At 45.3% G+C, this 56,637-nt stretch carries 62 protein-coding genes, 3 tRNA genes, 2 pseudogenes and 1 other annotated feature (1 of these 68 only partly in view); of the genes and pseudogenes, 59 read left to right on the top strand and 8 right to left on the bottom strand.

What is annotated here, in order from left to right; translation table 11 throughout:
- Positions 1–171 precede the first annotated feature (171 nt).
- The 4 genes from DEHRE_RS02170 (at position 172) to DEHRE_RS02180 (ending at position 6,185) form a co-directional block, all read left to right on the top strand.
- Positions 172–969 (top strand): hypothetical protein, encoded by a 798-nt coding sequence (locus DEHRE_RS02170; protein ID WP_025205191.1) that lies wholly within the window; start codon positions 172–174, stop codon positions 967–969.
- 1,440 nt (positions 970–2,409) lie between these two features.
- Positions 2,410–3,927 (top strand): recombinase family protein, encoded by a 1,518-nt coding sequence (locus DEHRE_RS02175; protein ID WP_025205193.1) that lies wholly within the window; start codon positions 2,410–2,412, stop codon positions 3,925–3,927.
- A gap of 15 nt (positions 3,928–3,942) precedes the next feature.
- Positions 3,943–4,107 carry a DUF255 domain-containing protein gene (locus DEHRE_RS15525; RefSeq protein ID WP_084544183.1) on the top strand — a complete coding sequence of 55 codons (165 nt, stop codon included), beginning with the start codon at positions 3,943–3,945 and terminating at the stop codon, positions 4,105–4,107.
- A 38-nt stretch (positions 4,108–4,145) separates the two neighbouring features.
- On the top strand, positions 4,146–6,185 hold the full coding sequence (locus DEHRE_RS02180) for a thioredoxin domain-containing protein (protein ID WP_038603066.1): 2,040 nt from the start codon (positions 4,146–4,148) through the stop codon (positions 6,183–6,185).
- Between the two features lie 43 nt (positions 6,186–6,228).
- Here the strand turns inward: DEHRE_RS02180 and DEHRE_RS02185 are convergent, their stop codons facing one another.
- Both DEHRE_RS02185 and DEHRE_RS02190 read right to left on the bottom strand, forming a co-directional pair.
- Entirely contained in the window at positions 6,229–6,651 is a 423-nt protein-coding gene (locus tag DEHRE_RS02185; RefSeq protein WP_025205195.1) for a putative ABC transporter permease, read from the bottom strand.
- A gap of 91 nt (positions 6,652–6,742) precedes the next feature.
- Positions 6,743–7,345: an NUDIX hydrolase gene (locus tag DEHRE_RS02190; RefSeq protein ID WP_019225182.1), complete on the bottom strand. Its 603-nt coding sequence runs from the start codon at positions 7,343–7,345 to the stop codon at positions 6,743–6,745.
- A gap of 174 nt (positions 7,346–7,519) precedes the next feature.
- Between DEHRE_RS02190 and DEHRE_RS02195 the strand changes: the two genes are divergently transcribed.
- The 6 genes from DEHRE_RS02195 to radA all read left to right on the top strand — a co-directional run bounded on the left by DEHRE_RS02195 (position 7,520) and on the right by radA (position 14,415).
- Positions 7,520–8,284 carry a hypothetical protein gene (locus DEHRE_RS02195; RefSeq protein WP_019225183.1) on the top strand — a complete coding sequence of 255 codons (765 nt, stop codon included), beginning with the start codon at positions 7,520–7,522 and terminating at the stop codon, positions 8,282–8,284.
- A gap of 185 nt (positions 8,285–8,469) precedes the next feature.
- Positions 8,470–8,943, top strand: coding sequence for a CtsR family transcriptional regulator (locus DEHRE_RS02200; protein ID WP_019225184.1), 474 nt, complete (start codon positions 8,470–8,472; stop codon positions 8,941–8,943).
- 14 nt (positions 8,944–8,957) lie between these two features.
- Positions 8,958–9,482, top strand: a complete 525-nt coding sequence (locus DEHRE_RS02205) for a UvrB/UvrC motif-containing protein (RefSeq protein ID WP_019225185.1) — start codon at positions 8,958–8,960, stop codon at positions 9,480–9,482.
- Positions 9,479–10,546 carry a protein arginine kinase gene (locus DEHRE_RS02210; protein WP_019225186.1) on the top strand — a complete coding sequence of 356 codons (1,068 nt, stop codon included), beginning with the start codon at positions 9,479–9,481 and terminating at the stop codon, positions 10,544–10,546. The genes DEHRE_RS02205 and DEHRE_RS02210 overlap by 4 nt, the downstream gene beginning before the upstream one ends.
- 31 nt (positions 10,547–10,577) lie before the next feature.
- The gene (locus DEHRE_RS02215) at positions 10,578–13,061 is read left to right on the top strand and encodes an ATP-dependent Clp protease ATP-binding subunit (protein ID WP_019225187.1); all 2,484 of its coding nucleotides are present in this window, start codon (positions 10,578–10,580) and stop codon (positions 13,059–13,061) included.
- A 13-nt stretch (positions 13,062–13,074) separates the two neighbouring features.
- Positions 13,075–14,415: a DNA repair protein RadA gene (radA, locus tag DEHRE_RS02220; protein ID WP_019225188.1), complete on the top strand. Its 1,341-nt coding sequence runs from the start codon at positions 13,075–13,077 to the stop codon at positions 14,413–14,415.
- A gap of 153 nt (positions 14,416–14,568) precedes the next feature.
- Here radA and DEHRE_RS02225 read toward each other — a convergent pair whose 3' ends face one another.
- Positions 14,569–14,961 carry a nucleoside triphosphate pyrophosphohydrolase family protein gene (locus DEHRE_RS02225; protein WP_019225189.1) on the bottom strand — a complete coding sequence of 131 codons (393 nt, stop codon included), beginning with the start codon at positions 14,959–14,961 and terminating at the stop codon, positions 14,569–14,571.
- Positions 14,962–15,231: 270 nt separating this feature from the next.
- Here DEHRE_RS02225 and DEHRE_RS02230 point away from each other — a divergent pair, with 270 nt between their 5' ends.
- The 13 genes and pseudogenes from DEHRE_RS02230 to DEHRE_RS02285 all read left to right on the top strand — a co-directional run bounded on the left by DEHRE_RS02230 (position 15,232) and on the right by DEHRE_RS02285 (position 25,034).
- Positions 15,232–16,398 carry a PIN/TRAM domain-containing protein gene (locus DEHRE_RS02230; RefSeq protein WP_019225190.1) on the top strand — a complete coding sequence of 389 codons (1,167 nt, stop codon included), beginning with the start codon at positions 15,232–15,234 and terminating at the stop codon, positions 16,396–16,398.
- 40 nt (positions 16,399–16,438) lie between these two features.
- Positions 16,439–17,008, top strand: a pseudogene (ispD, locus tag DEHRE_RS15595) (2-C-methyl-D-erythritol 4-phosphate cytidylyltransferase); the annotation flags it as partial.
- A gap of 81 nt (positions 17,009–17,089) precedes the next feature.
- Positions 17,090–17,563 carry a 2-C-methyl-D-erythritol 2,4-cyclodiphosphate synthase gene (gene ispF, locus DEHRE_RS15600; RefSeq protein ID WP_242837071.1) on the top strand — a complete coding sequence of 158 codons (474 nt, stop codon included), beginning with the start codon at positions 17,090–17,092 and terminating at the stop codon, positions 17,561–17,563.
- Between the two features lie 107 nt (positions 17,564–17,670).
- Positions 17,671–19,128 carry a glutamate--tRNA ligase gene (gltX, locus tag DEHRE_RS02240; RefSeq protein ID WP_019225192.1) on the top strand — a complete coding sequence of 486 codons (1,458 nt, stop codon included), beginning with the start codon at positions 17,671–17,673 and terminating at the stop codon, positions 19,126–19,128.
- Between the two features lie 19 nt (positions 19,129–19,147).
- Positions 19,148–20,611 (top strand): cysteine--tRNA ligase, encoded by a 1,464-nt coding sequence (gene cysS, locus DEHRE_RS02245; protein WP_019225193.1) that lies wholly within the window; start codon positions 19,148–19,150, stop codon positions 20,609–20,611.
- Between the two features lie 17 nt (positions 20,612–20,628).
- Positions 20,629–21,147, top strand: coding sequence for a Mini-ribonuclease 3 (locus DEHRE_RS02250; protein ID WP_019225194.1), 519 nt, complete (start codon positions 20,629–20,631; stop codon positions 21,145–21,147).
- Positions 21,144–22,478 carry an FAD-dependent thymidylate synthase gene (locus tag DEHRE_RS02255; RefSeq protein ID WP_019225195.1) on the top strand — a complete coding sequence of 445 codons (1,335 nt, stop codon included), beginning with the start codon at positions 21,144–21,146 and terminating at the stop codon, positions 22,476–22,478. Before DEHRE_RS02250 ends, DEHRE_RS02255 begins: the two co-directional genes overlap by 4 nt.
- Before the next feature lie 81 nt (positions 22,479–22,559).
- Positions 22,560–23,048: a dihydrofolate reductase gene (locus tag DEHRE_RS02260; protein WP_019225196.1), complete on the top strand. Its 489-nt coding sequence runs from the start codon at positions 22,560–22,562 to the stop codon at positions 23,046–23,048.
- A gap of 67 nt (positions 23,049–23,115) precedes the next feature.
- A complete protein-coding gene (gene rlmB / locus DEHRE_RS02265; RefSeq protein ID WP_019225197.1) occupies positions 23,116–23,853 on the top strand; it encodes a 23S rRNA (guanosine(2251)-2'-O)-methyltransferase RlmB in 738 nt (245 codons plus the stop codon).
- A gap of 119 nt (positions 23,854–23,972) precedes the next feature.
- Complete coding sequence (gene sigH, locus DEHRE_RS02270; protein ID WP_020491328.1) at positions 23,973–24,632, top strand: RNA polymerase sporulation sigma factor SigH; 660 nt, start codon at positions 23,973–23,975, stop codon at positions 24,630–24,632.
- 118 nt (positions 24,633–24,750) lie between these two features.
- Positions 24,751–24,826 (top strand) — tRNA-Thr (locus DEHRE_RS02275).
- Positions 24,827–24,834: 8 nt separating this feature from the next.
- Positions 24,835–24,918 (top strand) — tRNA-Tyr (locus DEHRE_RS02280).
- A 41-nt stretch (positions 24,919–24,959) separates the two neighbouring features.
- A tRNA-Met gene (locus tag DEHRE_RS02285) sits at positions 24,960–25,034 on the top strand.
- A gap of 107 nt (positions 25,035–25,141) precedes the next feature.
- On the opposite strand, the gene DEHRE_RS02290 is transcribed toward DEHRE_RS02285, so the two are convergent.
- The 4 genes from DEHRE_RS02290 to DEHRE_RS02305 form a co-directional block, all read right to left on the bottom strand.
- Entirely contained in the window at positions 25,142–25,609 is a 468-nt protein-coding gene (locus tag DEHRE_RS02290; protein WP_015043963.1) for a chemotaxis protein CheX, read from the bottom strand.
- Positions 25,600–26,463: a response regulator gene (locus tag DEHRE_RS02295; protein ID WP_025205206.1), complete on the bottom strand. Its 864-nt coding sequence runs from the start codon at positions 26,461–26,463 to the stop codon at positions 25,600–25,602. The genes DEHRE_RS02290 and DEHRE_RS02295 overlap by 10 nt, the downstream gene beginning before the upstream one ends.
- 181 nt (positions 26,464–26,644) lie before the next feature.
- Complete coding sequence (gene tlp, locus DEHRE_RS02300) at positions 26,645–26,872, bottom strand: small acid-soluble spore protein Tlp (protein ID WP_019225200.1); 228 nt, start codon at positions 26,870–26,872, stop codon at positions 26,645–26,647.
- Positions 26,873–26,960: 88 nt separating this feature from the next.
- The gene (locus DEHRE_RS02305; protein WP_019225201.1) at positions 26,961–28,241 is read right to left on the bottom strand and encodes a LysM peptidoglycan-binding domain-containing protein; all 1,281 of its coding nucleotides are present in this window, start codon (positions 28,239–28,241) and stop codon (positions 26,961–26,963) included.
- A 132-nt stretch (positions 28,242–28,373) separates the two neighbouring features.
- On the opposite strand from DEHRE_RS02305, the gene DEHRE_RS02310 reads away from it, so the two are divergent.
- Positions 28,374–29,459, top strand: coding sequence for an FUSC family protein (locus DEHRE_RS02310; RefSeq protein WP_019225202.1), 1,086 nt, complete (start codon positions 28,374–28,376; stop codon positions 29,457–29,459).
- A gap of 40 nt (positions 29,460–29,499) precedes the next feature.
- Here DEHRE_RS02310 and DEHRE_RS02315 read toward each other — a convergent pair whose 3' ends face one another.
- A complete protein-coding gene (locus DEHRE_RS02315; protein ID WP_019225203.1) occupies positions 29,500–30,315 on the bottom strand; it encodes an amidohydrolase family protein in 816 nt (271 codons plus the stop codon).
- A gap of 232 nt (positions 30,316–30,547) precedes the next feature.
- Between DEHRE_RS02315 and rpmG the strand changes: the two genes are divergently transcribed.
- From rpmG to secY, 35 genes and pseudogenes are all read left to right on the top strand, one after another.
- A complete protein-coding gene (rpmG, locus tag DEHRE_RS02320) occupies positions 30,548–30,697 on the top strand; it encodes a 50S ribosomal protein L33 (protein WP_015043957.1) in 150 nt (49 codons plus the stop codon).
- Positions 30,698–30,735: 38 nt separating this feature from the next.
- Positions 30,736–30,987, top strand: coding sequence for a preprotein translocase subunit SecE (gene secE / locus DEHRE_RS02325; protein WP_015043956.1), 252 nt, complete (start codon positions 30,736–30,738; stop codon positions 30,985–30,987).
- A gap of 48 nt (positions 30,988–31,035) precedes the next feature.
- Positions 31,036–31,563, top strand: coding sequence for a transcription termination/antitermination protein NusG (nusG, locus tag DEHRE_RS02330; protein ID WP_019225204.1), 528 nt, complete (start codon positions 31,036–31,038; stop codon positions 31,561–31,563).
- 30 nt (positions 31,564–31,593) lie between these two features.
- Entirely contained in the window at positions 31,594–32,016 is a 423-nt protein-coding gene (rplK, locus tag DEHRE_RS02335; RefSeq protein ID WP_015043954.1) for a 50S ribosomal protein L11, read from the top strand.
- Positions 32,017–32,073: 57 nt separating this feature from the next.
- The gene (gene rplA / locus DEHRE_RS02340) at positions 32,074–32,766 is read left to right on the top strand and encodes a 50S ribosomal protein L1 (protein ID WP_015043953.1); all 693 of its coding nucleotides are present in this window, start codon (positions 32,074–32,076) and stop codon (positions 32,764–32,766) included.
- Between the two features lie 41 nt (positions 32,767–32,807).
- Positions 32,808–32,952, top strand: a sequence feature (ribosomal protein L10 leader region).
- A 54-nt stretch (positions 32,953–33,006) separates the two neighbouring features.
- Positions 33,007–33,531 (top strand): 50S ribosomal protein L10, encoded by a 525-nt coding sequence (rplJ, locus tag DEHRE_RS02345; protein ID WP_019225205.1) that lies wholly within the window; start codon positions 33,007–33,009, stop codon positions 33,529–33,531.
- Positions 33,532–33,693: 162 nt separating this feature from the next.
- Positions 33,694–34,072, top strand: a pseudogene (gene rplL, locus DEHRE_RS02350) (50S ribosomal protein L7/L12).
- 552 nt (positions 34,073–34,624) lie between these two features.
- Complete coding sequence (gene rpoB, locus DEHRE_RS02355; protein WP_019225207.1) at positions 34,625–38,065, top strand: DNA-directed RNA polymerase subunit beta; 3,441 nt, start codon at positions 34,625–34,627, stop codon at positions 38,063–38,065.
- A 49-nt stretch (positions 38,066–38,114) separates the two neighbouring features.
- Positions 38,115–41,567: a DNA-directed RNA polymerase subunit beta' gene (gene rpoC, locus DEHRE_RS02360; RefSeq protein ID WP_025205207.1), complete on the top strand. Its 3,453-nt coding sequence runs from the start codon at positions 38,115–38,117 to the stop codon at positions 41,565–41,567.
- An 84-nt stretch (positions 41,568–41,651) separates the two neighbouring features.
- On the top strand, positions 41,652–41,903 hold the full coding sequence (locus tag DEHRE_RS02365) for a L7Ae/L30e/S12e/Gadd45 family ribosomal protein (RefSeq protein WP_015043948.1): 252 nt from the start codon (positions 41,652–41,654) through the stop codon (positions 41,901–41,903).
- Between the two features lie 80 nt (positions 41,904–41,983).
- Positions 41,984–42,403, top strand: coding sequence for a 30S ribosomal protein S12 (gene rpsL, locus DEHRE_RS02370; protein ID WP_015043947.1), 420 nt, complete (start codon positions 41,984–41,986; stop codon positions 42,401–42,403).
- Positions 42,404–42,487: 84 nt separating this feature from the next.
- Positions 42,488–42,958: a 30S ribosomal protein S7 gene (rpsG, locus tag DEHRE_RS02375; RefSeq protein ID WP_015043946.1), complete on the top strand. Its 471-nt coding sequence runs from the start codon at positions 42,488–42,490 to the stop codon at positions 42,956–42,958.
- 63 nt (positions 42,959–43,021) lie between these two features.
- Complete coding sequence (gene fusA / locus DEHRE_RS02380; RefSeq protein WP_019225209.1) at positions 43,022–45,100, top strand: elongation factor G; 2,079 nt, start codon at positions 43,022–43,024, stop codon at positions 45,098–45,100.
- 58 nt (positions 45,101–45,158) lie between these two features.
- On the top strand, positions 45,159–46,361 hold the full coding sequence (gene tuf / locus DEHRE_RS02385) for an elongation factor Tu (protein WP_015043944.1): 1,203 nt from the start codon (positions 45,159–45,161) through the stop codon (positions 46,359–46,361).
- A 160-nt stretch (positions 46,362–46,521) separates the two neighbouring features.
- Positions 46,522–46,827, top strand: a complete 306-nt coding sequence (gene rpsJ, locus DEHRE_RS02390; RefSeq protein WP_015043943.1) for a 30S ribosomal protein S10 — start codon at positions 46,522–46,524, stop codon at positions 46,825–46,827.
- Positions 46,828–47,006: 179 nt separating this feature from the next.
- Positions 47,007–47,636 (top strand): 50S ribosomal protein L3, encoded by a 630-nt coding sequence (rplC, locus tag DEHRE_RS02395; RefSeq protein WP_015043942.1) that lies wholly within the window; start codon positions 47,007–47,009, stop codon positions 47,634–47,636.
- A gap of 25 nt (positions 47,637–47,661) precedes the next feature.
- Positions 47,662–48,294: a 50S ribosomal protein L4 gene (gene rplD, locus DEHRE_RS02400; RefSeq protein ID WP_015043941.1), complete on the top strand. Its 633-nt coding sequence runs from the start codon at positions 47,662–47,664 to the stop codon at positions 48,292–48,294.
- Positions 48,287–48,574 (top strand): 50S ribosomal protein L23, encoded by a 288-nt coding sequence (gene rplW, locus DEHRE_RS02405; protein WP_015043940.1) that lies wholly within the window; start codon positions 48,287–48,289, stop codon positions 48,572–48,574. Before rplD ends, rplW begins: the two co-directional genes overlap by 8 nt.
- 26 nt (positions 48,575–48,600) lie before the next feature.
- Positions 48,601–49,431 (top strand): 50S ribosomal protein L2, encoded by an 831-nt coding sequence (gene rplB / locus DEHRE_RS02410; RefSeq protein ID WP_019225210.1) that lies wholly within the window; start codon positions 48,601–48,603, stop codon positions 49,429–49,431.
- An 18-nt stretch (positions 49,432–49,449) separates the two neighbouring features.
- Positions 49,450–49,731 (top strand): 30S ribosomal protein S19, encoded by a 282-nt coding sequence (gene rpsS, locus DEHRE_RS02415; RefSeq protein ID WP_015043938.1) that lies wholly within the window; start codon positions 49,450–49,452, stop codon positions 49,729–49,731.
- Between the two features lie 20 nt (positions 49,732–49,751).
- Complete coding sequence (rplV, locus tag DEHRE_RS02420) at positions 49,752–50,093, top strand: 50S ribosomal protein L22 (RefSeq protein ID WP_019225211.1); 342 nt, start codon at positions 49,752–49,754, stop codon at positions 50,091–50,093.
- Positions 50,094–50,100: 7 nt separating this feature from the next.
- Positions 50,101–50,760 (top strand): 30S ribosomal protein S3, encoded by a 660-nt coding sequence (rpsC, locus tag DEHRE_RS02425; RefSeq protein ID WP_015043936.1) that lies wholly within the window; start codon positions 50,101–50,103, stop codon positions 50,758–50,760.
- A 1-nt stretch (position 50,761) separates the two neighbouring features.
- A complete protein-coding gene (gene rplP / locus DEHRE_RS02430) occupies positions 50,762–51,214 on the top strand; it encodes a 50S ribosomal protein L16 (RefSeq protein WP_019225212.1) in 453 nt (150 codons plus the stop codon).
- Positions 51,201–51,401: a 50S ribosomal protein L29 gene (rpmC, locus tag DEHRE_RS02435; protein ID WP_015043934.1), complete on the top strand. Its 201-nt coding sequence runs from the start codon at positions 51,201–51,203 to the stop codon at positions 51,399–51,401. The genes rplP and rpmC overlap by 14 nt, the downstream gene beginning before the upstream one ends.
- A gap of 22 nt (positions 51,402–51,423) precedes the next feature.
- Positions 51,424–51,684, top strand: coding sequence for a 30S ribosomal protein S17 (gene rpsQ, locus DEHRE_RS02440; RefSeq protein ID WP_015043933.1), 261 nt, complete (start codon positions 51,424–51,426; stop codon positions 51,682–51,684).
- 42 nt (positions 51,685–51,726) lie between these two features.
- Positions 51,727–52,095: a 50S ribosomal protein L14 gene (gene rplN / locus DEHRE_RS02445; protein ID WP_015043932.1), complete on the top strand. Its 369-nt coding sequence runs from the start codon at positions 51,727–51,729 to the stop codon at positions 52,093–52,095.
- A gap of 27 nt (positions 52,096–52,122) precedes the next feature.
- Complete coding sequence (gene rplX, locus DEHRE_RS02450; RefSeq protein ID WP_015043931.1) at positions 52,123–52,467, top strand: 50S ribosomal protein L24; 345 nt, start codon at positions 52,123–52,125, stop codon at positions 52,465–52,467.
- A 21-nt stretch (positions 52,468–52,488) separates the two neighbouring features.
- Entirely contained in the window at positions 52,489–53,028 is a 540-nt protein-coding gene (rplE, locus tag DEHRE_RS02455) for a 50S ribosomal protein L5 (RefSeq protein WP_015043930.1), read from the top strand.
- 20 nt (positions 53,029–53,048) lie between these two features.
- Complete coding sequence (locus DEHRE_RS02460) at positions 53,049–53,228, top strand: type Z 30S ribosomal protein S14 (RefSeq protein ID WP_015043929.1); 180 nt, start codon at positions 53,049–53,051, stop codon at positions 53,226–53,228.
- An 85-nt stretch (positions 53,229–53,313) separates the two neighbouring features.
- Entirely contained in the window at positions 53,314–53,658 is a 345-nt protein-coding gene (rpsH, locus tag DEHRE_RS02465; protein WP_051008263.1) for a 30S ribosomal protein S8, read from the top strand.
- Between the two features lie 18 nt (positions 53,659–53,676).
- Positions 53,677–54,219 (top strand): 50S ribosomal protein L6, encoded by a 543-nt coding sequence (gene rplF, locus DEHRE_RS02470; protein WP_019225213.1) that lies wholly within the window; start codon positions 53,677–53,679, stop codon positions 54,217–54,219.
- A 43-nt stretch (positions 54,220–54,262) separates the two neighbouring features.
- Positions 54,263–54,631: a 50S ribosomal protein L18 gene (gene rplR, locus DEHRE_RS02475; RefSeq protein WP_019225214.1), complete on the top strand. Its 369-nt coding sequence runs from the start codon at positions 54,263–54,265 to the stop codon at positions 54,629–54,631.
- A 24-nt stretch (positions 54,632–54,655) separates the two neighbouring features.
- On the top strand, positions 54,656–55,153 hold the full coding sequence (gene rpsE, locus DEHRE_RS02480) for a 30S ribosomal protein S5 (protein WP_015043925.1): 498 nt from the start codon (positions 54,656–54,658) through the stop codon (positions 55,151–55,153).
- 38 nt (positions 55,154–55,191) lie between these two features.
- The gene (gene rplO / locus DEHRE_RS02485) at positions 55,192–55,635 is read left to right on the top strand and encodes a 50S ribosomal protein L15 (protein WP_015043924.1); all 444 of its coding nucleotides are present in this window, start codon (positions 55,192–55,194) and stop codon (positions 55,633–55,635) included.
- A 1-nt stretch (position 55,636) separates the two neighbouring features.
- A protein-coding gene (gene secY, locus DEHRE_RS02490; protein ID WP_025205208.1) for a preprotein translocase subunit SecY crosses the window boundary here: on the top strand, positions 55,637–56,637 show its 5' portion. 289 nt of this gene lie beyond the right edge of the window; 1,001 of the gene's 1,290 nt are visible here — the first part of the coding sequence; it begins with the start codon at positions 55,637–55,639; the stop codon falls past the right edge of the window.

Raw genomic sequence — 56,637 nt, forward strand, 5'->3', positions numbered from 1 at the left:
TAATGAAATAGTTACAATATTAACCAAAGACTTGGATTGGCTGATGCCTAAAGTAGGTATTCCGAAAAAAGTTTATAAAAATAAAAAGTGTTATTCAATTTATAATAATTACAACGGAGATAAGTTAATCTGCTAATAAAGTATATTCTGTTAATTTAGAAAGGAGTTAAAATGGATAAAAAATACAGTCAAAGAATTATTGCAACCCTTGATAATGAAACTACTGCAATTAAGAATTATTCTTGTTTGAGAAACTTAATGAAAATTGCAGCTAAAACTTTTAAAACAACTTTAGAAGAAATAATTACTTTTACTACGAGGGAACGTTATGATACATCGGCAAGTCTTAGATCTGGGACATTTAATAATTACTGTCGAACTGGAAAAGTAAGTGAATATGCATGTAATATATTTTATGATTTTTTTGGAGGAAAAATTGATTTAGAGGTGTTTTTAGGGAATAGAAAGATAACATATAATGACTGTATTACAATGTTATCGGTCATGTTTTACCATATTAATCATCCGCAAAATGATATTAAGGTCAATGTATTTTATGATTATTTTTTAAGTATAGAAGACTTTGAAAACAGCATAAGTCTAGCACTTGCATTTTATTTTACTTCGAGTGAGGACAGGTTAAAAGTTCTATTTTTGACTGTTGATAATGATGATGCTAGTAATATTTTTATTTTTGACGAGGAGATGGAATATATTCAGCGCGAGATTGCTGAATCTATTAAACCTAATATCATTCAAGGGGTTGCGTCAAGAACTCATGGAGATTCTCAAGATGATTCTATTTTTAATGATCCATATAAATTTCTGTCGTATATGGAAAATTTAACGTCAAAGGTTGATTTAAATTTATCCTTGTCTCAAGGACCGGAATACATAAGAAGAATTATTTCGGCAATTGATAAACAAAAAGAGTATTTTGGATATATTCTAAAGCTAATCGAATTATGAAACTAGTTTGGTTACTTGAGTATTCAGATAGGATGGATTTGTGTTACTCGCGCTTAATAATATGAAAAAAATAAAGTAGAAGAAGGAAATTATATGAACCAAGATTATGATTTATGCCACTGTGGAAATGAAAAAAAAGTATCTGAGAAAGAGTGTAATAGATGTAATGAAATTTTAAATGAATGGATCAATTTGACATTCAAAAAAGGAGTCAAGAATCTTCATCAAAGAGAAGCTAAATGTTGGAGTTGTAAAACTAAACTTTCAACTTTAACACATAAGAAATGTCCTGCATGTAACTGGATAAAATGTGCATGTGGGGCGTGTGGATGCAACATCCCTCAAACCACTCTCAATTAGAAATTTCATTGTGAAGCGTTTAATTTGCATACATTGAGTAAGTGCTTACAGAAGCACAGTCATCGGATATACCGGCGGATGAAGCAACTTTGTACCGGTTAAAGAAATGGTTTCATCATATCATAAGCCTTGGGTCGTAGGTTCGATCCCGACCAGCTCTATCAGAAACATAGACACCGCATCTGCGGTGTTTTTGCATTTCCAAAACACTATAGAATTGAACAAACTAATAGATTTTAAGTAGGAAGTAAAAGCCGGGTATCTCACCCCAATCATTAACCGCAAAAAATATTGAAAATTTCCCAAAAATATTTTTCGAAGGGGGGGTACAAACAGCAAAAAAATCTGCTGATTAATAGAGGGATGTATTCTACCCCCTCGGAGGTCTTTGGAAATTGAATATGTGTTATATCCGGTATTTTCCCCGTATGTCCTGTAAAAGGAAAGCCAGATTGCAGGTACGCCATGATCACCTTTCCGGTAATGCTCGGATTGCAAATAAAGGATCAATGTAATTAATGAGTTGATGAAGGTAAGGTGGAAGCGATTAATACCAGTGCAATAAATAAATGTTGGCAGCATTTATGGCCATGACACATACGGAGGGATTATGATACTTGCGTGCAGTCGAGGTTAAGTCCCAGAGTGCGCCCCGGTCACTGACGGGGAGGTGAAATTCCTATGAGACGGTCAACCGCCGTCTGCCGGATAAAACCAATGACCTTAATAAACCAAAACAGAATATGGCATAGGGTATGCCTGAATAAGCGTAAATACGTTATCAAAACACAGGCATACCCTAAGGCCTTATACCATTTGAGCAACGTGGGAGGCGCCTTATGTACAACGATAGCCAGTTGAAAATAACTATTGTGTCAAATAAACCATCTGATCAGGCACTCAAGAGTTTTCAGAGAAAACTATATCAACTCCTGACTAGCAAAGAGTTGAATAAAGCGATTAATCCAGTCTATGACAGCAAAACTGTCAAACTAAGTTAATCTAAATTTGGCACCTTTGATTCTGTTCTTGTTCTAATTGATAATATTCACAAAGGCATTTTTCTGGGAGGTGATCATATTGGATATTGAGAGCAAAAAATTCATTATTCGGTATGTAGCTATATATATCAGAAAATCACGTGCGGAAAACATGGAAGATCTGGAAAAACATCGCATGGTTCTTATCGATCTCTGCAAAAGAAACAATTTCAAATATGTTGAATACCTGGAGGTCGGAACATCCGACAGCATCGATATGCGTCCGAAGATTTGCAAGCTTCTGAACGAAGTTGAGGAAGGTGTGTACGATGCTGTATGTGTTGTTGAATATGACAGGCTTGGCCGGGGCGATCTCGGAGAACAAGACCGGATTAAAAAAGCGTTTCAAAAATCCAATACCTTCATTATTACTCCGGATAAAATCTTCGATTTAAACGATGATGTTGATGATACATACGCAGATTTTAAAGGCTTTTTTGCGCGTCAGGAATATAAAATGATAACGAAGAGGCTGCGCCAAGGCAAAAAAATCGGGGCAAGGCGAGGGCAATGGACAAACGGGATTCCCCCTTTTCCATATGTTTATCAAACTTATAAAAATAAAGTAAATAAAAAAGGGCTTGTTGTTGATGATGACAAGCTCTCTATATACCGTGATATGCTTGAGCAAGCGCTAAAAGGTATTGACCCTAAAAAAATTGCGGAAAATATTAACCAAAGGGGAATTTTAACGATCAAAGGCAATTATTGGAGTAATGTTACTATTCAAAGGCTTCTGGTTGATGAAACTCACCTGGGCAAAATTATAAGCAATAAGACGCAGGGGGATGCTCACAAAAATAAGCGGCCGAATGCAAAGCCATATAAAATCATTCCGCAATGTGATTGGGTTATCGTAGAAAATTGCCATGAGCCGGTTAAAACGCAGGAAGAGCATGATCGAATTTTGACGCTTATACATCAGCGAAATAGTGTTCCTGTTGCAGGACGTAAGCAAAAGCATGCATTAACCGGTTTAATTAAGTGTGCTAAGTGCGGACATAATCTTACTTTTAATATGACTGAAGAAAAAGTGTTTGTAAAGCCATGCTGGTTTATTGACGCCTTTGGGAAAAAATGCGGTAATAAGGGTATCTCAGTAGATATATTGGAAAAGTTCTCAATTGATGAGATAAAAAAATATAACGATAACTATCTTATATCGTTTGATTCAGAAGATGCCGAAAAGGCTGAGATTATGCAAGAATTAATTTTGGAAAAAGAAATTACGCTGCAAAAGCATAAAAGGGCTTTAGAGCTTGTTAATGACGCCTATGAGCTTGGCGATTATACCCGTCATGAATGGTTATTGCGTAAAGAGAAATGGCAAAAATCTATTGAGCAGCTTAAATCTGAGATATATGAACTGAAAAGGCAATATCGTTCTACAGACAAAATAACGAAAGAAGAACGGCAAAAAAAATTATCTGCTTTTTTAGACAGCATTACTGCTGTCACGGAAAATGCGCAGCGAAACGATCTGTATAGAACCATCATTAATGGTATTATTTATTTACGGGAAAGAGATACTATAGAGATAAAAATTGATTTCAAATAAGGGAGGTGATGCCCTATGTTGTCAGATAAAAAAATACCCAATAGATTGGTAAACGAAAAGTCGCCTTACCTGCTCCAGCACGCTAATAACCCGGTGGATTGGTACCCCTGGAGTGATGAAGCTTTTGCAAAAGCAAAAGCCGAGGATAAGCCGATTTTCCTTTCTATTGGGTATAGCTGACTTACATGATTTTATGTACATGTCATTGGTGTCATGTCATGGAACGGGAATCTTTTGAGGATGAAGAAGTCGCCGCAATACTGAACCGCAGTTATATTCCGATTAAGGTGGATCGCGAAGAAAGACCGGATATTGATCAGTTGTATATGACCTATTGTCAGATGATGACCGGAGCAGGCGGCTGGCCACTGACTGTGCTGATGACGCCGGATAAACAGCCTTTCTTTGCCGGAACGTATTTCCCGAAACACAGCCATTACGGACGTCCCGGCCTCATGGATATTCTGAGTCAGGTAGGTGAGCTGTGGCAGACAGAGAAAGATAAAGTCATCCAAACGGCAGCGGAACTTTACGAAACAGTTACCAGGCATTATCGTGGGGATAAAAACGCCACGTCTGCCGTGCCAAAGAACAAGCAGACCCTGCCATTTACAGAGAAAGAAAAAGACAGCGGTGATATAGCTGTCTGGGGTAAAAACGTACTGGACAAAGGATATGCACTGCAGGAAGACAAGTTTGATTCACGATACGGGGGATTCGGTAGTGCTCCGAAATTCCCGGCTCCCCATAACCTGGGTTTTTTATTGCGGTATTCAATGGAAGAGCCACAGAGCAAAGCACTGGTAATGGTTGAAAAAACATTGGACAGCATGGCTGACGGAGGGATCTTCGATCATATCGGGTTTGGCTTTGCACGCTATAGCACAGACCGTTACTGGCTGGTTCCCCATTTTGAAAAAATGCTTTATGACAACGCCGGTCTGGCCCTTGTGTATTTGGAAGCTTATCAGAAAACCAAAAAGGAAAAATACCGCCGGGTTGCACAAAATATATTTGGGTATGTTCTGCGCGATATGACTTCTCCGGAAGGAGGCTTTTATTGTGCAGAAGATGCAGACTCCGAGGGTGAAGAGGGCAAATACTATCTTTGGTCTAATGATGAAATCAGAAAAACGCTGCAGGAAGGGATCGAACTTCTTCAAAAAGCAAAAGATGCAAAAAATAAATTTGAACCTTTTCTAAATCAACCGGAAGAAATTGTGGAAATCTACTGTGATGCTTATGGAATTACGGAAGAAGGCAATTATGAAGGGAAAAACATTCCTTCACAAATCTTCAGTGGCAGAGACGATCTGGCTTTTCGCTGCAGTTTGACCGGAGATGAACTCGACGAATTGCTGAACCTCTGCAATGCTATTCTGTTTAAGGCGAGAGAAAAAAGGGCCCGTCCAGCAAAAGATGATAAGATCCTGGTTTCCTGGAACGGTTTGATGATCAGTGCTCTAGCCAAAGGAGTGCAGGTGCTCGCAGGCGATCTCTCCTGGAGAAGCGACAGAGTGAGCCTACTTCTGGCTGCAGAAAATGCCGCAGGCTTTATCATGGCCAGGATGTTTGATTCACGCGGCAGACTGCTCGCCCGGTACAGGAATGGTGAGGCAGGTATACCTGGTTATCTTGACGATTATGCTTTTCTGGTTGATGGGCTGCTGGAACTCTATATGGCGTGTGGAAAAACAGTATATCTGGAGCAGGCTATACATCTGCAGGAAGAACAGGAAAAACTATTCCGGGATGAAACAAACGGCGGATATTATTTTACCGGAAGAGATGCTGAAGAACTGCTATTCAGGCCCAAGGAGATCTATGACGGTGCGATGCCTTCCGGGAACTCGATGAGCGCCTGCAATCTAGTGAGGCTGTGGAGACTTACCGGCCTATCCAAATGGCAGGAACTGGCCGAAAGACAACTTAATTCGTTCCGAAACGCTGTTGAGGACTACCCTCCTGGATACACCGCTTTCCTTCAGGCAATCCAATACGCCTTAAGTCAGGGCGAGGAACTGGTATTGTCCGGATCGGCCGGTAATGAAGAATTAGAAAAAATGCAGGCCGTCATTTTTAAAGACTTTCATCCGCATGCTGTCGTGGCCTATAATGACGGTTCATTAGCGCAGGTGATCCCGAGAATGCAAGATTACCCTGTCAGTGAGACTCTTTGTGTTTATGTCTGCAGGGATTTTGCCTGCAGGGAGCCTGTAAATACCCCCGAAGAATTAGCAAAAATCTTGACGGAATAGTACTGCCTTGATGCGTCGTCGTACTTTATCTTTCCGATGCTTGTTACCTTTCCGTGTATCTATTTGTGAGTACGACAAAAGCATCAAGTTTCCGATGGACTCGCTCAAAGAGAAGACCGCCGGCAAACCACACCGGCGCAAAGCTCAGCGTAATAAGTCCGTTTATCGCCAGCGGATCCGTATACCGCCACGGATAGACCCCCAGAATTTTAAGCAGAAACAGACCGCTTGTATATTCTATCCCCCAGATTGCTGTGAGCCAAACGAGTCCCCTCAGCGGCCACCTCCACTCTGAAATCAAATCGTGCAAAGGTTCAAGAATAACAGCGGAACCATATATAAAGAACATCCAAAGGTTGGTAAAGCCCATCAGCCGGAAATCCCCGTGGACAAAAGAATCAAGTCCTGTCCAGATTATTTCGAGGCTCCAGCCCATCAGCCCGTAAAATAAATATCGTTTTAGCATGATCATAGTTTGTGACAGGGAGGGATATTTTACTTATTGTAAAATATCCCTTAATAATTAGTACCATGGTTAACCCTAATCTTAACTATTCTTAGATAAAAGTGAATAGTTCGGAAAGCGCACCGAATACGGGGACTCCTTCTTTGTGAATTAGTCCTGGGAAAGGATTCTCTTTTCCAGTGTGTTCGATTGCTTTTGTGATCACTTCAAGACTCATCGGGGCGATAGGTAAATTACGACAATCTTCGAGCGAGTAGAAACCGGCCTGGATTACCTCGACCGGATCATGTTTTAATTGACCGCCCAGACCGCGAAGAAAGAAGACAATATAAATATTGTGTTTCACGTTCGGGATATCTTCAGGGTAATCGCGGACTGCCAGAATGCTTACAGGCTTCGACAGGATGCCGGTTTCCTCGCGGACTTCCCTGACAACCGCTTGGGCAATTTTTTCATTCTGTTCTACATAGCCGCCGGGAATAGTCCATCTTCCTTTACCGGGGTTATGCGCTCTTTGGACGAGGAGTACTTTGTCGTCTTGAAGCAAAAGACCGCCTACGCCCAGGGAGTATTCCCCCCAGTGGATATAGTCACAGGCCGGGCAGCTTTGCCTCTTTTTGTCTTCAATTAGTTTATACTCCAGGGCGGCAGAACACACGGGACAAAACTTAAATTCCGGATAAAGAGACGGCATATGATTCCTTCTTTCTCTAATCAAAGTTATTAATCCTATTTTATCCTGAAAAAGAGAAGATGCAAATTTTATCTAAATTGGGAAATACGGCACGAAGGATAAATAATTTCTTTGTAGAACTACTAAATAATACTTTAATCGACTGAATTTTCAACCTGTGGGGGAAATATAAGAATGAAAAATGATAAGAAAAAAGAGATTTGGCTCGATCCTGAGGAACTCCGGCAGTTGTTGGAGGGAGGCTTGTATTGGAAAGATATAGAGCCCAAACTGTCCGAGGAAAATGCGGAAAGCATCAGAAGGCAGCTTAGTCTTGAAGATGAGGCTGATATTAATGACGGTGCTATTGACGAGTATGACCAGAACACCGGGGAATTTGACCAGACCAACGGAGAATATGGCCGGACGGCCGGGAAGTCTCCGGAAGAGGATCAAGCGGAAGCAGGGCCTGTTTTTGCCGGAGATTCGGATGAAGACAATGAGGAGATCAGAACGATTTTGCTTGGTGATCAAAATTCGGGGCAGGATGAACTGCAAAGACTGTTTATCTCCCAAGCGGCTTCCCTGGAAGATGACTTTAATGAAATGAAAAATCCGGCGGAAACAAGTCCGGACAGCTTCAGCCCGCTTGCTGATACTGAGGCAGCGGATGATTTGAATAAAGCTGATGAAGCCTACAACGCAGAAGATACCGCTATGAACCCGACAGATCTGGGTACTCTGGAGGAAACAGAAGTAGGGGCGGAAGAAAGAAGCCGCTTTTCTGATTTAAATAGTTATATCATGAACAGTAAAAATGACCCGAGTGCGGACGATGACGATGACTTAGATTTTGAGTTCGAACAGAAACGCGGCTTTGGTGGACTAAAGCTTGTTATTCTGGTTGTGATTGTTGCAGCGGTCACCTTCGGTTTGTGGTATTTCTTTATCAGCGATTGAGGACTTTTCGCTAAGTACAGCAATGTTGAATTTTTTATAGTCAGCGAGCAAAAAAACCTATCTTCGGATAGGTTTTTTTTAATAAAATAGTTTTCAAAATGATCAAAAAGGGTTAAAATAGTTACGAAGGTCAAAAAAGGTCATAAAGTCAGCAAAGGTCAACATTGAAATAAGGATGGATGACGATGAGTAATTTGGCGGACAGAATCGAGGAGTACCTCAAGAAGATTATAGAGCAGGCCGAAGTTGGGTATATTGTCCTGCAAAGAGGTTATCTTGCTGATTTCTTTTCATGTGCTCCTTCCCAGATTAACTATGTTCTTACAACGAGGTTTACTGCAGAACGCGGCTATCTTGTTGAAAGCAGAAGAGGCGGCGGCGGATATTTAAGGATTGTTAGGCTGGGACTTGATCCTGAGGGTAAATTCCAGAGACTCATGTCGGAACTCATTGGGGATGACCTTTCCCAGGATCGGGCTAACAATCTTGTGGACAGACTCAGAGAAGAAGAGCTGTTCACCAAAAGAGAAGCAATCCTGGTAAAAACGATTTTTTCCGACCGGCTTTTGGCTGGAGTGACGAATTTGCCTTCTACGCTTAGGGCCCGTATGATGAAAGAAATACTGGCGAATATGTGCCGGGACGATGTTAATGATTGATCGGGGGAATAGCAATGCTTTGTCAGAACTGTCAACAACGGGAGGCTGTGGTTCATCTGACCAAAATCATTAATGGACAGGCGGCGCAGCTTCATCTTTGCCAGGAATGTGCTCAGAAAGCGCCTGGTACCGGCTTCAATCTCTACCCTGGAATGGTATCGGATTTTTTACAGGCATTATTTGGGGTAAATCCGGCAGGACAGTATGATCAGACGATCGTAGACAGTCAGCCCGGAAAATGTCCCGGGTGCGGAAGAACTTTTTCCCAGATACAGCAAGCCGGGAAAATGGGCTGTAGCAAATGTTACGATGAATTTGAGCCCCAAATGGAAATGCTCCTGCGCCGGATCCATGGAAGAGGGATGCATGTCGGGAAAGTGCCGGTAAGACGAGGCGCTTCGTTCCGAAACAAACAGGAAATAGTCAAATCGAAAGAACAACTCTTGGAGCTAGTAAAAGCAGAAAAGTTTGAAGAGGCAGCTATATTAAGAGACCGGATTAAAGAAATGGAGAATACTGTCGGAGGTGAAAGCAAATGACTTATCGGGAACTGCTTGCCAAAGACAGCTTCTGGATGAAGGATACCCTGGACATTCCGATTGTACTGAGTTCCAGGATCAGACTGGCCAGAAATATCGCGGACAATCCTTTCCCTCACGTCATGTCCCATGATGATGCCGAAAAAATTGAAGCACAGATTTCCGGCGTCCTGGACGGTTTTACCGCTGAAGGGGAAAAGCTTGTTTATATTCCATTGAAAATGCTTATTCCGGTGGAGAAGAAGGTATTGATTGAAAAGCATCTGGTCAGCCCGGGTTTTAACGAGACTGAATATGCACGCGGTCTGGCCTTGTCCGAAAGCCATAAAATTGCAGTCATGGTCAATGAAGAAGATCACCTGAGAATTCAGGTGCTGATGCCGGGGAACAGCCTCAGGGAAGCTTGGCATCTTGCAGGATTGGTCGATGATCATCTGGAAGCGCATCTGGATATTGCTTATAAAGAAAAGCTTGGCTATTTGACGACTTGCCCCACCAATGTTGGAACCGGCCTGAGAGTATCCGTGATGGTTCACTTGCCAGCCCTGGTGCTGACCAATCAGGTCCAGCAGGTTCTGGGTGCCCTGACTTCGCTTGGGTTGGCAGTACGCGGTCTGTACGGTGAAGGCTCCAGGCCCTTCGGAAATATCTTTCAGATATCCAACCAGGTTACTTTAGGCAAGAGTGAAGAGGACACCTTAACGCATCTTGATGCGGTGACGCGGCAGCTGATGGAACGGGAAGTCCAGATGCGGGAAGTTATTCGCAAAGAATCTCCGCTTATCGTCGAAGACAAAGTATGGAGGGCCCGGGGGACTTTGGAAAATGTCAGGATCCTTGAAACGGAAGAGATCTATTCACTTCTATCGGAGGACCGGCTGGGCATTGATATGGGCATTTTATCTAGAGTTTCTGCAGGTTTCGTGTCTGTCTTGATTAACTCAATGCAGGGATGTCTGCAATATAATCTCAATAAGCAGCTGGATGCTTATCATATTAACGCAGAAAGAGCTAATTTTGTGCGTGGAATCTATCATCACAAAATGAGTGAGAATGTAAATTAAACGCCGATAGATTTGGAAAGGAAGGATCAAAATGTCAAGAAAATTTACGCAAAAGGCAGAAAAAGTATTTATGCTTGCTGAGGCGATTGCCAAACGCATGGGCCATAAGATTATAGGGACTGAGCATATTCTTTTGGCTTTGATTGAAGAAGGAGAAGGAGTTGCCGCGAAGGCGCTGACCGGGATTGGATTGGATCCTGACAAGGTAAGCGCAAAGATTACCCAGATCATTGGCGTAGGAACCCCTATCAGCGGAGAGGTCGGATTGTCTCCGCGAGTGAAGCGCGTGATTCAGCTTGCCACCGAAGAGGCTCAACGCCAGGGGGTCAATTATATCGGAACCGAGCACATTCTGCTTGGCATGATCATTGAGGGAGAAGGAATTGCTGCGAGAGTCCTGGCGGATCTTAAGATCAGCCCGGAAAAAATATGGGAGCAGGTTGTAGAGCTCCTGGGAGGAGAAACCGAAGGCACATCAATGCCCGGAAGTTCCGCCGCGAATAACAGCAAACCCGGACAGGCAGGTGGAACACCGACTTTAAACGAGTTCGGACGGGACTTGACGGTTATGGCCGCTGAAGGGAAGCTTGACCCCGTCGTCGGCCGGGGAAATGAGATTGAAAGAGTCATTCAGGTGCTGAGCCGCCGGACGAAGAATAACCCTGTATTGATTGGAGAACCCGGGGTCGGAAAAACGGCCATCGCCGAGGGTTTGGCCCAAAGGATTGTTAACAACCAAGTGCCGGAGATCCTTGTCGATAAACGGGTTGTAACACTCGATCTTTCTTCGATGGTAGCAGGGACAAAATATCGCGGTGAATTTGAAGAGAGAATGAAAAAAGTCATGGAAGAAATCCGGCTGGCGGGCAACGTGGTCGTCTTCATCGACGAACTCCATACCCTGATCGGAGCGGGGGCTGCCGAAGGAGCCATTGACGCAGCCAATATTCTGAAACCGGCTCTGGCCAGAGGAGAAATGCAATGTATCGGAGCAACGACACTCGATGAATACCGTAAGCATATTGAACGTGATCCAGCCTTGGAAAGACGTTTTCAACCGATTAAGGTAGGAGAGCCTACAGTTGAGGAAACCGTGGCCATTCTGAAGGGCTTAAGGGACAAGTATGAAGCCCATCACAGGGTGAAGATATCCGATGAGGCAATTGATATGGCAGCGCGCTTGTCCGACAGGTATATTTCCGACAGATTTTTGCCCGATAAAGCCATCGATTTAATTGATGAGGCTGCATCCAGAGTTCGCATTCACAGTTTTACGGCACCGTCGGATTTGAAAGAGCTGGAGGAAGAAATCGAAAATCTGAAGAAAGAAAAAGAAGCAGCCGTAAAAAGGCAGGAATTCGAAAAGGCTGCCGAAATCAGAGACGAAGAGCAAAAGAAACGCGAAAAGCTCAGCGAGATTCGTAAGAACTGGGAGGAAAGCCGAGAAAAGGACCGGATGGTCGTGGGGCCAGAGGATATCTCCAGAATCGTATCAAGTTGGACAGGAGTCCCACTGAATAAACTGGAAGAAGGAGAAAGCTTCAGACTCTTGAAATTGGAATCCCTTCTGCATGACAGCGTGATCGGACAGGACGAGGCAGTCACGGCTGTTGCCCGTTCGATCAGACGGGCCAGGGCGGGACTCAAAGACCCTAAGCGGCCCATTGGTTCGTTTATCTTCCTCGGACCGACAGGAGTCGGAAAAACCCAGCTGGCGAGGTCTTTGGCTGAATCTCTGTTTGGGGATGAAAATTCGTTGATCAGAGTTGATATGTCCGAATATATGGAAAAGCATGCCGTATCCAGGATGGTAGGTTCGCCTCCGGGATATGTCGGTCATGATGAAGGTGGTCAGCTTACGGAGGCGGTCCGCAGGAAACCATACAGCGTCATTCTGTTTGACGAAATAGAGAAGGCCCATCCTGAAGTGTTTAATATTCTGTTGCAGGTACTGGAAGACGGCAGGCTCACGGATTCTAAGGGAAGGCTTGTGGATTTCCGCAACTGCGTATTGATTATGACGTCCAACGTCGGAGCTTCTTTCCTCAAAAAAGAATCTCTGGGTTTTGTCTCCGGAAGAAACGAAGAAAGCGAATATAAATCCATGAGTTCCAGGATCATGGAGGAACTTAAGAAGACTTTTCGTCCGGAATTTTTGAACAGAGTGGATGAAATGGTGGTATTCCATCCGCTCAAGCAAGACGATCTTGTGAAGATTACCAAAATCCTGATCAAGGATGTCAGCAAACGACTAAAAGAGCAGGAACTTGAACTGGTCCTGGATGATGAGGTTCTGGAGCATCTGGCAGAAGAGGGTAATGATCCGACTTATGGGGCGCGTCCTTTACGGAGGGCTATCCAAAAAATGATTGAGGATCCTCTGTCTGAAAAGATTCTTGAAGGAACTTATAACGCAGGCGATATGATTAAGGTCGAACTTTCCGACAAAGAAGTCGTTTTTGTGAAACCCGCTGCCGTCAAGAAAAAGGGCGGAAAGAAACTGGAAAAGGTCTAAGGGGGAAGGGATTTTGGCAGGTCCGAAGACGAAGTTCTATTGCCGGGAATGCGGGCAGGAAAGCGCGAGATGGCTTGGAAGGTGTCCCGGATGCGGTGAATGGAATACACTGATTGAGGAGCGCGTAGAAAAATCCAAACCTACAGAACACAGAGGGATCGTTCAGGCGATCCCTCTGACTGAAATCCAAACGATGGAAGGGCAGAGACTTGATACCGGAAGTCCGGAACTTAACCGGGTTTTCGGGGGAGGGGTTGTCGAAGGGTCCTTTGTTCTATTAAGCGGGGAGCCCGGGATTGGCAAATCCACTTTGTTTCTGCAAATGGCAGAATATCTTTCCCGGAAGGAAAATGTGCTTTATGTGTCGGGAGAGGAATCTGCCCGGCAAATCAAACTCAGGGCTGACAGAATGGAGCTTTCTTCTTCCCGGGTACATATACTCGCCGATAATTCCCTGGAAGCAGTACGTTCGGAGGTGCTGAACAAAGGCTATAAAGTCGTTTTTATTGATTCGATCCAGACAATGCTGCTCGAAGACGTTCAGTCTGCACCCGGAAGCGTCAGCCAGGTAAGGGAAGGGGCTTCTTTTTTGCTGAAACTGGCCAAAGAAAATGAGATTACGGTTTTCCTGGCCGGCCATATTACAAAGGAGGGTGCGATTGCCGGACCCAGGGTTCTGGAGCACATGGTCGATACGGTCCTGTATTTTGAAGGAGATCAGCACCATATTTTCCGTCTGCTGCGGGCAGTTAAAAACCGTTTTGGTCCGGCCAACGAAATTGGGGTATTTGAGATGAGAGGCTGCGGTCTAGCTGATGTTACAAATCCCTCCATGTTTTTTATGGGCGATCATACACAGGTATCTGCTGGTTCCGGGGTGGCTGTCGTGATGGAAGGAACAAGGCCGCTCTTAGTGGAAGTCCAGGCTTTGGTAACATCGTCCATCTTTGCGCCGCCGAGAAGAACCGTAAACGGGATGGATTACCACCGCCTGCTGATGCTTCTGGCAGTCCTGGACAAACGAGCCGGGTACGCTTTTGGCACCCGGGATGTTTTTGTCAATATTGCCGGGGGTCTCGATGTGGATGAACCGGCAGCGGATCTTGCCGTTATTGCCTCTGTGATGTCGGGAATTAAAGATCAGCCGCTTGGAAATATGGCTTTAATCGGGGAACTCGGTTTGACCGGAGAAATTAGAGGGGTTTCTCATATTGAGCAGCGGATCAGAGAAGCGGAAAAATTTGGTTTCCAAAATTGCCTGGTACCAAAAGTCAATGCAGACAGTATCGGGAAGACCGATTGCCGAATCATTCCGGTTAAGAACATTGAGGAAGTACTGGATTTTCTTTTTTAGATGATTTTGATACCAAAATAAAAAAGGATGTCAAAAGACATCCGCGGCAGTCATTCCAAGGCATCACTGATTTGTAAACATTAGTAACTGATATACAAATATACAAAATGACAGAAAATATCTCCGCATCCTTTAATCTTCTTTTAAGCTCAGCTATCTAAAATTAAAAACAGTAAGTGTTTTGAGTCTGTTTTCTTCTTTTTCCAGGATTTCGTTTACAGACAAGCCCAGAATATTGGCAAGAGCTGAGATATAAAAAAGCTGATTTCCCAGTTCGGTTTCGACAACTTCACGGCAGTTGGAACAAAGGTTTCCTACCAGATGACTGTTCAGGAGAAACTTAAGATCTGATATGGTAGCGTTTTCCGGAATTGGGCTCTTGTAGGCATCCACTGAGACACAGCCGCAAGAAGTCACAGCCTTTGTTATAGCCCTGTTTACCCGGGAAGAAGCCTCTTGTCCTTTTGATAAAATATCCAAGATGCTTTGGTGTCGAATTAGCATAGCATCAACCGTTTCTTGAAAATCATTATTGATTGGACTCATAGAACATACACTTCCTTTCTGCCAATTTCATTATAGACAGCATCTGAAGCTGTTGTCAATTTCATCAAATCGGGAAATATTTCTTGAATTAAGATATATTGAAATAATTTGTCGTTTACTTTGAAAGAGAAATACAACCTGATATAATGATGAGATACAGGGGAAAATACCGCTAAACAATTTCATAGGGGACAGATCAGGGAAATTTCAGACTCCTGGTATAAACAAAATAGTTTTTAGCCAAAATATAGAAAAAGGGAGGTGAATTTGATGCTTAGCAAAATTGTTCGCGGCATCATTACGCTGCTGTTTGGTGCAGCAGGAATTTACGTAGATTACTTGATATTAAAGGTTGTTGATATTCGTCAACTTAGTCAGACATTAGGTTTCGAGATTCACTTATACTGGACTTATATTATTATTTTTATTGTGTTATCTGCTTTTGGTTTCTTTCTTGCCCCTGTATGCATGAAAGTTTTCATTGGCCTTGTCAAATGGCTGGAAAGCAGACTTATCCGCATGCCGATTCACGATTTGGTCGGAGGTTCACTTGGGGGTATTGTCGGTTTGCTGATTGCCCGTCTGGTTTGCATTACTTTTGTGGGTATTCCGTTTCTCGGTCCGATTCTGTCGGTCATCATCAGTTTGTTACTTGGCTACGTCGGCCTGATTATTGGGATCAATCGCAAGGATGATATTCTTGGATTTTTCAACTTTTTACCCAAGCTGAAAGGGGAACGTGCTGAAAAAGAAAAGAATAAGGATAAAGGACACGGGAAACAATCCGCTGCTGCAGGCTATAAAGTGCTTGATACCAGTGTGATTATTGACGGCAGAATTGCGGATATTGTCAAAACGAGCTTTTTAGATGGGGTTCTTCTGATTCCTGGTTTTGTTCTGGAAGAGCTCAGACATATTGCCGATTCTTCAGACGCCTTGAAAAGAAACCGGGGTCGGAGAGGACTTGATATCCTGAATCAGATTTCCAAGGAATCGATCATTAAGGTCGAGATCTACGAAGGTGATTTTGAAGACATCGCTGAAGTGGACAGTAAGCTTGTCAAACTGGCGAATATTCTGGACGCGCCGATATTGACCAATGATTATAACCTAAACAAAGTGGCCGAGCTTCAGGGGATAAAAGTCTTAAATATCAATGAATTGGCCAATGCTGTGAAACCAGTCGTCCTTCCGGGCGAAGAGATGTATATTCAGATAATGAAGGAAGGAAAAGAGGCTGGACAGGGCGTAGCTTATCTGGATGACGGAACGATGGTTGTCGTTGACGGAGGACGCAGGTACATTGGGCAACAGACCACCGTGCTGGTTACGACTGTTCTGCAAACTGCTGCAGGTAGGATGATCTTTGCTAAACCCAAAGGGATGCAGGAAAAATCATCTGAGGAGTTTTCCCATGAGTTTAATGCATTCGGCTGATATTGCGGCTATTGTACCTGCTGCTGGGCAGGGAAAAAGGATGGGGGGTCAAGGCAACAAGCTTCTGCTTGAACTTGCCGGGACCCCTATCCTTGTTTTTACTCTAAAAACACTGGAACTTTGTCCGCTAATTAAAGAGATCATTATTCCTGCGGCAAGGGCAGATATTTTGACAATTAAAAAGTTGGTGGCGAAATACAGTCTAAATAAGGTAACGGCAGTGGTTGAGGGAGGTGCTGAAAGGCAGGAATCCGTTTACCGGGCGCTTCAGTCCTTAAGTACTGAGGTGGACAGCGTGATCGTCCATGACGGTGCCAGACCTTTATTAACACTGGATAATCTGAACCGTTTTGTTGAAGAAACGGCGGACTTCGAAGCGGCCGTCATGGCTGTACCTTTGAAAGATACTGTGAAAAAGGTTGATGCTCAGGGCCGGGTTGTGGAAACACCCCCGCGGGAACAGCTTCGGGCGATTCAAACACCGCAGATTTTTAACCGGAACCTTTTAGAAAAAGTACACAAACTCGCCTTTGAACAGCAGTACCTGGCCACGGACGATGCTTCTCTATTTGAGTGGCAGGGCTTACCGGTCAGGGTTGTTGAAGGTAGTTACGAGAATATCAAAGTGACCACGCCTGAAGATATGCTTTGGGCGGAGTCCATCCTGTGCAGAAGAAGAGAGGTGCCTCAAATGAAGATAGGACTGGGCTACGATGTCCATGCACTGGTTGAGGGACGGATGTTGATTCTGGGCGGAGTAGAAATTCCCCATGACAAAGGACTTTTGGGGCATTCTGATGCGGATGTTCTGACGCATGCCGTAATGGATGCGATGCTCGGGGCTTGTGCGCTTGGTGATATCGGCAAACATTTTCCCGACAGCGATGCCCGGTACAAAGGCATTTCCAGTCTGGCATTGCTGGCTGAAGTTGTAAAGCTTGCGCAAGGTGAAGGCTACAGGCTTGGGAATCTGGATAGTGTGATTGTCGCTCAGAAACCGAAAGTATTGCCTTATATCGCGCAGATGAGAAAGAATCTGGCAGAGATTCTGAACGCAAGTCCGGACTGTATATCGATCAAAGCAACGACGACGGAATATCTGGGCTTCGAAGGCAGAGAAGAAGGAATCAGTTCCCAGGCAATCGTTTGTCTTTTGCCTGTATGACCTGATATAATATTAAACGCAATTATTCTTATATTTTTAATATCTTGTATTTTATTAATACCTGCTGAAGACAAGCAGTACGAAGTAGAAATGAGGTTATGTCGGTTATGACGGTGAAAGTAAGGTTTGCTCCAAGCCCGACCGGGCCCCTGCATATCGGAGGAGCCAGGTCAGCTCTTTTTAATTATTTGTTTGCAGCAGGCAGAGGCGGGACCTTCGTCTTTAGGATAGAGGATACCGACCTGGAACGGTCGAGCCGGGAATCAGAGCAGGATATCATGAAAGCGCTGCACTGGCTGGGGATCACCTGGGATGAGGGAATAGACGCCGGCGGAGATTCCGGCCCTTACAGGCAGACGGAAAGGCTCGATACATACCGTGAATACACGGATAAGCTTCTTCAGAACGGACATGCTTACCTGTGCTACTGTTCAGAAGAAGAACTGGAACAGGAGCGTCAGGAGCTGAGTTCCCGTGGGGAGACCCCGCGCTATCTCGGAAAATGCCGGACGCTGACCGCAGAACAGCGCCAGGTTTATGAAGCGGAAGGGAGGAAACCTGTTGTCCGCTTCCGAGTGCCGGAAGACCAGGATATCGTGATCAATGACCTGGTCAGAGGGAAAGTCATTTTTGAAAGTAATGGAATCGGGGATTATATCATTGTCAAATCAGATGGAATCCCCACATACAATTATGCCGTGGTCATCGACGATGTCCTGATGGGCATCACGCATGTCGTCAGAGGAGAAGAACATCTATCCAATACGCCGCGTCAGGTCTTAATTTATGAGGCCCTTGGAATGAAAGTACCGGATTTTGCCCATATCTCCTTGATTTTGAATACTGAAGGGCGGAAGATGAGCAAACGGGACGGGGATACTGCTGTCATGGATTATTTCCATAAAGGGTATTTGCCGGAGGCCGTCGTGAACTTTATCGCGCTTTTAGGCTGGTCGCCTTCCGGTGAGCAGGAATTTTTTACGATCGAAGAACTCAAGAAAGAATTTTCATTGGAAAAAGTATCAAAGAGCCCGGCAGTTTTTGATTTGAATAAACTGAACTACATTAATGCGCACTACCTGAAACAGACTGCTTCGGCAGACCTTGCCCGGTTGGTGCTGCCGTTTTTGAGAGAAAAAGGACTTTTTCCGAATGAGCTTTCTTTGGCTGAACAGCAGTGGGTGACCGGCTTTATTGACGCCGTCAAGGAAAAAATCAACTGCTTAAGCGAGGTTAAGTCCTATATTCATTATTTTATTGGAACAGAAATTGATGTGCTGACGGAGGAAGCTGAAGCGATTATGAAGGCAGATACCGTACCGGTAGTGCTGCAGCTTTTTGCAGCCAAGGTCCGGGAAGCTGCGCTGCTTGACGCACCGGCAGCCAAGAGCATATTAAAAGAGATCACCAAAGAACTTAACCTGAAAGGCAAGGATGTATTTATGCCGGTTAGGATTGCGCTTACGGGGCAGATGCATGGCCCTGACCTCGACCGGATCATGGAGCTGCTCGGCAAAGAAAATATTTACGGGCGATTGGAGAAAACGGCTGCTTATCCGAAGTAAGTACAAGGAGGAAATCGTGATGGCGATCAGACTGTATAATACACTCACGCGCCGCAAAGAGGAGTTTGTGCCGAGGGAACCGGGAAAGGCTTCAATGTACGCCTGCGGCCCCACGACGTATAATTATTTTCATTTGGGAAATGCCCGGATGCTGGTAGTATTCGATATGATCAGGCGCTACCTGATCCATAAAGGATTTGACGTTACGTATATCCAGAATTTTACCGACGTCGATGATAAGATTATTAAACGGGCGGCTGAAGAAGACTGTGACCCGATAGCGCTGGCCGGCAAATATATTAATGAGTACTTTACGGATGCCAAGGCTTTGAATATTCTTCCTGCCGATATCCACCCGAGAGCCACGGAACATATCCCGGAGATGATTGACATTATCCGCAGGTTGGAGGAAAAGGGCTTAGCCTATAATATTGACGGGGATGTCTATTTCGCTGTCGACAAATTCCCGGGATACGGCAAGCTGTCCGGCCGGACTCTTGAAGATATGCAGGCCGGAGCACGTGTAGAGGTGGACGATAAGAAGCATAACCCGATGGATTTTGCGCTATGGAAAAAAGCCAAAGCGGGAGAACCTTTCTGGGAGAGTCCCTGGGGTAAGGGAAGGCCCGGCTGGCATATTGAATGTTCAGCGATGTCCTTGAAATACCTCGGGCCTGGGTTTGATATTCATGGGGGCGGAGGCGACCTGGTTTTTCCGCATCATGAGAATGAAATTGCGCAGTCCGAAGGCTGTCTGGAGGGTCAGCAGTTTGCGCGGTACTGGATGCATAATGCGTTTATTACCATTAATCAGGAGAAAATGTCCAAATCGCTGGGGAACTTCTTTTTGGTCAGAGATGTTACAGGAAAATTCCCGGGAGATGTTATCCGTTTTTATCTGCTCGGAACACACTACCGCAGTCCGCTGGATTTTGATGATGAGAAGCTGGTCATGGCCTCTAAAGGACTGGACCGCCTGAAAAACAGCGTGCGTCTGGCCAAAGAGGCCTTGGGCAAAGCGCTGGGTAAAGAGGGTATGACGTTCGGTATCATTGCTGCGAACCGAGACCAGAAGGCGGATAATGAAATGGCTGAGGCCAGTCTGGAGGCCAGGAATGCTTTCGAACAGGCTATGGACGATGATTTTAATTCGGCCCAGGCTTATGCAGCCTTATTCGAGCTGGCCAAAGGAATCAATACGTACCTTGCCAAAGTTTCTATAAAGACTGAATCTCTGGCTGAAGCAGCACAGACTTTGATAGAGCTGGCTGGGATACTTGGATTTGATCTGGAAGCCGAGGCTGAAGTTTTACAGGGGGATTCCGGAAAACTGGCCCAGGTTATGGAGCTTGTGATGGAGATCAGAGCCAATGCCCGTAAGAACAAGGACTGGACGACTGCGGATCTCATCAGGGACAGGATTAAAGAAATCGGGATTGTGATTGAAGATACCCCTGAGGGTGCCCGCTGGTATTTGAAATAGTTAAGGGATGATAACATTTGCCTAAGCAAAACGAACCTAAACAGGATAACGGCATGCCGGATATTTGGTCGGTACAAATCAATAAACGGTGGCAGGATATTAATATCCTGCTGCTTGCCTATATAGGTGACGCCGTTTACGAATTATGGGTACGCAAGCATCTTCTGGAGCAGGACATTGCCAAGGTACAACTCATGCATAAGCGGGCTATTTTCTATGTACAGGCCAAAACGCAAGCAGGTATTCTGAGGCATCTCATGAACGAACTGGATGAAACGGAAACAGAGGTTGTTCTGAGGGGTCGGAATGCGAAGGGCCACTATCCGCGTAGTGTTGATGTTGTCACCTACAGGCATTCTACAGCCTTCGAAGCGCTTATCGGTTACTGGCATATTACTGGCCAAAATACTCGGATGGGCGCGGTTCTAAACAACATAGACGGGATTCTTGAGACAATGGCGATAGAAAATAGCAAGAAAACAGAAAGAGGTACTTTACCCGAAGAAACCGGAAAACGGGGGGGAGTCGGAACATGAAGATCACAAACTTTGAACATACCGGACTGGACCGAGTCGCAGCCTGGATTAAACGGAATCATTTAAGCGGGATATCCGCCACGGAACTAAAGAAAGTTCTGAAAACGGTCAATATATTCTTTGTTGCAGAAGGTATCAACCGGGTTCAGAGCATGCTGCTCTGTGAGCTGAAAGCATCCTATGTACAACAAAGTCAAAGATACGTGGCGCTTGATCAGGACGCGTTTGCTTTTCCCGACCTGCCGCCAGAAGATTACCACAGAGCCTTGGAGCTCGGGCAGCAAGCATTGGATCTGTATACCAGAATGTGTGCACTGAAGGAAGGCGGGTTTAAAGGGAGACCTAAGCCTGAGCATTACCTTTACGCGATTCCGATTGAAGATGCCCGCTATATACTGCCGCTCGCGGCAAAGACGAATCTATCCGTTTCGATGTCCGGGGACAAACTGTGGGAGTTCTTTCTTTTATTCAATGACAGGAAATATGAAGGGATATTCGAGACCCTGAAAAATGAGCTGGAAGCCTTCCTTCCGGCTGAATTACGCGCGCTGTTCCCCGATGACTATGACAGTACGGCAGAATTAACAATCATTGAGGACTTCTATCGGACAGATTTGGCGAGAATTAATTCCGAAGATGACCTCATCTTATTATCCAGTTGTCAGGATCCGGACATTAAGGCTGGTCTAGGCGCTCTGACCAGCACCCAAAGCAGGGCGTCTTCCGAGGTTTTGCTGTCCTGGGGGGAGGAAGCTCCAGTTAAGGCGAAAGAAATTGTCCAGAGAGTGCTTGGTTACGGTCATGAAAGTATTGCCGAACAGGTCCGGACCACTTTTGGGATGATGTGTTCCTTGGTGACGTATCACCAGCAGGTCCGTCATCGTCTGCCGGAAATGTTCCGGGAAGACTTCAGTAACCTTTTCAGCGACACAGAAAGACCGGTAATCGTTCCGGATAGCATTCGCAATTCTCCGTTTTTGGAGGAGTTCTTAAATCTGACGGAAGCCTATCGGACATTTTCCAGGGAGATTTATCAAAAATTGGGGCTGGGCAAAGCTATGCCGTTTATCCTGAACTGCCAGCTTTTAAAAATGATTATGTCCACAAATGCGAGGATAGACAATCAGATGCTCTCGGAAAGGACCTGCCTGAACGCCCAGTGGGAAATCAGAAAGCTCGCAGTCAAGAAACTGAAGATCCTCAGAGAATTATCCGGTGTACTCTATGAAAAAGCACTGCCGCCCTGTCTGGTCAGCAAATGCCATGAAGGGAAGATGACCTGCGGCAAACAGCAGGAAGTAAGAGATCTGTTCTATTTCAGGCAAAAGTAACGGCTGCGCACTACATGCAGCATTTTATTATCTTCAGAGGATTTGCCGCGTTGTTCTGAAAATTTTTTAGGGGGCTAATGAATGAAAGCAATCGTTTCGGTAGATCAAAACTGGGGTATTGGCTATAAAGGAGACCTGCTGCTGAAAATTCCGGAAGATATGAAGTTTTTTAAGCAGATGACTGTTGGCAAGGTCGTGGTCATGGGCAGAGGAACCTATGAATCATTGCCGGGAAAAGAGCCCTTAAAGGGCAGAACGAATATTATCCTGAGCACAAACAAGGATTTTCAGGATGAAAGATTTATTATCTGTCATTCTCTGGAGGACCTGCTTCAGGAGCTGAAAAAATACCCTTCGGACGATATCTGTGTGATTGGCGGAGAATCACTTTTTCAGCTGCTCATGCCCTATCTGAATGAACTGTATGTAACAAAAATCAGGCACACATTCCCTGCGGATAAGCATCTTAGGAATGTCGATGAAGATGACAACTGGAAAGTCGAGTCTGAAGGTGAATTGCAAACTTATAATGACATTCAGTACAGTGTTGTAAAATATATAAGAAAGTGAACGTCGTAATATACAAATTTTAAAGGTTAGTATGCTTACAATAAACTTTCGGAAGGGGAAACCGGCATTGGAAGAAAATATTGTGTGCGGGCGCAACGCTGTGACCGAACTGATCAAATCCGGGAATCCGGTGAATAAAGTGCTGATCAAAAATGAAAAGGGGCAGGGAAGAAATTCGGACATACTGCATCTACTTAAAGCGCGCGGCATACCGTACCAATTTGTGGAGAATACTGTCCTGGACAAATATACTGCCGGAGAAAAGCATCAGGGAGTGGTGGCATTTGCTGCTGCCAAAGAATATGCAGAACCATCCGATATTTTGGAGATAGCAAGGCAAAGAGGGGAAGATCCATTTATCCTTGTTCTGGATGAGATCGAGGATCCGCATAATTTAGGGGCTCTTCTTCGAACTGCCGATGCAGCGGGTGTTCATGGGGTGATCATTCCCAAAAGAAGAAGTGCCGCACTCACGCCAGCTGTCGGCAGAACGTCGGCCGGAGCTGTGGAATATGTGCCTGTGGCCAGAGTAAGCAACCTTGTCCAGACACTTAAATATCTCAAAGAAGAGGGCTGCTGGGTATCCGGTGCGGAAGCAGGCGGCAAAGATATCTATCAGGCGGAACTGAAAGGGCCAAGGGTCGTCGTCATTGGCGGAGAGGATAAGGGACTCGGGAGACTGATCCGGGAAACCTGCGATGAAATTATATCCTTGCCAATGTATGGCAGAATTTCATCTTTGAATGCCAGCGTAGCCGGATCCATTATCATGTATGAGGTCCGGAGACAGAGAAATCAGACTTAATCTGCCATATCCCGCCAATCTTCATCTTGACGCTATTTGTGCATTTCAGGTATAATTGTTTTGTTATAAGCATATAATGGAGGCTTCAGCGTTACCTTCGTGAATCGGTTTCGGGAGGGATGGACTTGACTTACAGTATCCAGACAGAGATTCCAGAAGAATTCGAGGCTAATGAATACATAGCGGATGAGGAACTAGTTGAGTTAGCAAAGATCGGTGACGCAGAAGCTCAGGAGTACTTAATCAATAAGTACAAGAATTTTGTCAGGGCAAAAGCCAGATCGTATTTCTTGATCGGCGCGGATAGGGAAGATATCATTCAAGAAGGCATGATTGGACTGTATAAAGCAATTCGTGACTTCCGTGGGGACAAGCTCTCCTCTTTCAGAGCATTTGCCGAGTTATGCATAACTCGGCAGATCATTACAGCAATCAAGACGGCTACCAGACAAAAGCATATTCCGCTCAATTCGTACGTATCACTGAACAAACCTATTTACGATGAGGATTCCGACAGGACGCTCTTGGATGTTATTTCTGGAAATAAGATCACGGATCCCGAGGAACTAATCATCAGCAGGGAAGAATTTGACGATATTGAAGAAAAAATGGGCGAGATTTTAAGTTCGCTCGAATGGGAAGTGCTGATGTCCTATCTTGAAGGCAAATCTTATCAGGAGATTGCCGTTGATCTCGACAGGCATGTCAAATCCATTGACAATGCACTGCAGCGGGTCAAGCGAAAGTTGGAAAGGTATCTGGAGCACAGAGGGGCCTAAAATTCCATACAATATGAATAGAATCACACACTCTGTTTTGTAAATTATTCCAGAAAAAAAACACTTTTTTTTGTTGACAAGTGGCCGTAATCTTTGATACAATACGTTGGTGTCCAATGCCGATGTAGCTCAATTGGTAGAGCAGCTGATTTGTAATCAGCAGGTTGCGGGTTCGAGTCCCATCGTCGGCTCCAATTGAAATGGGTAGGTGGCCGAGTGGTTAAAGGCGGCAGACTGTAAATCTGTTCCGAAAGGTACGGTGGTTCGAATCCATCCCTGCCCACCATTCTATAATTGGAGATATCGAGCTGGAACTTTATTTAACATCGCGGGGTGGAGCAGTGGTAGCTCGTCGGGCTCATAACCCGAAGGTCGTCGGTTCAAATCCGGCCCCCGCAACCAAAGAAAATTAAAGCCTTAGACAAATGTCTAAGGCTTTTGTATTGTATCCTAGTGATTCCTACAAACTGAATTTTTAAACCACAAAAACCCATTTTCTTGTTCCTCCTTTATTTATTCATCAGACTTACATAGGCACTCAGTTCAATATCATCAATCAGGAAATTTACGACAATCGATTTTGGCACGGGTAGGGTCGCCTCACCGTTCTCGCTGATCATAAGGGTCGGAGGCGAGATATCCAGATCAGTGATACCAATTTTTGTGAACTGCGTGCACGTATTAGCACAGACCATATTTCCCATTTCAGAAATTGCGCTTCTGGCCATAGCATCCAGTTCAGCCACCGGCATACCCATCATCATTTTAGAGGCAAACTTTTTGGCAGCTTCAATATCCATCCCGAATAGGATCGCGCCTTTCACTGTTCCGAAAAGTGAGATATTCAGAAGAATACCGTTGTACTGAAAGGCCGCTTCTATTTTGGATACCTTGCGCCGTTCGACCGACTGGAAGCCGAGCTGCGGCAGAACTTCTGTAAAAGCAGTCAGAAGAGGATTAATGATACTTACATCCATATACTCGACCCCTTCTTAAAACCAACACCTAGGAAAATATTCCCGAAGTTGGTTCCTGCCGTCACGGCATCCATTTTAAGATTCGGACTCATAATTTCGGTCCCGGTACCGTAAAACAGACTGGGTGGAGAAACGCTCAGACTATAAGTTTTATCGGACTTATTCAGCATCGAGCAGGCAACTCCGGCAATAATATTGGCCAATTCGGCAACCATGGACAATACCTCTTCACGGTTTCTATGAGCGCGTTTCAGGAGCATCTCAACAATTCTTTCCGCTGTCTCCATCGACATATCTAAGATCATAGATCCGGAGTGGCGGCCGATCAGCCCGATAACAGCTGTAATTCCCTGGGATAAGTAATGGTCTCCAAAATTTTCGTATGAAGCAAAAGAAACGGGTGATTTGGTCATCCGGGCAATATTCTGGGTTAGAGATTCCTTAAAGGTTTCCAGACCATAGGCAAGCAGATGGTCATAATGAATATCCGGTGCCATAACGTTGTTGATCATCTGGACCAGGTAGTCGCTGTCAACAGGTTTTTGAATGTATCCGGAAATCCCGATGCGGCGCGCTTCAACTTCCGATTCTTCATCTTTCATCGAGCTGACAAGAATAATCTTTGCATTGGGGTCTTTTACAAAAAGGGCACGGCTGCACTCAAATCCGTCCATATCCGGCATAACAATATCCATCGTTACGACATCGGGTCTGCACCGTTCATATGTTTCGATTAAGCTGTCGTAGGAATCGGCTTCCCCGACGACTTCCAAGCCGCTGTCGCGAAGTATTTCCACAATGAGTGTTCTTGAAAACAGAGAGTCGTCAACGACCATTACTTTTATTGCACTCACTTTTTCGGATTACCCCCATTCAATGCCAGTACTAAGGTACTAGTCAATATGCACTCTAAATTATAGCAAGTAATTTTTGGGATTGCTATCATTGATATGGGGTTATCAATAAATAGAACAAATTTAACCGGTCTAATTCAAAAACAAAGCCAGGCTGTTGCCTGGCTGCTATTTTTTGGATCTATTCATACTCTCTTTTTTTATCCAGGGCTTCGTCCCGGATTTCCGCCCTCATTCCGTTTAGCGCATCACGCCTCCGTTCGTTCTTCTCTTTCAGATCTTTCTTACTTTTAGGATCATCAGTTTTCGCAATCATTTCATCAGCAAGCTCCATATTCTGGATCGTGTGATTAATATTTTTTTGGATTCTGTCGGCATTATCCCTGCGGTCATCCGGATTGTGTTTCATTAATACTGTTCCTCCTTTGGTCTGCACTTAAAAAAATTTGTTGCAAGTATATTGTTTGAGGAGTGAACAAGTCTTATACCATAAAATTTTAAAGCAGTTTCTTTACATTGTATAAAGATCTTAAAACCAGCCAGTTCTGGGGAAAATATCTTCCGATCGTCCAGTAGCTTATGCCCCCGATCCGAAATTCTTTGGCCAGGGTCAGTTTGGCATAGATGCTTCGGGCATCTTCAAACCATACTTCGTGCTTTTTGCTGGCATCGTCGTAGTAGGTAAAATACGGAGACTGCGCTGTTGAATCATAATGGATTGCTATCTTTTCAGTTCTGGCCAGATCTACCGCCCCGCTGTTGGAGACTGTTCTGGCGGCAGTACCGGAAACGTATGGAAGGGTCCAGTCATAGCCATAATTGGGGATACCCATAAAGATTTTCTGTCTCGGAATAGCCGACACCGCATAGGTCAATACTTTGCGCACTTCATTTACAGGAGCGACTGCTTTGGGTGGGCTGTAGGTGTAGCCCCATTCATAGGTCATTAGGATGACGTGGTTGGCCAGAGCCCCGTGAACAGGATAGTCATGGGCTTCGTATAGCAGACCTTTTTGATCGGCAGTCAGCTTAGGAGCGAGAGCTGTCGTCACAGGATAGCCTAAAGGGCGGAGCGTATTAACGATCCTTCGGAGAAAGTTGTTATAGTTTTCCCGGTCGGATGGATAGATATATTCAAAATCAATATCGAGGCCGTAATAGTTTTTTTCTCTCAGCGTTCTGATAACCTGACTGATTAAAGTATTCTGAGCAGTCTGGTTCGTCAGGATGGATCTGGCCAGCGTACTGTTGAAGCTTCCGCCCTGCTGGATATTCGTAATGACCATTAGTGGAGCTGTCTGGGCTTCTCTTGCTGCCTGAATCAGCGGTTCATCCGGAATCGTATTCAGGGTGCCGTCCGCGTTGACCTGATAACTGAAGATACTAAGATATGTAAGATGGCGAAGGCTTTTTCGGAGAATGTCTCTGTTAATATTCGGAAAGGCATACCCGTTCACTTCTATCGTTCCATAGCTGGCAGCTGCTGCCGGAATCGCAATAGTCTGACCGGCATAGATACGGCTCGGATCTGTTATCCGTGGATTGGCGGCGAGTAAAGCATTCACCGTTACTCCGTGTTTTTGGGCAATCAGATAAAGCGACTCACCGGCGGTAACCGTATGTGTCCCGCTACTTTCCAGAATGACCAGCGTCTGCCCGACAACCAGCTGATTTGGATTGGTCAGTTCATTATCCGCAATTATTTTCTGGGGTGAGACCCCGTATTTGCGGGCAATGGAATAGATGCTCTGTCCTGAGCTTACAACATGAATTTTCAAGAAACACACTTCCTTTTTCATACTGTATGCTTCAGAGAAAAAAGAAGTGTTTGGGTGCGGGTTTATTATTCGGGACAGGTTGTGTTATCATAAGACAATAAACACAAGGAATAAACCTTAAGGAGCTGTGGAATGAATATCGGAGCCAGGACGTTAAAGACAAGTCTCGCTGTGGCAGTCAGTGTTTATATCTGTATCCTTTTGGATATTGAGCCATCTTTGTTTGCTGCGACATCGGCAGTGGTTTGTATGCAGCAATCACTCGGAAGAAGTTTTCGAAATGCGCTCGAAGAAATTATGGTAAACATCATTGCAATTATTGTGGCTGTGGCGATCGGACTGGCCATACCGCTGCAGTTTCTGAGTATGGCACTTGCAACGATCGTTCTGATCATCATATTTACGACAGTGATTAAAGTGCCAAACCAGATCGTACTGGCGGTCATTTCAGCTATTTTTATCCTGGCTTCTCCACAGGAGCAGTTTTTGTCCCATGCCGTTTCAAGGTCGCTGGCCATCCTTATCGGACTGGTGACAGCCAATGTGATCAATTTGACGATCGTACCTCCGCGTTACCAAAAAGTGCTTGAGGATAAACTGATTGAACTAAATAATTTTGCTGTCCGGATGTTTGTCGATGCAGTGAACCGGTATCTATACCTGAACCTGGCTTCCGAAGAAGAAATGCATAAAAATAAAGCGGAATTCAACAGCTTGTTTCAGGAAGCTGAGAATTTGTATGATTTATACCGCAAAGAGTGGAACGTTTTGTGGTTCGGTAAAAACAAGAAAGATCCCAAGGCCCGTAAACCATTATATAAGGAATATTTAAATTACAGCCGGGGCCTCTGGCAAAGATCGCAGGATTTGCTTTTTCTTGCCGCAGAACGAAAAACCCGCCGGGAGGAAGCCAATGATCCGGCGGTGAGTGCTGAATTTGAACATGTTTTTGAAATGCTGCACAATGTGATGTTCAGTGCAACAAGCTACAATCTGCAGCTTCAGAAGAAGGTCAAGGGAGAAGAGGCAGCTCAGTTTCCCGAATTACGTGTCTGGAGCAAACTGCACGCTATTTTGAATGAATGGCAGGAGAATACACCCTCGACAAGCTTTTACTATCATGCACTGATTGAATTGTCTGTTGTTACCTACAGCATTCGCTGGTTTGCGAAGGAGTCCTCCCGGCTGCTGAATCTGGAGATGGAAATGAGTGTCTGAAGAAGACTAGATGCAGCTTGATTTGATAGTATTGTAGGGTTTACAGCTGCAGGCCAAACAGTTTTCTGCCGTTTTCCCAGAGAATTTTCTGGTTTTCCTCTTTCGTCAGGCCAAGAGATAGGAAACGCTCAAGTTCGGCTTCGGGAGACCACATCGGGTAATCCGTGCCAAACAGGACTTTGTCAACACCATGGGAGCGGATAATTTCAACGGCTGTTTCTTTTTCTGTTAACATCAGGGAACTGGACGTATCGATGTAGACATTTCGTTTGAACAGGCTGTGGTCAAAATCATCCCACATACTCCAGCCACCCAGATGGGCTGCAATCACCACCAAATTAGGAAATATTTTCAGAATGTGGGCAAGTCTGTGCGGATTGGAGTAATCCGTGCGCGTATCTCCGACATGAAAAAGGATCGGCAATTTGCTTTCTGCTGCCTCGTATATAGGAAACAAAGATGGATTATCAATGTTATATTCCTGAAAATCCGGGTGAAGCTTTAAACCTTTTAAACCGAGTGAAAGTACCCGCTCGATTTCCAGTTGAGGATTAGGAAATTCAGGATGCATGGTGCCGAAGCCGACGAACCGCGAATCGGTGCAAACACCGGCAATGAAATCGTTGATTGACTCGACTTGTTCTGTTCTCGTAGCGGTGGAGGAAATCAAAAAGCGGTTGATCCCGACGCCTGCGCCGGAAGCGATCAGATCGGAGGCGGTTCCTTTTCCAGGCTCCATATCTTGAATAAGTTCGTCGTAGAAGGACAAGATGGAATTGACTGCCCTGGGAGCTACTTTTTGCGGAAAAATATGGGCATGGGCATCAAAAATGTTTGGATAATCTGGATTGGACATAAGACAGACCTCTAATTCTTTTTTATTTTCTAAGCACAGTTATGATATAATGAATAAATATCGACAATAATACAATCCTAATTCGTTCTGCCTATTTTGGCAAGAGAATTTCACAGTTTATTTGCGGCATACAAAGGAATCTTCCTTGACAAAGACTTTATTATTGTGTTAAATTATTCTGTGCGACTTGTAAAATATGCAGTTTAATGCCATTGCCGGGGGGGTGTTCCGAATGCGTGTTGCAATTACATTGGCTTGTACTGAGTGCAAAAACAGAAATTATCAGTCCAATAAGAATAAGAAAAATGACCCAGATCGTATAGAGATCAAAAAATATTGCAGAACTTGCAAAGCTCATACTGTTCATAAGGAAACAAAATAGTACGAACCGGAAGAATATTCCGTTAAGGATGTGAAAATATGGCAGTGGCAAAGAAAGCAGATACCACAGGTGCAAAAGGCGGCTTTCTTAATAGGTTTAAGAACCCCGGAAAACGGTTTGCTTTTTTTCGTGAGGTTGGGCTTGAGCTGAAAAAAGTACATTGGCCGACTCGTCAGACGTTGCTGACGTATACCGGTGTCGTGCTTGTTTCTGTGGCAATTGTTGCTTTGTTGATTTGGATTGTAGACAGTGGCTTGACTTACGCAATGACCAACTTGCTTGGTATTTAACAATTCATTTGACAATTGGATGAATCTTTCTTAGGAGGCTTTCGGTTAATGACGAAGAACTGGTATGTTATTCACACTTATTCCGGATATGAGAACAAGGTGAAAACAAATCTGGAAAAACGCGTGGAATCCATGAATATGGAGGATAAAATTTTTCGCGTTTTAGTTCCTATGGAAGACGAGATCGAAATAAAGAACGGCAAGAAAAAAATCTCCAAACGCAAGGTGTTTCCAGGTTACGTTTTAGTGGAGATGGACATGACTGACGACTCTTGGTATGTGGTCCGCAATACACCTGGGGTGACCGGGTTTGTAGGAAGCGGCAGCAAACCGATTCCGCTTCTGGATCCAGAGGTCGCTGTTATTTTACGCCAAATGGGACTCGAGAAAATCCGCACCAAGATTGACGTTGTTGTCGGGCAGTCTGTCCGGGTCATTTCCGGTCCGTTCAAAGACTTTATTGGTGTTGTGAAAGAGGTCCTCGAAGAAAAGCAAAAAGTCAGGGTCTCGGTTTCCATGTTTGGGAGAGAGACGCCGGTCGAACTCGAGTTTGGGCAAGTGGAAAAGCTTGACTAAATAGATATTCCACAGCAAGGAGGTGTAATTATGGCAAAGAAAGTTATTGGGCTGGTAAAATTGGCAATCACCGCAGGTAAGGCAAATCCGGCACCTCCGGTTGGTCCTGCTTTGGGTCAGCACGGTGTTAATATCATGGGCTTCTGCAAAGAATACAATGAAAGAACGAAGGATCAGGCTGGACTGATCATTCCTGCAGAGATTACGATTTATGAAGACCGTTCCTTTACTTTTGTTCTGAAGACTCCGCCGGCATCCGTATTGCTTAAGAAGGCAGCCAACATTCCGTCTGGTTCCGCTGTTCCGAACAAGCAAAAGGTTGCGAAAGTGACCAAAGATCAGGTTAGGGAAATTGCTGAACAAAAGATGAAAGACTTAAATGCAGCAAGCATTGAAGCTGCAATGCGTATGGTCGAAGGTACTGCGCGCAGTATGGGAATCGATATTGTTTGATTCCGTTGAACAATGTGGGAGGGTTTGGCCCGAAGACCACAAGGAGGTTAAAGAAAGATGCCAAAAAGAGGTAAGAAATACCTTGATGCTTTAAAAGCATTTGATAATCAGGCTGTGTTTGAGCCGGCCGAAGCAATTGGTGTTGTAAAAACCAATGCCAAAGCAAAATTTGATGAGACAGTTGAAGTTGCTTTCAAATTAGGAATCGATACCCGCCATGCTGATCAGCAGATCCGCGGAGCGGTTGTTCTTCCACATGGAACAGGCAAAACTTTAAGTGTACTTGTTTTTGCCAAGGGAGACAAAGCCAAGGAAGCCGAAGCTGCCGGCGCTGATTTTGTCGGAGCTGAAGAAATGGTTGAGAAAATTCAACAAGGTTGGTTTGGTTTTGACGTTGCTGTAGCGACACCGGATATGATGGGTACTGTCGGTAAGCTGGGTAAGCTTTTGGGACCTAAGGGCCTCATGCCGAACCCGAAGACCGGAACTGTATCGTTTGATGTCGAAAGAGCAGTTAAAGAGATTAAAGCCGGTAAAGTGGAATACAGGGCTGATAAAGCCGGTATTATCCATGTACCGATCGGCAAGGTTTCTTTTGATCAGGATAAGCTGATGGACAACTACAAAACCATTGCCGAAGTTGTCACAAAAGCAAAACCTGCAGCTGCCAAAGGACAGTATGTCCGTAGCGTAACGGTATCTTCCACCATGGGACCAGGAGTGAAAATCAATCCTTTGAAAATTGTCTAAAGACTTTTTAAGGGCTGAGATATACCCGACTAGACTGAAAAAAATTAATAAATTTTCCGCTGTAGAAAGCAGGCGCTTTATTGAGCTTAATATCCTGCCGAGGTGGAGACAAGATCGTCTTTTGAAGACATGAAAGACATTAATAATCTTGCCTCTGCGCCCAGCAGAGGCTTGTTTATTGACAGCCATGGATGGCAACGAAACGCATACGACAGTATGCGTTCGGAAGGAGGTGTGTGTATGCCAAATTTTGAAGAGAAGCAAAAAGTTGTTGAAGATATCAAACAGAAGTTTGAAGGTGCAAACGGAGTGATTCTGGCAGACTACAGAGGTCTGACGGTATCGCAGGTGACCAATTTGAGAGTAGAACTGCGCCAGGCTGGTATTGAATATCGCGTATTGAAAAATACAATGGTTCGCCGGGCTGCAGATGAAATCGGGATTACCGGTTTGGCTGAATTTCTGGAAGGTCCTACTGCTTTAGCCTTTTCTACAGATCCTGTTGCTCCTGCGAAGATTCTCAGTGAATTCAGCAAGAAAAACAAGAGCCTGACCATTAAGGCCGGGGTTCTTGACGGCAAGGTCATTAACGCTGAAAAAGTAAAAGATCTCGCAAATCTTCCGTCCAGAGAAGTTCTTCTTTCCCAGGTACTTGCTGGAATGCAAGGCCCGCTTCAAGGAATGGTCAATGTTCTGCAAGGGCCTATCCGCAAATTTGGTTATGCTTTGGAAGAAGTTCGTAAACTTAAAGAAGCCCAGGCATAGTCGAGGCATGGGATTCGATGCCCGAGGCCCGATACATGCGCGGACTCTGGGACTATCCAACATCTGACACGAAGATTTGGACGGTACCGGATGTTAACAGATCTAATGACTGGTCAAAACAAAAATAAAAAATATGTGAATTATTTTAAGGAGGATATTCTAATGTCCAAAACTGCTGAAATTTTAGAAGCCGTAAAAGGTATGACTGTTCTTGAGCTTGCTGAGCTCGTTAAAGCTTTCGAAGAAGAGTTTGGTGTAAGCGCTGCTGCTCCCGCAGCTGTTATGGCTGCCCCGGCAGCTGGTGCTGCTGCTCCTGTTGCTGAAGAGCAAACAGAATTTGATGTTATCCTGACCAGCGCTGGTGCTGCAAAGATCAACGTCATCAAAGTTGTCCGTGAAATCACTGGCCTGGGCTTAAAAGAAGCTAAAGATCTTGTTGACGGCGCACCGAAACCTGTCAAAGAAAAAATTGACCAAAGAAGAAGCTGAAGCCATCAAAGCTAAACTTGTTGAAGCTGGTGCCGGCGTAGACGTAAAATAATCTGAAACAAAAATGTACCGCAGACTGAACCGGCCATGCTTAAGCCGGTTCAGTTTTTATTTGACGCCGGGTGCTCGCGGATGTCAAATGTGTTCTGAACCAGACTAATGGAATGTAGAAACAGGCAAAAAATATCTAAATGCCTTTAACTTTTTGGAATTTAATATATAATAATAGATATTTAACCTATAATGCCAGAAAAATGTTGCAGGAATGATGATTAGTAAATAAAATATACTTGACAAATATCGGTATACTTGTTAGGATTAATAACTGTCACTGTGATCTTAAGCTAAGACAAACCAATAAAGTTGGGAGATAATAGTGTGGATGTATTGCATCTCATGTGAGGCAGCTCCATAAACATTGAAGCGAGGTTTTTTCCCAAAAGCCTTGCTTTTGGTTGTTTATGCCTATCTGCTCTTTGCTTTTTGGTGTTTGGATAGTAATGGATATTTGTATTAAGGTATTCGCAAACAATTATAATTATTTCTTGATTATCTAGTTTTCTGTTGGAACGATCAGGAAAAAACACTGGAAGGGTGAAACGGCATGGTGAATCCTATCAAAGTTGGAACAAGAGAACGGGCAAGTTATGCGAGGCTTCGGGAAGTTCTGGATATGCCCAACTTAATCGAAATTCAACAGAATTCCTACGAGTGGTTTCTGAAGGAAGGGCTGCGCGAAATGTTTCGCGACATTTCCCCAATTCAGGATTTTACCGGAAATCTGGTTTTGGAATTCATAGACTACAGCCTCGGCGATCCAAAATATGAGGTCGAGGAATGTAAAGAACGTGATGTTACGTTTGCAGCGCCTCTCAGAGTCAAAGTACGCCTTATTAATAAGGAAACAGGAGAGGTTAAAGAGCAGGAAGTATTCATGGGGGACTTTCCCCTGATGACCGATAAAGGCACCTTCATTATTAATGGTGCGGAACGTGTTATTGTCAGTCAGTTGGTAAGATCACCCGGCGTTTATTATTCTGAAACAATCGACACCAGCGGTAAAAAGCTTTACGGCGCAACGATTATTCCGAACCGCGGTGCCTGGCTGGAATTTGAGACAGATATTAATGATAATATTTTTGTCCGGGTTGACAGAACCCGTAAACTACCGGCTACTGTACTGATCAGAGCCCTAGGCTATTCAACCAATGGCCGGATTCTCGAAGCGTTCGCTGACAATGAGAACGTTAAAATTACGCTGGAAAGAGACAATACGGAATCAACAGAAGAAGCGCTGGTTGAGATTTATAAACGTCTTCGTCCTGGAGAACCGCCTACGGTGGAGAGTGCCCGCAGTCTTCTGGAATCCTTGTTCTTTGATCCTAGAAGATATGATCTGGCAAAAGTAGGTCGTTATAAGCTGAATAACAAACTGGGTTTGGATATTCCCAAAAACATACGGCATTTGACACCTGAGGACATCATCGCATCGATTTCTCGGATGCTTAAAATAATCAATGGTGAAGGACATATTGATGATATTGATCATCTTGGTAACAGACGTTTGCGTTCGGTTGGCGAGCTTCTTCAGAATCAGTTTAGAATCGGTCTCTCCCGTATGGAGAGAGTGGTAAGAGAAAGAATGACGATTCAGGACATTGAGGGAATTACGCCTCAGGTACTGATCAATATACGTCCAGTCGTGGCCGCGATTAAAGAGTTTTTTGGCAGCAGCCAGTTGTCGCAGTTTATGGACCAGACCAATCCGCTGGCCGAGCTCACGCATAAACGCCGTCTCAGCGCGCTGGGACCTGGCGGTTTAAGCAGAGAGAGAGCCGGATTTGAAGTGCGTGACGTGCATCATTCCCACTATGGCCGGATGTGCCCGATTGAAACGCCTGAAGGTCCAAACATTGGTTTGATTGGTTCACTCAGCACATATGGCCGCATTAATGAGTATGGCTTTATTGAGGCACCTTACCGCAAAGTAGAAAATGGCAAAGTGACGGATGAGATCCATTACTTAACAGCTGATGAAGAGGAAAAATATATTATTGCCCAGGCCAATGCCGCGGTTGGTGAAAATGGGGAGTTTTTAAGCGAAAAGATCGAAGCGCGCCACGGTGAAGATTTCGTCCTGGTTCCGCCGGTAAACATTCAGTATATGGACGTATCGCCGAAGCAGATGGTATCGATTGCCACCGCCTTGATTCCATTCCTCGAGCATGACGATGCTAACCGTGCTCTGATGGGTTCCAACATGCAGCGCCAGGCTGTGCCTCTACTCAAAACAGATGCGCCGTATATTGGCACCGGCATGGAGTATAAGGCTGCTGTTGATTCCGGTGTTTGTCTGGTTTCTCCAAAAGAAGGAACTGCTTTACGGGTTACTTCCGATGAGATCATCATTCAAAACAATGATGGTACAACAACCCGGAATAGACTTTTGAAATACACGCGCAGCAACCAGGGAACCTGTATCAATCAGAAACCGATTGTTGTCAAAGGCCAGAGAATCGATGCTGGTCAGGTAATTGCCGACGGCCCGTCAACAGATAACGGTGAACTTGCCCTCGGGCGAAACGTTCTGGTAGCGTTTATGCCCTGGGAAGGATACAACTATGAGGATGCTATTCTGATCAGCGAGAAGCTGGTTAAAGAAGATTATTTTACGTCCATTCATATTGAGGAATACGAAGCAGATGCCCGGGATACCAAACTTGGGCCTGAAGAGATTACCAGAGATATTCCAAACGTCGGAGAAGATGTTTTGAAAGATCTTGACGAACGTGGTATTATCCGGATCGGTGCCGAAGTGCGCCCTGGAGATATCTTAGTGGGCAAGGTTACTCCGAAAGGGGAAACGGAGCTTACGGCTGAAGAACGCCTGCTAAGAGCAATCTTTGGTGAGAAAGCCAGAGAAGTCAGGGATACTTCTTTACGTGTTCCGCATGGCGAGGCCGGAAAAGTTGTTGATGTTAAAGTATTTAAGCGTGAGAACGGCGATGAACTGGCCCCTGGGGTCAACCAACTCGTAAGAGTCTATATTGCCCAGAAACGTAAGATATCCGTCGGCGATAAAATGGCAGGAAGACACGGAAACAAAGGGGTTATTTCCAGAATTATGCGCCAGGAGGATATGCCCTTTATGCCGGACGGCACGCCGATTGAAATCGTTCTGAACCCGCTCGGTGTTCCATCCCGTATGAATATCGGACAGGTTCTGGAAACCCATCTTGGTTGGGCGGCGAAAGCACTGGGCATGTATATTGCCACACCGGTTTTTGACGGAGCCAGAGAAGATGATGTCTTTGATACCTTGAGAAAGGCCGGACTTCCCGGACATGGAAAATCCGTTCTTTATGACGGCCGTACCGGTGAGCCTTTTGATAATGAAGTTACTGTTGGCTACATGTATATGCTGAAACTTCACCATCTTGTTGATGACAAGATCCATGCCCGTTCTACAGGGCCGTACTCGCTGGTCACCCAGCAGCCGCTCGGCGGGAAAGCGCAGTTCGGTGGTCAGCGCTTCGGTGAGATGGAAGTTTGGGCACTTGAAGCTTATGGCGCATCGTTTACGCTGCAGGAGATACTTACCGTTAAGTCCGATGATGTGGTAGGTAGGGTCAAGACCTACGAAGCAATTGTCAAAGGTGAGAATATTCCTGAGCCGGGTGTGCCAGAATCGTTTAAGGTACTCATCAAGGAATTGCAGAGCCTTGGACTTGATGTTTCCGTACTTTCGGAAGAAGATCAGGAAATTGAAATTAAGGATCTGGATGATGATGTCACAGAAGTTGCCCATGAACTGGGAATGGATGATCAGTATTCCGTGATTGATGCCAATGACGAAAGCGGCATTGGCTATGATAATGAAGATGAGACTCTTGATGAAGATTTGGATGGCGATTTGAATGACAAAACTGAAGATTTCCCTGTCCTGAGTGTTCCCGAGTCTGACCTTGGTAATGATCTTGTTAATGATCTGGACAATGATTTCAGCGACAACATGGATGATGATTTTGATCCGGATTACAAGTAAAGTGTGCGTTTAGATCGAGAAAGCTTGATGGGCGAAAGGAGAGAATACCGTGCTTGATGTGAATAATTTTGAGAGGATGCGTATCGGGTTGGCTTCTCCGGAGATGATCCGCAAATGGTCCTATGGGGAAGTAAAAAAACCTGAAACCATTAATTACCGCACCTTAAAGCCCGAAAGAGAAGGCCTTTTCTGTGAAAAAATATTTGGCCCTACCCGTGACTGGGAGTGCCACTGCGGTAAATATAAGAGAGTCCGTTATAAAGGCATTATTTGTGACCGATGCGGTGTTGAAGTAACGAGGTCTAAAGTCCGCCGCGAGAGAATGGGACATATTGAGCTGGCTGCGCCGGTTTCCCATATCTGGTACTTCAAAGGGATTCCGAGCAGAATGGGGCTTCTGCTGGACATGTCACCACGTTCCCTGGAAAAAGTTCTATATTTTGTCGCGTATATCGTTGTTGATCCAAAGGATACCTCCCTGATGAAAAAACAGCTTCTTACCGAGACAGAATACCGGGAGGCCAGGGAAAAATACGGCAGTGGCTTCAAGGCGGAGATGGGTGCTGAGGCCATCAAGGCGTTATTAACCGAGATTGATCTGGATAAACTGAACGAAGAACTTCGCACCGAGCTTAAGGAAGTGTCCGGTCAGCGGAAAATCAGGGCGATCAGACGTCTGGAAGTTGTCGAAGCATTTAAACAGTCCGGAAACAGTCCGGAATGGATGGTTCTTGATGCGATCCCGGTTATTCCACCAGAACTGCGGCCGATGGTTCAGCTGGATGGCGGAAGGTTTGCAACCTCCGACCTGAATGATCTGTACCGCAGGGTTATTAATAGAAATAACAGGCTGAAAAAGCTTCTTGACCTTGGCGCTCCTGATATTATTGTCCGGAACGAAAAAAGAATGCTTCAAGAAGCTGTTGACGCACTGATTGACAATGGCCGTCGCGGACGGCCGGTTACCGGACCCGGCAACAGGCCGCTAAAATCGTTGAGTGATATGCTGAAAGGCAAGCAGGGAAGATTCCGTCAGAACCTTTTAGGAAAACGTGTTGACTATTCCGGCCGTTCTGTTATCGTTGTAGGGCCGACACTGAAGCTTTCCCAGTGCGGGTTGCCGAAAGAGATGGCGATTGAGCTGTTTAAGCCTTTCGTGATGAAAAACTTAGTTAATGAGGGTTATGCCCATAATATTAAAAGCGCCAAGCGAATGGTGGAAAGGGTAAGACCGGAAGTATGGGATGTCCTGGAAAAAGTCATTGCTGAGCATCCAGTGCTCCTGAACCGTGCCCCAACGCTGCACAGACTTGGAATTCAGGCTTTTGAGCCTATCCTTGTCGAAGGTAAGGCTCTGCAGATTCACCCGCTCGTTTGTACGGCTTACAATGCCGACTTCGATGGGGACCAGATGGCGGTTCACGTGCCGCTTTCCGCTGAGGCCCAGTCTGAAGCTCGGCTGCTGATGCTGTCTGCGCACAATATCCTGAACCCGAAAGACGGACGCCCGGTAGCTTCACCAACCAAAGATATGGTTCTGGGCTGCTACTATCTGACAATGGAAAGACCTGGAGCCCTTGGTGAAGGCAAGATCTTCAAGGATCTGGATGAAGCGGTTCTGGCGTACAATTCCAAAGCTGTCCATCTTCAAGCCTTGATCAAGGTGCGCAAGGATGGAAAACTTCTGGAGACAACGACAGGAAGACTCATTTTCAATACCGTTATTCCTGAAGAAGCCGGTTATATAAACGAAATGGTCACTAAGAAGTCTTTAGATAAAATTGTTGCCAAGACTTACCGTTTTTGCGGTTACGAGAAGACAGCCTTATTGCTGGACGGAATAAAAAATCTAGGCTTTAAGTTTTCGACACGAGCCGGAGTCACGGTCGGTATTGACGATATCCAGGTTCCCGAAGTCAAGAGAACGATTCTGGCCGAGGCGGATATTGCTGTTGCCAAGACCGAACAGCAGTACCGACGCGGTCTCATTACCGATGAAGAGCGCAAGATCCTTGTTATCGAAATCTGGACTAAAGCCAATGATTCCGTAACGAAAGCTTTGATGGAATCACTGGATAAGTTTAATCCGGTTTATATGATGGCCAATTCCGGAGCGCGTGGTAATATTCAGCAGCTGCGTCAGCTGGCAGGGATGCGCGGACTGATGGCAGACCCGTCAGGCCGAACGATTGAACTGCCTATTAAAGCCAACTTCCGTGAAGGCCTGACTGTGTTGGAGTACTTTATCTCTTCGCACGGTGCGCGTAAAGGTTTGGCTGACACCGCACTCAGAACTGCCGACTCCGGGTATCTGACCCGCAGACTCGTCGATGTATCCCAGGATGTCATTGTCCGGGAGGATGATTGCGGCTCCGATAAAGGCATTATGGTCGAAGACATCAAGGAAGGCAGTGAAATGATCGAGAAACTGGAAGAACGTCTGGTAGGACGGTTCCTGGTAAGAGAGATCCGTCATCCTGAAACAGGCGAACTGCTGGCTTCTCCCGATTACGAAATCAGTGAAGAACAAGCTAAAGCGATTGCTGATGTTTATGACAAAGTTGAGATAAGGTCCGTGCTGAACTGTAAGACCCGTTACGGCGTTTGCAAGAAATGCTACGGCAGAAACCTTGCCACCGGACGTCAGGTTGAAATCGGCGAAGCAGTCGGCATTATCGCTGCCCAATCTATCGGTGAACCTGGAACCCAGCTTACGATGCGTACTTTCCACACCGGTGGTGTTGCCGGAGACGACATTACTCAGGGTCTGCCGAGGGTAGAGGAACTGTTTGAAGCACGCAAGCCCAAAGGCCAGGCGATTATCTCCGAAATCAGTGGCACAATTACGATTAGAGAAGTCAAAGGCCGCAGAGAAGTGGAAGTCACGAGCGAAACCGGGGAACAAGGAATCTATACCATACCGTTTGGTTCCCGCCTCAAAGTCAAGAATGGCCAGGTCATTTCCCCATGTGACGAATTGACCGAAGGCAGCATTAATCCTCATGATACGCTGAAGATCAAGGGAATAATCGGTGTACAGGTCTATCTGCTCGGAGAAGTGCAGCGGGTATACCGTCTGCAGGGCGTTGATATCAATGACAAGCATATCGAGGTGATGGTCCGGCAGATGCTCAGAAAAGTTAAGATAGAAGAAGCCGGAGACACCAGCCTTCTACCCGGTGGACTGATCGATATCTTCGAGTTTGAGGAGGAAAACGCGAAAGTCTTGCAGGAAGGCGGAGAACCTGCTGAATGCCGTCCGGTTCTGCTCGGAATTACCAAGGCTTCTCTCGCTACCGATTCCTTCCTCTCGGCAGCATCTTTCCAGGAGACAACCAGAGTACTCACGGAAGCTGCTATTAAAGGAAAAGTCGATCCGCTGATTGGCCTGAAAGAGAATGTCATCATCGGAAAACTAATCCCTGCTGGTACCGGGATGTCCAAATACCGCACCCTGAAGGTCACAGACAGCGGGGCCCTTCAGTCCAGGACTGAAGTCTAGAGCAATTGTGTTCTTGACATGGAAATAGGCTACTGCTAAAATAGTATAGTCTGATTTTAGAATAGGGGAGGAGAGCATTTTAAAATGCTTGATGAATCTATAAAAAAAACGCAAAGAGTTGTGGTTGGTTTTAAACAAACCAGCCGGGCGCTGGAGAAAGGCGAAGTCGGCAGTATTTATCTTGCCAAGGATGCAGATCAAAAGCTTCTTCGCCCGATCCTGGAGATGTGTGCTGTCAGACAAATTGAAATCAAGGAAGTTCCTACGATGACTGAATTGGGTAAAGCCTGTGGTATTAAAGTAGGTGCTGCAGTCGCAGCCATTCTGAATGACTAGGGTTCCTATAAACAGCTTTCTTGGTTGCCAAAAACCATCTGATTTTTGTAGAATAATTATTACAGGAAGGAGGTGCAGTTATGCCGACAATTCATCAGCTTATCCGCAAAGGGAGAGAAAAGGTTATTGCAAAATCGACCGCTCCTGCTCTGCAATGGGGACATAATTCACTGAAACGCAAGGATTTTCCTTCGGGTGGTTCTCCGCAAAAGAGAGGGGTATGTACGAGAGTGTATACCACAACACCTAAAAAACCGAATTCTGCTCTGAGAAAGGTAGCCCGTGTCCGCCTGACCAATGGCATTGAAATAACCACGTATATTCCTGGAATCGGCCATAACCTTCAGGAACACTCCGTAGTTCTGGTTCGTGGAGGCCGTGTTAAGGATCTTCCGGGCGTACGTTATCATATCGTTCGTGGGGCATTGGATACAACCGGTGTTCAAAACCGAAGTCAGGCTCGTTCCAAGTATGGGGCCAAGAGACCTAAGAAAAAATAATGTATAAGTATCGTAGCCTAAAATATGTTATATTTTGGCTGCACTCTAATTTTATTGCAGTGTTTTTAGAAAGGAGGAATACAGTTGCCCAGAAAAGGTTATATTGCGAAAAGAGAGATCCTGCCGGATCCAATCTATAAGAATAAGACCGTCACAAAATTTATCAACCAGATTATGCTTGATGGCAAAAAAGGTGTTGCTGAATCGAATTGCTATAATGCCTTTCAGATTATTCAAGATAAGACCGGTAAAGATCCGATCGAAGTATTTGAGACAGCATTAAAAAATGTTATGCCTGTATTAGAAGTCAAAGCACGCAGAGTCGGTGGCGCCAACTATCAGGTGCCGATCGAAGTACGTGTGGACCGTCGTCTGACCCTAGGCCTGCGCTGGCTGGTTGAGTATGCCCGTAAAAGGGGAGAAAAAACCATGCAGGAAAAACTGGCCGGAGAGCTAATGGATGCTGCCAACAATACTGGCGGTTCTTATAAGAAAAAAGAAGATACCCATAAAATGGCCGAAGCAAACAAGGCTTTTGCCCATTATCGCTGGTAATCACAATGATTAGCTTGGGGTTACTTTAGAGTTTATTTATCTGGATAGAGAGGCTGATAATAAGTGGCAAGGCAAGTTCCCTTGGAGAAAACTCGGAATATCGGCATCATGGCGCATATTGATGCTGGAAAGACCACAACCACAGAGCGCATCTTATTTTACACTGGCCGTGTTCATAAAATCGGTGAAGTGCATGATGGTGCTGCCACGATGGATTGGATGGTTCAGGAGCAGGAGCGTGGGATTACCATTACTTCTGCAGCTACCACCTGTCAATGGAAAGGGCACAATGTTAATATCATTGACACACCCGGGCACGTTGATTTTACTGTTGAGGTTGAGCGCTCTCTGCGCGTGCTGGACGGCGCTGTAGCAGTGTTCTGTTCAGTTGGCGGGGTTGAGCCTCAGTCGGAAACAGTTTGGCGCCAGGCCGACAAATACGGTGTACCTCGTATCGCTTATATAAATAAGATGGACAGAGTCGGTGCGGATTTTTTCCGTGGAGTTTCCATGATTGTTGACCGCCTGGGATCAAATCCTGTTCCTATTCAGCTTCCGATTGGAACTGAAGACAAATTTAGCGGGATTGTGGATTTGGTTACCATGAAAGCAACAATATACACAGATGACCTCGGCACAGCAAGCGATGTTTCCGATATTCCTGCAGACCTGATGGAATTGGCGCAGGAATACCGTGAAAAATTGCTGGAAGCTGTCTCAGATGTCGATGAAGAATTGATGATGAAATATCTGGAGGGCGCAGAGATTTCCGAACAGGAAATCAAGCAGGCGATCCGCAAAGGCACAATTAACTTAAAATTCATTCCGGTTTTATGCGGATCATCCTTCAAGAACAAAGGGGTTCAGCCTTTGCTTGATGCTGTCGTCGATTATATGCCGTCGCCTCTTGATGTGCCGGCTATCCAGGGTGTCAATCCGGATACCGGTGAGGAAGACGTGCGTCATTCCGATGATAACGCACCTTTTTCAGCATTGGCATTTAAAATTATGTCGGATCCTTATGTTGGAAAATTGACCTTCTTCCGCGTTTATTCCGGAACGCTCAGTGCGGGTTCCTATATCACGAACTCGACCAAGGGCAAGAAGGAAAGAATTGGCCGTATTCTTCGGATGCACGCCAATCACCGCGAAGATGTCGATGAAGTCCGCGCTGGGGATATCGCTGCAGCTGTCGGCATCAAAGATGTCAGCACAGGGGATACGTTATGCGATGAAAAGAACCGCGTTATTCTCGAATCGATGGTATTCCCCGAACCAGTTATTCATATTGCAATTGAACCTAAAACAAAGGCTGACCAGGAAAAGCTTGGCGGATCACTCGCAAAGCTTGCTGAAGAAGATCCTACCTTTAAGATGCGTACGGATGAAGAAACCGGACAAACCATTATTTCAGGGATGGGAGAACTTCACCTGGAAATCATTGTTGACAGACTGATGAGAGAGTTTAAAGTTGACTGTAATGTGGGTCGTCCACAGGTAGCCTATAAGGAAACGATCCGCAAGCATGTCAAAGCAGAAGGAAAATATGTTCGGCAGTCTGGTGGACGTGGACAGTATGGTCACTGCTGGGTTGAATTCGAACCGCTAGAACAGGGCACTGGCTTTGTATTTGAAAGCAAGATTGTCGGTGGCGTTATTCCTAAAGAATATATATCGCCGATCGGTGCTGGTATAGAAGAAGCCCTTCAAAATGGTATCTTGGCCGGGTATCCGGTTCTGGATATCAAGGCGACCGTCGTTGACGGATCCTACCATGATGTCGACTCCTCTGAAATGGCCTTCAAAATTGCCGGTTCAATGGCTTTCAAAGCAGCGGCTGCCAAAGCAGACCCCGCAATTCTGGAGCCAATGATGAAGGTGGAAGTCACCGTGCCGGAAGAATATATGGGCGATGTCATCGGAGATTTGAACTCGCGCCGAGGCAGAATCGAAGGTATGGAAGCTCGTTCGGGTGCCCAGATTATTCGTGGTTATGTGCCGCTTTCGGAGATGTTCGGTTATGCGACAGAGCTCCGTTCCCGTACTCAGGGCAGGGGCGTATATTCAATGCAGTTTGATCACTATGAGGAAGTGCCCAAAAATATTGCCGAAGGTATTATTGCCAAGCGGCAGGGGGCTTAATATAGAAATTAACTGCAAAAAAATAACATTTTAAATTTATTTAAGGAGTGAAACTTAAATGGGTAAACAAAAATTTGACCGTTCCAAGCCGCACGTTAACGTAGGTACAATTGGCCACGTTGACCATGGTAAAACGACAACGACTGCTGCGATTACATTTGTTTTGTCCAAGGTCGGCGGTGCTGTTGCAACTGCATTTGATCAGATCGACAAAGCGCCTGAAGAGCGTGAACGCGGAATTACGATTTCTACCGCTCATGTTGAGTATGAAACGGCAAACCGTCACTATGCTCACGTTGACTGCCCGGGCCATGCTGACTATGTTAAAAACATGATCACCGGTGCTGCTCAGATGGACGGTGCCATCCTGGTTGTATCCGCTGCTGACGGCCCGATGCCTCAGACGCGTGAACACATCCTTCTTGCCCGTCAGGTAGGTGTGCCTTACATCGTTGTATGGCTGAACAAAGTTGACATGGTTGATGATCCTGAACTTCTCGAACTGGTTGAAATGGAAGTTCGTGAGCTGTTAAGTGAATATGAATTTCCCGGTGATGATATTCCTGTTATTCCCGGTTCCGGACTCAAAGCTCTGGAGTGCGGATGCGGACAGAGAGACTGCGAATGGTGCGGCAAAATCTGGAATCTGATGGATGCTGTTGACAGCTATATTCCTCAACCGGAACGTGCTGTAGACAAACCATTCCTGATGCCTGTAGAAGATGTCTTCACGATCACTGGTCGTGGTACTGTTGCTACCGGCCGTGTAGAGCGTGGTGTCCTTAAAGTCGGCGATGAAATTGAAATCGTTGGTCTTTCTGAAAAACCGCGTAAGAGTGTTTGCACAGGCGTTGAAATGTTCCGAAAACTGCTCGATCAGGCTCAGGCCGGTGACAATATCGGCGCTCTGCTGCGTGGTGTCGAGCGTAAAGACATTGAGCGCGGACAGGTTCTGGCTAAACCAGGAAGTATTAAACCGCATACGAAGTTTAGCGGTGAAGTTTACATTCTGAGTAAAGAAGAAGGCGGACGTCATACGCCGTTCTTCAACAACTATCGTCCTCAGTTCTACTTCAGAACAACCGACGTTACTGGTGTAATCAAACTCCCAGAAGGCACAGAAATGATTATGCCTGGTGACCGTGTATCCATCGAGTGCGAATTGATCACCCCCATTGCTATGGAAGAGGGACTCCGCTTCGCTATCCGTGAAGGCGGACGTACTGTTGGGTCCGGCGTTGTAGCCAAAGTTGTCGAATAATTAGCTGCTGATATTAAGGGAAGCTGCCAGAAATTGTCTGCACAGCTTCCCTGATGCTCTCTACGCAAAAGGTTGCTGTCTTCGGTGACTCCGCCGTAAGGCAGGGAATTTTTGCGCCAATAGTCCTGTTTAACAGGCGATATATTTAGGAGGTAAAGAAATGAACCAAAAGATTAGAATTCGGCTGAAGGCCTTTGACCACAAAACGCTTGATCAGTCGGCAGAAAGAATTGTTGATACCGCGAAAAGAACCGGTGCGAGCGTCAATGGGCCAATACCCCTTCCGACCGAAAAGAGTATTTACACTATTTTACGTTCTCCGCATGTCAACAAGGATTCCCGTGAACAGTTTGAAATGAGAACACACAAGAGATTGATCGATATTATTGATCCTACCTCGAAAACAGTGGATGCACTGATGAGACTGGATCTGCCTTCCGGTGTAGATATCGAAATTAAATTATAATTAGAGTCTGGCGTTTTTTTAGAATATGTGGTAGAATAGATATGTTTGTGACACGAAACACCCGGAGGTGTGGAACACCTTTGGGGTAAGTGTTGCTAAACGCATATAATATATTAATTGATTACACTCTCGTGCCCCGTTTCAGACGGTGCACTTCAAAGTGTACAGGAGGTGGCGTCGTGTCTAGAGGAATTCTGGGTAAAAAAGTGGGTATGACCCAAATTTTTGCAGAAGACGGAAAAGTGATTCCGGTGACTGTTGTTCAGGCCGGTCCTTGTTATGTCCTGCAGAAAAAAACTGAAGCTTCAGACGGTTATAATGCAATTCAGGTTGGTTTTGATGAGAAAAGAGAAAATCTTGCAACTAAACCTGAAAAAGGTCATTTCAAAAAATCCGGTGTCAAATTCATGCGCTTCATCAAGGAATTCAGAACTGCTGAGGCAGATTCCTTCGAAGTTGGTCAGGAAATCAAAGCAGATATCTTCGCAGCCGGTGACAAAGTTGATGTAGTCGGAACTTCCAAAGGTAAGGGCTTTGCTGGTATGCATAAGCGTCATGGAGCCCGCCGCGGACCCATGGGTCATGGATCAAAATATCATCACCGTACAGGTTCCATGGGCGCGAAAGGGCCAGCTCGTGTTTTCAAGGGAAGAAATTTACCTGGACGGATGGGTGGAGAAAGAGTTACGGTTCAAAACCTTGAAGTTGTAAGGGTTGATACTGATAAAAACTACATCCTTATTCGAGGATGCGTACCTGGTGCTAAAAAAAGCCTGCTGATACTGAAAGAATCGGTTAAAGCGAAATAATCCGTAAGGAAAGGAGGATAAAGCAATGCCTAAGGTACAGGTTGTAAATATGCAAGGATCTCCGGTTGGAGAAATGGAATTAAATGAAACGATATTTGGAATAGAGCCCAATACCCATGTTATGCATTCCGCTGTTGTAGCCCAGCTGGCCAACGCCAGAGTCGGCACCCATTCTACATTAGGTCGGAGCGAAGTCAGAGGCGGCGGTCGCAAGCCTTGGAAACAAAAAGGAACAGGTCGGGCCAGAGCCGGCACGATCCGTTCACCGCTCTGGAGAGGCGGCGGCATCGTATTTGGACCAAAACCGAGAGACTATAGTAAAAAGCTTCCTAAGAAAGTGAAGAGACTGGCTCTGTGCTCTGCGCTTTCCAGCAAAGTGATTGACAACAGCCTGATCGTGGTTGATCAAATCAGCTTTGAGCAGCCAAAAACCAAAGAAATGGTTAAACTTTTGGAAGCTCTGAAAATTGATAAAAAAGCGCTTCTCGTTGTCGAGAACAATGACGATAATAACGTTCTGGTCTCTGCGCGCAACATTCAGGGAGTGCTTACCTCAAGAGCAGATGCCTTAAATGTTATAGATCTTTTGAAATATGATTTTGTGGTATTTACCAAGGCGGCTGTGATGAGGACTGAGGAGGTGCTGAGCAATGCGTGATGCTCGTGACGTACTGATTCGACCGGTCATTTCTGAAAAATCGGTCGGATTGGTAGAGGAAAACAAATACTCCTTCTGGGTTAGCACTGCAGCTAATAAGATTGAAATCAAATCAGCTGTAGAGAAAATGTTCAAAGTTAAAGTTGATGACGTTCGCACCATGAAGGTTAAAGGAAAAGAAAAACGTCAGGGCCGTTATTCGGGCATGACACCTACCAGGAAGAAAGCTATCGTAACCCTGAAGGCCGGCGACAAAATTGAAGGATTTGCAGGTCTGTAGTTTTAAGGCAAAGGAGGTAGAAAAAAATGCCAATTAGATCGTACAAACCAACATCTCCGGGACGCAGACAGATGACTGTACTGAATTTCGATGAGATTACCAGGAATGAGCCTGAACGTTCCCTTATCGCCCCCCTGCGCAAGAAGGCTGGAAGGAATAATACAGGACGTTTGACAGTCCGTCACCAAGGCGGCGGTCATAAGAGACGTTATCGTCTGATAGATTTTAAAAGAATCAAAGATGGCGTTCCTGCCAAAGTTGCTAGCATTGAATATGATCCGAACCGTTCTGCTAACATCGCTCTTCTGAACTATGCTGACGGCTTTAAAAGTTACATTATTGCTCCCAATGGACTTAAGGTGGGCCAGGAAATTGTAAGCGGCGAACAGGCCGATATTAAAGCCGGCAATACGTTAAAGCTTAAGAATATTCCGGTCGGAACACTGATTCATAATATTGAGATGAAACCCGGCAAAGGCGGCCAGTTAGTCCGTTCAGCCGGTGGATCAGCTCAGTTGATGGCCAAAGAAGGCAGTTATGCAACACTCAGACTCCCGTCGGGAGAAATGAGAATGATCCACATCGAGTGCCGGGCCACGATTGGCCAGGTCGGGAACTTGGATTATGAAAACGTGACGATCGGTAAAGCCGGAAGATCCCGTTGGCTTGGGATTCGTCCGACAGTCCGTGGTTCAGTCATGAACCCGTGTGATCACCCCCACGGCGGTGGTGAAGGACGTAACCCGATTGGACGTAATCCTGTCACTCCTTGGGGTAAACCCGCCCTTGGCGCCAAGACCAGGAAAAAGAAGAACCAAAGCAATAAGTTCATTGTCAAGCGTAGAGATAAGAAGTAAGCGAAAGGAGACCTCATAATGGGCAGATCTCTAAAAAAGGGACCTTATGTCAGCGCTCGTTTGTTAGAACGGGTGGAAGATATGAATAAAAACGGCGAGAAGAGAGTATTGAAGACTTGGTCCAGACGATCCACCATTTTCCCGCAGATGATTGGTCATACGATTGCCGTCCATGACGGACGCAAGCATGTACCTGTTTATATTACAGAAGATATGGTTGGGCATAAACTTGGTGAATTTGCACTGACCCGGACTTTCAAAGGACATGCCGGAAGTGAAAAATCGAGCGGCTTACGCTAGTTGAGAGGAGGTAAAGAAAAATGGAAACAAAAGCAGTTGCTAAATTTATCCGTATCTCTCCTCGCAAGGTGCGCCTGGTTGTAGATCTGATTCGCGGTAAGAAAGTTGAAGAAGCGATGGCGATCTTGAAATTTACGCCGAATATATCTGCTGAACCGGTTGGCAAGGTGCTGAAGTCAGCAGTAGCAAACGCGGAACACAACCTGGAAATGAGTCCGGATGATCTGTATGTTACCAAAGTATTCGTTGATCAAGGACCAACCTTAAAGCGTATCATGCCTCGGGCGCAGGGAAGAGCTGACAGGATCCGCAAACGGACCAGTCACATTACCGTTGTCGTCGGGGATAAGAAGGAGGAATAGGCAAAGCATGGGTCAAAAAGTTAACCCCAAAGGTCTTCGTATTGGCATTATCCGTTCGTGGGAAGGCCGCTGGTATGCTGATAAGAACTACAGGGAGCTCCTCCACGAAGACTTAAAAATCCGTAAATTTGTAACCAACAAACTCCAACAAGCAGGAGTTCCTAAAGTTGAAATAGAGCGCGCTGCAAACCGGGTCAAAGTATCTGTTCATGCCGCAAAACCCGGGATCGTAATTGGCCGCGGTGGCGCTGAAGTCGAGAACCTGCGCAAGGCATTAGAAACAATGACCGGCAAACAGGTTGCAGTTAATATTGTTGAAATTAAAAAGCCTGAACTGGATGCCAAGCTGGTGGCTGACAGTGTCGCTCAGCAACTTGAAAAACGTATTTCTTTCCGGAGGGCGATGAAACAGACCGTAGGTCGCACCATGCGTGCAGGCGCTCAAGGGATCAAGATTTCATGCAGCGGACGTCTGGGTGGAGCTGAAATTGCCCGTACAGAATGGTATAACGAGGGAAAAGTCCCCCTTCATACGCTGCGCGCAGACATTGACTACGGATTTTCCGAAGCCAATACAACGTATGGCAAAATCGGCGTAAAAGTATGGATTTACCGTGGAGAAGTTCTTCCGACCAAGAAGTCCGTTCAGGAGGAAGGAGGATTATAAAATGTTAGTACCAACCAGAGTAAAGCATCGTAAACAACATCGTCCGAGCCTTAAAGGAAAGGCTCAGAGAGGTACTAAAGTAGTTTACGGTGAATATGGACTTATGGCGCTCGAGAATGCCTGGGTTACCAACCGGCAGATTGAGGCAGCTCGTATTGCAATGACCCGTTACATTAAGCGTGGCGGTAAAGTATGGATAAATATCTTTCCTGACAGGCCGATAACTGCAAAACCGGCTGAGACCAGAATGGGTAGTGGTAAAGGTACTCCGGAATACTGGATTGCTGTTATCAAACCCAACAGAGTCATGTTTGAACTGGCCGGTGTTTCTGAGGAAGTTGCCCGTGAAGCGTTAAGGCTCGCAGCTCATAAACTTCCGATTAAATGCAAGTTTGTCCGCAAAGAGGATCAGGCTGAAGAACAGGTTGGAGGTGGCGCAGATGGCGAAGAATAAGAATTTCCCTGATATGACCGATGAAGAGCTCCTGAAACAGATTGACGGGCTCAAAACGGAATTATTCAATTTGCGTTTCCAATTAGCTACCGGACAACTTGATAACCCGATGCGGATCAAAGAGGTCCGTAAAGGGATCGCGAGAGGCAAAACCATTCTCCGTGAGCGCGAGCTCAAACGTGCTTAAGGTAGGAAAGGAGGCAAAAACATTGGAAAGAACAATGCGCAAAACGCAATATGGCAAAGTTGTCAGCGATAAAATGGATAAAACGATTGTTGTTGCAATTGAAACCAGAAAAAAACATCCAATCTATCATAAAACAGTAAAGGTTACCAAAAAATATAAGGCGCATGATGAGAATAACGAGGCTAGACTAGGGGATACCGTCCTGATTATGGAGACCAGACCGTTAAGCAAAGAAAAGAACTGGAGACTGGTCAAAGTTGTTGAAAAAGCGGTTATTCTCTAAGCCAAGGAAATATCAAGCAGCTAAGAAAGGAGGTTCCGCCCAATGATTCAGGCTGAATCAACCCTTAAAGTGGGAGATAATACCGGAGCAAAAAAACTTTTATGTATCCGTGTGTTGGGTGGTTCTAAACGTCGTTACGCATCAATTGGTGATATCATCGTTGCTGCGGTTAAAGAAGCAACACCAGGCGGCGTTGTCAAAAAAGGTGATGTTGTCAAAGCTGTTGTTGTCCGTACTACCAAAGAAATTAAAAGACCAGACGGTTCATATATTCGATTCTCCGAAAATGCAGCAGTTATTATCAAAGATGACAAGAGTCCGAAAGGAACGCGTATTTTTGGACCTGTTGCCCGTGAACTCAGAGAAAAAGATTACATGAAAATCGTTTCGCTGGCACCGGAAGTACTATAGAAAAAACCGGACGGAGGTGAATAAATAATGTCCGCCGAAAGAACAAAAGTAAACGTCAGAAAAGGCGATATGGTCATGGTGATAACCGGCAAGGACGCCGGAAAAAAAGGCAAGGTTCTTGAAGTTCTAACCCAGAAGGGCAGAGTTGTGGTCGAGAAGGTCAACGTTGTAAAGAAACATCAGAAACCGACCAAAGATATGCCCCAAGGTGGAATTGTCGATAAAGAAGCTCCGATTCACAGCTCCAATGTGATGCTGTTTTGCACAGAATGTAATTCTGTCACCAGGAAGAGTGTTAAGATTACTGGAGAAGGTAAAGTGAGAGTCTGCAAGAATTGCGGACACAATTTGCCGGAAGAAAATAAGAAGTAATTCTGGAAGGGAGGTACTCTGGTGGCTCGCTTAAGAGATTATTATAAAAATGAGATAACCCCGGCTCTGCAGAAAAAATTTGATTATAAGAATATCATGCAAACACCGCGTTTGGAAAAAGTGGTTATCAATATAGGTTTGGGAGAAGCGATTCAAAATCCGAAAGCCATAGATTCCGCTGTAGATGATCTCATGACGATTACGGGTCAGAAACCGGTCGTAACACGGGCGAAGAAGTCGATCGCAGCATTTAAGCTTCGTGCAGGCATGCCGATTGGCGTGAAGGTTACTTTAAGAGGTGACCGGATGTATGAGTTTGTTGACAGGCTGCTGAACGTAGCGCTTCCTCGTGTCAGAGATTTTCAGGGAGTATCCGCCAAGGCATTTGACGGCAGAGGCAATTATACCCTCGGCATTAAAGAGCAGCTCATTTTCCCGGAAATTAATTTTGACAAAATTGATAAAATTAGAGGTATGGATATCGTCTTTGTAACAACGGCCAATACGGATGAAGAAGCAAAAGAGCTGCTTAAAGCATTCAGAATGCCGTTTAAGGACTAGATATGAAGGAGGCTTAAGATATGGCCAAGACGTCGATGATTGTTCGTCACCAACCAAAATATTCTGTACGTGTGCATAACCGCTGCAAAATATGTGGCCGCCCGCATGCTTATATGAGGAAATTTGGAATATGCAGGATATGCTTCAGAGAACTGGCTTATAAAGGCGAACTGCCTGGTGTAACGAAGGCTAGTTGGTAAGCATTATTGGAGAAAGGGGGAAATAAAAGTGTCAACAACATCAGATCCTATTGCCGATTTCCTGACACGGATCCGGAATGCCGGGATGGTTTACCACGATAAAGTAGAAATTCCTGCTTCAAGTATCAAGAAGGCTCTGGCCGAACTGCTGAAACAGGAAGGCTTTATCAAGGATTATGAATATATTGATGACAATAAACAGGGGGTCTTGAGATTATACCTCAAGTACGGCCCTAACCGGGAAAGAGTCATTACCGGTTTGAAACGTATCAGTCGTCCCGGTTTAAGAGTTTATGCAAAAAAAGACCAGATTCCTAAGGTTTTAGGAGGTTTGGGCGTTGCTGTGATATCTACCTCCAAAGGCATCATGCCTGACAGACAAGCACGCAGTGAAGGTTTGGGTGGAGAAGTTATCTGCTATATTTGGTAAAGGATGGAGGTGTAGAATATGTCTCGAATTGGTAGAAAAGCAATCACCATTCCAGGCGGGGTGGAAGTTAAACAAGAAGGTCAGGTCGTTACCGTTAAAGGCCCCAAAGGAACGCTTACCAGAGAATTCCGGCCTGAAATCGGTATTCAAGTAGAAGAAAATACAATCAGCGTTACCCGTCCCAACGACGAACCTTTCTACCGTTCGCTTCACGGACTGACCCGCACCCTTCTTGCCAATATGGTGGAAGGTGTATCGAACGGGTTTAGCAAGAATTTGGACCTTGTCGGAGTAGGCTATCGTGCTGCTCTTTCAGGTAAAAAACTTGTGCTTACTGTCGGCAAATCTCATCCGGTTGAAATGGAACCCTATGAAGGGATTGAAATCGAAGTTCCTGCACCGAACAAGGTGATCATTAAAGGAATCGATAAGGAACAAGTCGGTAATTTTGCTGCAGATGTTCGTAAGCAACGTGAACCGGAACCGTATAAAGGTAAAGGGATTAAATACGAAAAAGAAGTCATCCGCCGCAAGGAAGGTAAAACCGGCGGTAAGAAATAAGGTAAGGGCAAAATCTCTTGCCGCGTAGAAAGGATGAAAAAGCTTGATTAAAAAGAGTGACCGCAGAAAAATTTTGAAACATAAGCATAAAAGTGTCCGTAAAAGAATCCAGGGCACAGCTGAAAGACCGCGTATGGCAGTATTTAGAAGCTTAAACCATATTTATGCCCAGGTTATCAACGATGACCTTGGAATCACCCTGGCTGCAGCTTCTTCTCTCGATGCTGAGTTTAAAGCAGCAGAGCTGTCCGGAGGAAACGTTGAGGGAGCTAAAAAAGTTGGCGAACTCATTGCGAAAAAAGTGCTGGATAAAGGAATCACCAAAGTGGTCTATGACCGCGGCGGCAGCCTATATCACGGTAGAGTTGCAGCTCTGGCCGAAGCCGCTAGAGAAGCAGGACTTGACTTCTAATCTTTAGAAAAGGAGGGAAAATCATTGTCAAATATCGATCCTAGTAAACTGGAGCTCACCGAGAAAATTGTACACATTGCCCGTGTTGCTAAAGTTGTCAAAGGCGGAAGACGTTTCAGCTTCAGTGCTCTGGTTGTCGTCGGCGACGGCAATGGTATTGTCGGCGCAGGACTCGGAAAAGCAACCGAAGTTCCGGAGGCTATTCGTAAAGGCGTAGAAGATGCTAAAAAGAATCTGATTGCTGTACCTTTAAAAGGAACATCGATCCCGCATCCGATTCTCGGCCAATTTGGTGCCGGCGAGGTTCTGCTGAAACCCGCTGCCAAAGGTACTGGAGTTATTGCCGGTGGTCCGGTGCGTGCTGTACTCGAAGTAGCAGGGGTTAAAGATATACTCACAAAATCACTGGGATCTTCCAATGCTCATAACGTTGTCAATGCAACGATGGCTGGCCTCAAGGCGCTGAAGCGCGACGTCGACGTTGCCAAAGCCCGCGGCAAGGCAGTGGAAGAAATACTCTAAAATAATGTATCGCAGCACCAAGTAAGGAGGTGTCCATATTGAAACTCCATGAACTCAAACCTGCAGAAGGTTCGACAAAATCACGTAAACGTGTTGGAAGAGGCAATGGCTCAGGACTTGGAAATACAGCCGGCCGTGGCAGCAAGGGTCAGAAAGCCCGTTCCGGCGGCGGTGTCCGTCCCGGATTCGAAGGTGGCCAAATGCCCATTACCCGCAGACTCCCGAAACGCGGTTTTACAAATAATTTTAGAAAAGAATATGAGGTCATCAATGTATCCGATCTTGAAGAAAGATTTGAAAATGGTGAAGAAGTTACCATTGAAGCTTTATTTGAGACTGGACTCATCAATAAAGTCAAGGATGGTGTCAAAGTACTCGGAGACGGGGAATTGACCAAATCATTAACCGTAAAAGTTCATAAGGTAAGCAAAACAGCAGCAGAGAAGATTACTGCTGCCGGAGGAAAAGTAGAGGTGGAATAAATTGATACTTGAAACCCTGAAGGATGCCTGGAAAGTTCCGAGCATTAGAAAGAAAATAGGGTTCACCTTGCTTATGCTTCTGATCTTTAGGATTGGGTCTCACATCCCGATTCCGTTTATGGATCGTGAAGTGCTTCAAAACATGATGGGCAGTGGAGGATTGTTTGATTTCTTCAACACATTCTCTGGTGGCTCCCTGAAACGCTTCTCTGTATTCTCATTAAGTATCATGCCCTATATCACTGCCTCGATCATTATTCAGCTCTTAACGGTCGTCATTCCTTATTTGGAAAGACTATCAAAAGAGGGCGATCAGGGCAGAAAAAAGATTGTTCAGTATACCTGCTATGGTACGGTTGTACTTGGCTTCATCAACGGTTTTGGACTGACCATCGGCTTAAGAGGTGCGCTTACGATTCCTCAAGAGTCGCTTAGGATTCTAATTTACATTATGATTGCAATCGTACTGACCGCAGGTACAGCTTTTCTGATGTGGCTGGGCGAACAGATCACCGAAAAAGGCATTGGCAATGGCATCTCACTCATTATCTTTGCCGGTATTGTTGCTGGGATTCCAGATGCAATCAAGTACTTGGTTGGGCTGCTGCAGGTTGGCGAAATCGGTTGGATATCAATCGTAGGCTTAGTGGTTATTGCAGCGCTGATTATTGCCGCTGTTGTATTTATCCAGGAGGGCCAAAGAAGAATTCCGGTTCAATATGCCAAAAGAGTCGTCGGCCGCAAGCAATACGGTGGACAGAGCTCTCATATTCCATTAAAAGTTAATCAGGCGGGCGTCATTCCGATTATTTTCGGTATTTCCTTAATGGCCTTTCCGGCAACCATTGCGACCTGGCTCCCACAGGACTCAGCCTTCGCTCTTTTTGCCCAGAAATGGCTGCAAATGAACGGCTCAGCCTATTCAATACCGTACTTGATCATGTATGCATTGCTCATTATTTTCTTTACCTATTTCTATACAGGAATTACCTTTAATCCTGT

It is taken from the genome of Dehalobacter restrictus DSM 9455 (genome assembly GCF_000512895.1).
GTDB classification, from domain to species: Bacteria; Bacillota; Desulfitobacteriia; order Desulfitobacteriales; family Syntrophobotulaceae; genus Dehalobacter; species Dehalobacter restrictus.

What these genes read in the sequence shown, in the direction of transcription:
- gltX (WP_019225192.1), top strand. Translation starts at nt 17,671, where the DNA reads ATGACGGTGAAAGTAAGGTTTGCTCCAAGCCCGACCGGGCCCCTGCAT.
- DEHRE_RS02310 (WP_019225202.1), top strand. Translation starts at nt 28,374, where the DNA reads ATGAATATCGGAGCCAGGACGTTAAAGACAAGTCTCGCTGTGGCAGTC.
- tuf (WP_015043944.1), top strand. Translation starts at nt 45,159, where the DNA reads ATGGGTAAACAAAAATTTGACCGTTCCAAGCCGCACGTTAACGTAGGT.
- DEHRE_RS02210 (WP_019225186.1), top strand. Translation starts at nt 9,479, where the DNA reads ATGACTTATCGGGAACTGCTTGCCAAAGACAGCTTCTGGATGAAGGAT.
- rplB (WP_019225210.1), top strand. Translation starts at nt 48,601, where the DNA reads ATGCCAATTAGATCGTACAAACCAACATCTCCGGGACGCAGACAGATG.
- DEHRE_RS02190 (WP_019225182.1), bottom strand. Translation starts at nt 7,345, where the DNA reads ATGCCGTCTCTTTATCCGGAATTTAAGTTTTGTCCCGTGTGTTCTGCC.
- rplW (WP_015043940.1), top strand. Translation starts at nt 48,287, where the DNA reads ATGCGTGATGCTCGTGACGTACTGATTCGACCGGTCATTTCTGAAAAA.
- DEHRE_RS02215 (WP_019225187.1), top strand. Translation starts at nt 10,578, where the DNA reads ATGTCAAGAAAATTTACGCAAAAGGCAGAAAAAGTATTTATGCTTGCT.
- rpsL (WP_015043947.1), top strand. Translation starts at nt 41,984, where the DNA reads ATGCCGACAATTCATCAGCTTATCCGCAAAGGGAGAGAAAAGGTTATT.
- rplD (WP_015043941.1), top strand. Translation starts at nt 47,662, where the DNA reads ATGCCTAAGGTACAGGTTGTAAATATGCAAGGATCTCCGGTTGGAGAA.
- DEHRE_RS02365 (WP_015043948.1), top strand. Translation starts at nt 41,652, where the DNA reads ATGCTTGATGAATCTATAAAAAAAACGCAAAGAGTTGTGGTTGGTTTT.
- DEHRE_RS02185 (WP_025205195.1), bottom strand. Translation starts at nt 6,651, where the DNA reads ATGCTAAAACGATATTTATTTTACGGGCTGATGGGCTGGAGCCTCGAA.
- DEHRE_RS15525 (WP_084544183.1), top strand. Translation starts at nt 3,943, where the DNA reads ATGTTGTCAGATAAAAAAATACCCAATAGATTGGTAAACGAAAAGTCG.
- rpmC (WP_015043934.1), top strand. Translation starts at nt 51,201, where the DNA reads ATGGCGAAGAATAAGAATTTCCCTGATATGACCGATGAAGAGCTCCTG.
- DEHRE_RS02225 (WP_019225189.1), bottom strand. Translation starts at nt 14,961, where the DNA reads ATGAGTCCAATCAATAATGATTTTCAAGAAACGGTTGATGCTATGCTA.
- rplV (WP_019225211.1), top strand. Translation starts at nt 49,752, where the DNA reads ATGGAAACAAAAGCAGTTGCTAAATTTATCCGTATCTCTCCTCGCAAG.
- rpsJ (WP_015043943.1), top strand. Translation starts at nt 46,522, where the DNA reads ATGAACCAAAAGATTAGAATTCGGCTGAAGGCCTTTGACCACAAAACG.
- rplP (WP_019225212.1), top strand. Translation starts at nt 50,762, where the DNA reads ATGTTAGTACCAACCAGAGTAAAGCATCGTAAACAACATCGTCCGAGC.
- tlp (WP_019225200.1), bottom strand. Translation starts at nt 26,872, where the DNA reads ATGAAACACAATCCGGATGACCGCAGGGATAATGCCGACAGAATCCAA.
- rplF (WP_019225213.1), top strand. Translation starts at nt 53,677, where the DNA reads ATGTCTCGAATTGGTAGAAAAGCAATCACCATTCCAGGCGGGGTGGAA.
- rpsH (WP_051008263.1), top strand. Translation starts at nt 53,314, where the DNA reads ATGGTTTACCACGATAAAGTAGAAATTCCTGCTTCAAGTATCAAGAAG.
- DEHRE_RS02195 (WP_019225183.1), top strand. Translation starts at nt 7,520, where the DNA reads ATGAAAAATGATAAGAAAAAAGAGATTTGGCTCGATCCTGAGGAACTC.
- rplK (WP_015043954.1), top strand. Translation starts at nt 31,594, where the DNA reads ATGGCAAAGAAAGTTATTGGGCTGGTAAAATTGGCAATCACCGCAGGT.
- DEHRE_RS02230 (WP_019225190.1), top strand. Translation starts at nt 15,232, where the DNA reads ATGCTTAGCAAAATTGTTCGCGGCATCATTACGCTGCTGTTTGGTGCA.
- ispF (WP_242837071.1), top strand. Translation starts at nt 17,090, where the DNA reads ATGAAGATAGGACTGGGCTACGATGTCCATGCACTGGTTGAGGGACGG.
- DEHRE_RS02460 (WP_015043929.1), top strand. Translation starts at nt 53,049, where the DNA reads ATGGCCAAGACGTCGATGATTGTTCGTCACCAACCAAAATATTCTGTA.
- rpsS (WP_015043938.1), top strand. Translation starts at nt 49,450, where the DNA reads ATGGGCAGATCTCTAAAAAAGGGACCTTATGTCAGCGCTCGTTTGTTA.
- rplX (WP_015043931.1), top strand. Translation starts at nt 52,123, where the DNA reads ATGTCCGCCGAAAGAACAAAAGTAAACGTCAGAAAAGGCGATATGGTC.
- DEHRE_RS02170 (WP_025205191.1), top strand. Translation starts at nt 172, where the DNA reads ATGGATAAAAAATACAGTCAAAGAATTATTGCAACCCTTGATAATGAA.
- secE (WP_015043956.1), top strand. Translation starts at nt 30,736, where the DNA reads ATGGCAGTGGCAAAGAAAGCAGATACCACAGGTGCAAAAGGCGGCTTT.
- rplN (WP_015043932.1), top strand. Translation starts at nt 51,727, where the DNA reads ATGATTCAGGCTGAATCAACCCTTAAAGTGGGAGATAATACCGGAGCA.
- rpoB (WP_019225207.1), top strand. Translation starts at nt 34,625, where the DNA reads ATGGTGAATCCTATCAAAGTTGGAACAAGAGAACGGGCAAGTTATGCG.
- nusG (WP_019225204.1), top strand. Translation starts at nt 31,036, where the DNA reads ATGACGAAGAACTGGTATGTTATTCACACTTATTCCGGATATGAGAAC.
- sigH (WP_020491328.1), top strand. Translation starts at nt 23,973, where the DNA reads ATGGACTTGACTTACAGTATCCAGACAGAGATTCCAGAAGAATTCGAG.
- DEHRE_RS02255 (WP_019225195.1), top strand. Translation starts at nt 21,144, where the DNA reads ATGAAGATCACAAACTTTGAACATACCGGACTGGACCGAGTCGCAGCC.
- DEHRE_RS02315 (WP_019225203.1), bottom strand. Translation starts at nt 30,315, where the DNA reads ATGTCCAATCCAGATTATCCAAACATTTTTGATGCCCATGCCCATATT.
- rplJ (WP_019225205.1), top strand. Translation starts at nt 33,007, where the DNA reads ATGCCAAATTTTGAAGAGAAGCAAAAAGTTGTTGAAGATATCAAACAG.
- rpmG (WP_015043957.1), top strand. Translation starts at nt 30,548, where the DNA reads ATGCGTGTTGCAATTACATTGGCTTGTACTGAGTGCAAAAACAGAAAT.
- cysS (WP_019225193.1), top strand. Translation starts at nt 19,148, where the DNA reads ATGGCGATCAGACTGTATAATACACTCACGCGCCGCAAAGAGGAGTTT.
- rplA (WP_015043953.1), top strand. Translation starts at nt 32,074, where the DNA reads ATGCCAAAAAGAGGTAAGAAATACCTTGATGCTTTAAAAGCATTTGAT.
- rpsC (WP_015043936.1), top strand. Translation starts at nt 50,101, where the DNA reads ATGGGTCAAAAAGTTAACCCCAAAGGTCTTCGTATTGGCATTATCCGT.
- DEHRE_RS02260 (WP_019225196.1), top strand. Translation starts at nt 22,560, where the DNA reads ATGAAAGCAATCGTTTCGGTAGATCAAAACTGGGGTATTGGCTATAAA.
- DEHRE_RS02200 (WP_019225184.1), top strand. Translation starts at nt 8,470, where the DNA reads ATGAGTAATTTGGCGGACAGAATCGAGGAGTACCTCAAGAAGATTATA.
- DEHRE_RS02290 (WP_015043963.1), bottom strand. Translation starts at nt 25,609, where the DNA reads ATGGATGTAAGTATCATTAATCCTCTTCTGACTGCTTTTACAGAAGTT.
- DEHRE_RS02205 (WP_019225185.1), top strand. Translation starts at nt 8,958, where the DNA reads ATGCTTTGTCAGAACTGTCAACAACGGGAGGCTGTGGTTCATCTGACC.
- DEHRE_RS02180 (WP_038603066.1), top strand. Translation starts at nt 4,146, where the DNA reads ATGGAACGGGAATCTTTTGAGGATGAAGAAGTCGCCGCAATACTGAAC.